At 70.5% G+C, this 55,516-nt stretch carries 54 protein-coding genes (2 of these 54 cut by a window edge); 20 read left to right on the top strand and 34 right to left on the bottom strand.

Annotation, left to right across the window (positions count from 1 at the left end):
• Nucleotides 1–548, top strand: the 3' portion of a protein-coding gene (locus ACIPWY_RS20785; RefSeq protein ID WP_401534297.1) for a TetR/AcrR family transcriptional regulator. Its footprint begins 97 nt before the window's first position; the window shows 548 of its 645 coding nt (coding positions 98–645); its start codon lies beyond the left edge, outside the window; it ends in the stop codon at nt 546–548.
• On the top strand, nt 545–1,966 hold the full coding sequence (locus ACIPWY_RS20780; RefSeq protein ID WP_401534295.1) for an MFS transporter: 1,422 nt from the start codon (nt 545–547) through the stop codon (nt 1,964–1,966). Before ACIPWY_RS20785 ends, ACIPWY_RS20780 begins: the two co-directional genes overlap by 4 nt.
• A gap of 62 nt (nt 1,967–2,028) precedes the next feature.
• Here ACIPWY_RS20780 and ACIPWY_RS20775 read toward each other — a convergent pair whose 3' ends face one another.
• Nucleotides 2,029–6,294 carry a S8 family serine peptidase gene (locus ACIPWY_RS20775; protein ID WP_401534293.1) on the bottom strand — a complete coding sequence of 1,422 codons (4,266 nt, stop codon included), beginning with the start codon at nt 6,292–6,294 and terminating at the stop codon, nt 2,029–2,031.
• A gap of 90 nt (nt 6,295–6,384) precedes the next feature.
• On the opposite strand from ACIPWY_RS20775, the gene ACIPWY_RS20770 reads away from it, so the two are divergent.
• Nucleotides 6,385–7,335 carry a helix-turn-helix domain-containing protein gene (locus ACIPWY_RS20770; protein ID WP_362903301.1) on the top strand — a complete coding sequence of 317 codons (951 nt, stop codon included), beginning with the start codon at nt 6,385–6,387 and terminating at the stop codon, nt 7,333–7,335.
• An 89-nt stretch (nt 7,336–7,424) separates the two neighbouring features.
• On the opposite strand, the gene ACIPWY_RS20765 is transcribed toward ACIPWY_RS20770, so the two are convergent.
• The 3 genes from ACIPWY_RS20765 to ACIPWY_RS20755 all read right to left on the bottom strand — a co-directional run bounded on the left by ACIPWY_RS20765 (nt 7,425) and on the right by ACIPWY_RS20755 (nt 9,880).
• Nucleotides 7,425–8,153, bottom strand: a complete 729-nt coding sequence (locus ACIPWY_RS20765) for a DUF899 family protein (RefSeq protein WP_401534290.1) — start codon at nt 8,151–8,153, stop codon at nt 7,425–7,427.
• Nucleotides 8,154–8,291: 138 nt separating this feature from the next.
• Entirely contained in the window at nt 8,292–9,539 is a 1,248-nt protein-coding gene (locus tag ACIPWY_RS20760) for an RNA polymerase sigma factor (RefSeq protein ID WP_401534288.1), read from the bottom strand.
• On the bottom strand, nt 9,536–9,880 hold the full coding sequence (locus tag ACIPWY_RS20755; protein WP_393701102.1) for a YciI family protein: 345 nt from the start codon (nt 9,878–9,880) through the stop codon (nt 9,536–9,538). Before ACIPWY_RS20755 ends, ACIPWY_RS20760 begins: the two co-directional genes overlap by 4 nt.
• Before the next feature lie 92 nt (nt 9,881–9,972).
• Between ACIPWY_RS20755 and ACIPWY_RS20750 the strand changes: the two genes are divergently transcribed.
• Together ACIPWY_RS20750 and ACIPWY_RS20745 are read left to right on the top strand one after the other, a co-directional pair.
• The gene (locus ACIPWY_RS20750; RefSeq protein WP_401534285.1) at nt 9,973–10,845 is read left to right on the top strand and encodes a LysR family transcriptional regulator; all 873 of its coding nucleotides are present in this window, start codon (nt 9,973–9,975) and stop codon (nt 10,843–10,845) included.
• 113 nt (nt 10,846–10,958) lie between these two features.
• Nucleotides 10,959–11,825, top strand: a complete 867-nt coding sequence (locus ACIPWY_RS20745; protein WP_401534283.1) for an NAD-dependent epimerase/dehydratase family protein — start codon at nt 10,959–10,961, stop codon at nt 11,823–11,825.
• Between the two features lie 49 nt (nt 11,826–11,874).
• Here the strand turns inward: ACIPWY_RS20745 and ACIPWY_RS20740 are convergent, their stop codons facing one another.
• The 4 genes from ACIPWY_RS20740 to ACIPWY_RS20725 form a co-directional block, all read right to left on the bottom strand.
• Complete coding sequence (locus ACIPWY_RS20740) at nt 11,875–13,773, bottom strand: WD40 repeat domain-containing serine/threonine protein kinase (protein ID WP_401534281.1); 1,899 nt, start codon at nt 13,771–13,773, stop codon at nt 11,875–11,877.
• A 186-nt stretch (nt 13,774–13,959) separates the two neighbouring features.
• Nucleotides 13,960–14,859: a calcium-binding protein gene (locus ACIPWY_RS20735; protein ID WP_401534279.1), complete on the bottom strand. Its 900-nt coding sequence runs from the start codon at nt 14,857–14,859 to the stop codon at nt 13,960–13,962.
• A 211-nt stretch (nt 14,860–15,070) separates the two neighbouring features.
• On the bottom strand, nt 15,071–16,372 hold the full coding sequence (locus ACIPWY_RS20730; RefSeq protein ID WP_401534277.1) for an MFS transporter: 1,302 nt from the start codon (nt 16,370–16,372) through the stop codon (nt 15,071–15,073).
• On the bottom strand, nt 16,369–16,857 hold the full coding sequence (locus ACIPWY_RS20725; RefSeq protein ID WP_401534275.1) for a MarR family winged helix-turn-helix transcriptional regulator: 489 nt from the start codon (nt 16,855–16,857) through the stop codon (nt 16,369–16,371). The genes ACIPWY_RS20730 and ACIPWY_RS20725 overlap by 4 nt, the downstream gene beginning before the upstream one ends.
• A gap of 78 nt (nt 16,858–16,935) precedes the next feature.
• Between ACIPWY_RS20725 and ACIPWY_RS20720 the strand changes: the two genes are divergently transcribed.
• Complete coding sequence (locus tag ACIPWY_RS20720) at nt 16,936–17,244, top strand: metalloregulator ArsR/SmtB family transcription factor (protein ID WP_362903280.1); 309 nt, start codon at nt 16,936–16,938, stop codon at nt 17,242–17,244.
• The gene (locus ACIPWY_RS20715; RefSeq protein ID WP_362903279.1) at nt 17,241–17,633 is read left to right on the top strand and encodes a VOC family protein; all 393 of its coding nucleotides are present in this window, start codon (nt 17,241–17,243) and stop codon (nt 17,631–17,633) included. Before ACIPWY_RS20720 ends, ACIPWY_RS20715 begins: the two co-directional genes overlap by 4 nt.
• A 116-nt stretch (nt 17,634–17,749) precedes the next feature.
• Here ACIPWY_RS20715 and ACIPWY_RS20710 read toward each other — a convergent pair whose 3' ends face one another.
• The 12 genes from ACIPWY_RS20710 to ACIPWY_RS20655 all read right to left on the bottom strand — a co-directional run bounded on the left by ACIPWY_RS20710 (nt 17,750) and on the right by ACIPWY_RS20655 (nt 30,736).
• Nucleotides 17,750–18,712 carry an RNA polymerase sigma factor gene (locus tag ACIPWY_RS20710; RefSeq protein WP_401534272.1) on the bottom strand — a complete coding sequence of 321 codons (963 nt, stop codon included), beginning with the start codon at nt 18,710–18,712 and terminating at the stop codon, nt 17,750–17,752.
• Between the two features lie 193 nt (nt 18,713–18,905).
• Complete coding sequence (locus tag ACIPWY_RS20705; protein ID WP_362903275.1) at nt 18,906–20,279, bottom strand: carotenoid oxygenase family protein; 1,374 nt, start codon at nt 20,277–20,279, stop codon at nt 18,906–18,908.
• An 82-nt stretch (nt 20,280–20,361) separates the two neighbouring features.
• Nucleotides 20,362–21,150, bottom strand: coding sequence for an alpha/beta hydrolase (locus ACIPWY_RS20700; protein WP_401534270.1), 789 nt, complete (start codon nt 21,148–21,150; stop codon nt 20,362–20,364).
• The gene (locus ACIPWY_RS20695; RefSeq protein WP_393701081.1) at nt 21,147–21,770 is read right to left on the bottom strand and encodes a hypothetical protein; all 624 of its coding nucleotides are present in this window, start codon (nt 21,768–21,770) and stop codon (nt 21,147–21,149) included. The genes ACIPWY_RS20700 and ACIPWY_RS20695 overlap by 4 nt, the downstream gene beginning before the upstream one ends.
• 443 nt (nt 21,771–22,213) lie before the next feature.
• Complete coding sequence (locus ACIPWY_RS20690) at nt 22,214–22,669, bottom strand: DUF4913 domain-containing protein (RefSeq protein WP_362903268.1); 456 nt, start codon at nt 22,667–22,669, stop codon at nt 22,214–22,216.
• Nucleotides 22,670–22,673: 4 nt separating this feature from the next.
• Entirely contained in the window at nt 22,674–26,633 is a 3,960-nt protein-coding gene (locus tag ACIPWY_RS20685; protein WP_401534267.1) for a trypsin-like peptidase domain-containing protein, read from the bottom strand.
• A gap of 15 nt (nt 26,634–26,648) precedes the next feature.
• The gene (locus tag ACIPWY_RS20680; RefSeq protein ID WP_383884505.1) at nt 26,649–26,957 is read right to left on the bottom strand and encodes a trypco2 family protein; all 309 of its coding nucleotides are present in this window, start codon (nt 26,955–26,957) and stop codon (nt 26,649–26,651) included.
• Nucleotides 26,958–27,099: 142 nt separating this feature from the next.
• Nucleotides 27,100–27,798 carry an HAD family hydrolase gene (locus tag ACIPWY_RS20675; RefSeq protein ID WP_401534263.1) on the bottom strand — a complete coding sequence of 233 codons (699 nt, stop codon included), beginning with the start codon at nt 27,796–27,798 and terminating at the stop codon, nt 27,100–27,102.
• Between the two features lie 82 nt (nt 27,799–27,880).
• Nucleotides 27,881–28,762: a hypothetical protein gene (locus ACIPWY_RS20670; RefSeq protein WP_401534261.1), complete on the bottom strand. Its 882-nt coding sequence runs from the start codon at nt 28,760–28,762 to the stop codon at nt 27,881–27,883.
• Between the two features lie 107 nt (nt 28,763–28,869).
• Nucleotides 28,870–29,418 (bottom strand): YciI family protein, encoded by a 549-nt coding sequence (locus ACIPWY_RS20665; RefSeq protein WP_362903258.1) that lies wholly within the window; start codon nt 29,416–29,418, stop codon nt 28,870–28,872.
• Between the two features lie 92 nt (nt 29,419–29,510).
• Nucleotides 29,511–29,984 carry a carboxymuconolactone decarboxylase family protein gene (locus tag ACIPWY_RS20660; RefSeq protein ID WP_389548701.1) on the bottom strand — a complete coding sequence of 158 codons (474 nt, stop codon included), beginning with the start codon at nt 29,982–29,984 and terminating at the stop codon, nt 29,511–29,513.
• Between the two features lie 128 nt (nt 29,985–30,112).
• Nucleotides 30,113–30,736 (bottom strand): TetR/AcrR family transcriptional regulator, encoded by a 624-nt coding sequence (locus ACIPWY_RS20655; RefSeq protein WP_401534258.1) that lies wholly within the window; start codon nt 30,734–30,736, stop codon nt 30,113–30,115.
• 111 nt (nt 30,737–30,847) lie between these two features.
• Here ACIPWY_RS20655 and ACIPWY_RS20650 point away from each other — a divergent pair, with 111 nt between their 5' ends.
• A complete protein-coding gene (locus ACIPWY_RS20650) occupies nt 30,848–31,660 on the top strand; it encodes a hypothetical protein (RefSeq protein ID WP_401534255.1) in 813 nt (270 codons plus the stop codon).
• Between the two features lie 108 nt (nt 31,661–31,768).
• A complete protein-coding gene (locus ACIPWY_RS20645) occupies nt 31,769–32,113 on the top strand; it encodes a VOC family protein (protein WP_362903250.1) in 345 nt (114 codons plus the stop codon).
• A gap of 68 nt (nt 32,114–32,181) precedes the next feature.
• On the opposite strand, the gene ACIPWY_RS20640 is transcribed toward ACIPWY_RS20645, so the two are convergent.
• From ACIPWY_RS20640 to ACIPWY_RS20625, 4 genes are all read right to left on the bottom strand, one after another.
• Entirely contained in the window at nt 32,182–32,751 is a 570-nt protein-coding gene (locus tag ACIPWY_RS20640; RefSeq protein ID WP_401534253.1) for a dihydrofolate reductase family protein, read from the bottom strand.
• Between the two features lie 129 nt (nt 32,752–32,880).
• Nucleotides 32,881–33,837, bottom strand: a complete 957-nt coding sequence (locus ACIPWY_RS20635; RefSeq protein WP_401534251.1) for a class I SAM-dependent methyltransferase — start codon at nt 33,835–33,837, stop codon at nt 32,881–32,883.
• Between the two features lie 186 nt (nt 33,838–34,023).
• Complete coding sequence (locus ACIPWY_RS20630) at nt 34,024–35,031, bottom strand: GDP-mannose 4,6-dehydratase (protein WP_362903244.1); 1,008 nt, start codon at nt 35,029–35,031, stop codon at nt 34,024–34,026.
• The gene (locus ACIPWY_RS20625; protein ID WP_401534249.1) at nt 35,028–36,179 is read right to left on the bottom strand and encodes a UDP-N-acetylglucosamine--N-acetylmuramyl-(pentapeptide) pyrophosphoryl-undecaprenol N-acetylglucosamine transferase; all 1,152 of its coding nucleotides are present in this window, start codon (nt 36,177–36,179) and stop codon (nt 35,028–35,030) included. The genes ACIPWY_RS20630 and ACIPWY_RS20625 overlap by 4 nt, the downstream gene beginning before the upstream one ends.
• 63 nt (nt 36,180–36,242) lie before the next feature.
• On the opposite strand from ACIPWY_RS20625, the gene ACIPWY_RS20620 reads away from it, so the two are divergent.
• The 8 genes from ACIPWY_RS20620 (at nt 36,243) to ACIPWY_RS20585 (ending at nt 43,510) form a co-directional block, all read left to right on the top strand.
• Nucleotides 36,243–36,920: a response regulator transcription factor gene (locus tag ACIPWY_RS20620; protein WP_401534247.1), complete on the top strand. Its 678-nt coding sequence runs from the start codon at nt 36,243–36,245 to the stop codon at nt 36,918–36,920.
• On the top strand, nt 36,917–38,335 hold the full coding sequence (locus tag ACIPWY_RS20615; RefSeq protein WP_393701060.1) for a sensor histidine kinase: 1,419 nt from the start codon (nt 36,917–36,919) through the stop codon (nt 38,333–38,335). Before ACIPWY_RS20620 ends, ACIPWY_RS20615 begins: the two co-directional genes overlap by 4 nt.
• 160 nt (nt 38,336–38,495) lie before the next feature.
• Nucleotides 38,496–39,002, top strand: coding sequence for a hypothetical protein (locus ACIPWY_RS20610; RefSeq protein ID WP_393701058.1), 507 nt, complete (start codon nt 38,496–38,498; stop codon nt 39,000–39,002).
• Between the two features lie 359 nt (nt 39,003–39,361).
• Nucleotides 39,362–40,015 carry a tetratricopeptide repeat protein gene (locus tag ACIPWY_RS20605; protein WP_393701056.1) on the top strand — a complete coding sequence of 218 codons (654 nt, stop codon included), beginning with the start codon at nt 39,362–39,364 and terminating at the stop codon, nt 40,013–40,015.
• Nucleotides 40,016–40,143: 128 nt separating this feature from the next.
• On the top strand, nt 40,144–40,554 hold the full coding sequence (locus ACIPWY_RS20600; RefSeq protein WP_362903234.1) for a cytidine deaminase: 411 nt from the start codon (nt 40,144–40,146) through the stop codon (nt 40,552–40,554).
• A 276-nt stretch (nt 40,555–40,830) separates the two neighbouring features.
• On the top strand, nt 40,831–41,628 hold the full coding sequence (locus ACIPWY_RS20595; protein WP_362903232.1) for a MerR family transcriptional regulator: 798 nt from the start codon (nt 40,831–40,833) through the stop codon (nt 41,626–41,628).
• Nucleotides 41,625–42,530 carry a hypothetical protein gene (locus ACIPWY_RS20590; protein ID WP_401534243.1) on the top strand — a complete coding sequence of 302 codons (906 nt, stop codon included), beginning with the start codon at nt 41,625–41,627 and terminating at the stop codon, nt 42,528–42,530. The genes ACIPWY_RS20595 and ACIPWY_RS20590 overlap by 4 nt, the downstream gene beginning before the upstream one ends.
• An 80-nt stretch (nt 42,531–42,610) precedes the next feature.
• Nucleotides 42,611–43,510 carry a phosphotransferase family protein gene (locus ACIPWY_RS20585; RefSeq protein ID WP_393701050.1) on the top strand — a complete coding sequence of 300 codons (900 nt, stop codon included), beginning with the start codon at nt 42,611–42,613 and terminating at the stop codon, nt 43,508–43,510.
• A gap of 56 nt (nt 43,511–43,566) precedes the next feature.
• Here ACIPWY_RS20585 and ACIPWY_RS20580 read toward each other — a convergent pair whose 3' ends face one another.
• From ACIPWY_RS20580 to ACIPWY_RS20555, 6 genes are all read right to left on the bottom strand, one after another.
• Complete coding sequence (locus ACIPWY_RS20580; protein ID WP_393701048.1) at nt 43,567–43,944, bottom strand: hypothetical protein; 378 nt, start codon at nt 43,942–43,944, stop codon at nt 43,567–43,569.
• Nucleotides 43,941–44,597, bottom strand: a complete 657-nt coding sequence (locus tag ACIPWY_RS20575; protein ID WP_393701046.1) for a ubiquinol-cytochrome c reductase iron-sulfur subunit — start codon at nt 44,595–44,597, stop codon at nt 43,941–43,943. The genes ACIPWY_RS20580 and ACIPWY_RS20575 overlap by 4 nt, the downstream gene beginning before the upstream one ends.
• Nucleotides 44,594–45,196, bottom strand: coding sequence for a 4Fe-4S dicluster domain-containing protein (locus tag ACIPWY_RS20570; RefSeq protein WP_362903222.1), 603 nt, complete (start codon nt 45,194–45,196; stop codon nt 44,594–44,596). The genes ACIPWY_RS20575 and ACIPWY_RS20570 overlap by 4 nt, the downstream gene beginning before the upstream one ends.
• Before the next feature lie 9 nt (nt 45,197–45,205).
• A complete protein-coding gene (locus ACIPWY_RS20565) occupies nt 45,206–47,506 on the bottom strand; it encodes a molybdopterin oxidoreductase family protein (RefSeq protein WP_401534239.1) in 2,301 nt (766 codons plus the stop codon).
• Nucleotides 47,503–48,570 (bottom strand): MFS transporter, encoded by a 1,068-nt coding sequence (locus tag ACIPWY_RS20560; RefSeq protein WP_401534353.1) that lies wholly within the window; start codon nt 48,568–48,570, stop codon nt 47,503–47,505. The genes ACIPWY_RS20565 and ACIPWY_RS20560 overlap by 4 nt, the downstream gene beginning before the upstream one ends.
• A gap of 178 nt (nt 48,571–48,748) precedes the next feature.
• Entirely contained in the window at nt 48,749–49,957 is a 1,209-nt protein-coding gene (locus tag ACIPWY_RS20555; protein WP_401534237.1) for a nitrate/nitrite transporter, read from the bottom strand.
• A gap of 123 nt (nt 49,958–50,080) precedes the next feature.
• Here ACIPWY_RS20555 and ACIPWY_RS20550 point away from each other — a divergent pair, with 123 nt between their 5' ends.
• Both ACIPWY_RS20550 and ACIPWY_RS20545 read left to right on the top strand, forming a co-directional pair.
• Entirely contained in the window at nt 50,081–50,302 is a 222-nt protein-coding gene (locus ACIPWY_RS20550; protein ID WP_116502088.1) for a helix-turn-helix domain-containing protein, read from the top strand.
• On the top strand, nt 50,299–51,003 hold the full coding sequence (locus tag ACIPWY_RS20545; RefSeq protein ID WP_401534233.1) for a Clp protease N-terminal domain-containing protein: 705 nt from the start codon (nt 50,299–50,301) through the stop codon (nt 51,001–51,003). The genes ACIPWY_RS20550 and ACIPWY_RS20545 overlap by 4 nt, the downstream gene beginning before the upstream one ends.
• A gap of 24 nt (nt 51,004–51,027) precedes the next feature.
• Here ACIPWY_RS20545 and ACIPWY_RS20540 read toward each other — a convergent pair whose 3' ends face one another.
• The 4 genes from ACIPWY_RS20540 to ACIPWY_RS20525 form a co-directional block, all read right to left on the bottom strand.
• Complete coding sequence (locus ACIPWY_RS20540) at nt 51,028–52,002, bottom strand: ribosome-inactivating family protein (RefSeq protein ID WP_401534231.1); 975 nt, start codon at nt 52,000–52,002, stop codon at nt 51,028–51,030.
• Between the two features lie 19 nt (nt 52,003–52,021).
• A complete protein-coding gene (locus ACIPWY_RS20535) occupies nt 52,022–52,534 on the bottom strand; it encodes a hypothetical protein (protein WP_401534228.1) in 513 nt (170 codons plus the stop codon).
• 249 nt (nt 52,535–52,783) lie between these two features.
• Nucleotides 52,784–52,957 (bottom strand): hypothetical protein, encoded by a 174-nt coding sequence (locus tag ACIPWY_RS20530; RefSeq protein WP_362903210.1) that lies wholly within the window; start codon nt 52,955–52,957, stop codon nt 52,784–52,786.
• Between the two features lie 90 nt (nt 52,958–53,047).
• On the bottom strand, nt 53,048–54,502 hold the full coding sequence (locus tag ACIPWY_RS20525; protein ID WP_401534226.1) for a ferric reductase-like transmembrane domain-containing protein: 1,455 nt from the start codon (nt 54,500–54,502) through the stop codon (nt 53,048–53,050).
• Between the two features lie 498 nt (nt 54,503–55,000).
• Here ACIPWY_RS20525 and ACIPWY_RS20520 point away from each other — a divergent pair, with 498 nt between their 5' ends.
• Nucleotides 55,001–55,516, top strand: the beginning of a protein-coding gene (locus ACIPWY_RS20520; RefSeq protein ID WP_401534223.1) for an NAD-binding protein. 927 nt of this gene lie beyond the right edge of the window; 516 of the gene's 1,443 nt are visible here — the first part of the coding sequence; it begins with the start codon at nt 55,001–55,003; its stop codon lies off the right edge, out of view.

Genomic DNA, 55,516 nt, shown 5'->3' with positions numbered 1-55,516 from the left:
CCCGGCGGGCCGGGGTCTCGCACGGGGCCCCGCGCAGGTACTTCGCCACGCACCACGCCCTGCTCGCGGCCATTGCCCAGCGCGGCTTCCAGGACCTTGCGGCCCGGTTCGAAGGCGCCGACGACCGCGAGGCACCACCACGCCTTCAACTGGAGCGAATTGCCGGGGCGTACGTCGGGTACGCGCTGGAGCGCCGCGGCATGTTCGAGCTGATGTTCCGCCACGACCTGCTCGACGGGGCACAACGGGAGGCAGGCCGGCCTCAGTTGCGCACCTCCACGCTTCCGCTGTTCATGCGGATGGTCGAGCTGGTCAGCCTGTGCAGGGAGGACCCGGACGCCGTACATCGGCCCGACTCGCCCGGCAGTTCGGCCGTATCACCCGCGGTGACCGCCGCCGCCCTGTGGTCCGGGCTGCACGGCATCGCCCAGCTGTGGATCTGGGGAAGCCTGCAACTGGCCCTCGGCACTCCCCCGCCGGGTGATCAGGAACGCGACCGGCTCGTCACGGCAGTTCTGGACGCTCACCTGGGGCCGGTGACGGCGTGAGCACGGCGGCGAGGCGGCCCTTCGCTCTCCTGGCCTCCGTGTCCGGAGCGATGATCGTCGCACTGGACGGGACCATCCTGCTCGTGGCGCAGCCCAGCCTGCGGCATGATCTCGACGCGAGCGTGGCTCAGGTCCAATGGACGAGCACCGGCTACCTGATCGCCGTCGCCACGCTTCTCGTCGTCGCCGGCCGCCTCGGCGACCGGTACGGACACACGCGGCTGCTCCTGGTGGGCGTCCTCGGGTTCGGGGCCGCATCGACCGGCATCGCGCTCGCACCCTCCATCGGCTGGGTGATCGCACTGCGTGTCGCTCAAGGCGTTTTCGGTGCGCTGCTCCAGCCTGCGACGCTCGCCTTGCTGCGGCTGGCCTATCCGCCGGACCGGCTCGGCACGCCCATCGCCATCCGTACCAGCGCGATCGCGGTGGCGGCCGGGATCGGCCCGGTCCTCGGCGGGATTCTGGTGCAGCATTTCGGATGGCGTGCGGTGTTCTGGGTCAACGCGCCCGTCGCGCTCGTGATCGCCGCGCTCACCCTCGCCGTCCGTACGCCGATGCCTGAACGCGCAGGTTCGCAACGGCTGGACCTCGCCGGCACGGCCCTGCTCACGGCGGCACTTGCGATCCTCGTCCACGCTCTGACCGGCGTGCCGGGGCGCGGGTGGACCGCTGGGTCGACTCTGCTTGAACTCACCGGCGGCCTGGCCTTGTCGGCGGTACTCGTTCTGCACGAGCGCCGTGCCGCACACCCGATCGTGCCGTATGCCGTGGCCCGGTCCGTCCCGGTGACCGCGGCCATGACGCTCCTCCTGGTCATGAGCGCAGGTCTGTTCGGTGCCCTGTTCAAGGCCACGTTCTACCTCCAGGACGCCTTGCGGCTCGCCCCGCTCGCCACAGGCCTGCGCGTCCTGCCGCTGACCGCGCTGATGGTCCTGGGCGCGCCCGTTTCCAGCGCCGCACTGCGACGGTACGGCCCACGCCTCACCGCCGTCGCAGGCACGGTTCTCGTCGTGGCCGGCATCGCGCAGTTGTCTTCGCTCGGTCCGACCAGCCCGTGGCCGTCCATGACAGCCGCCTTCGCCGCACTCGGAGCCGGGTTCGCGACGGTGATGGTCACCGCCACCGGGACAGTCGTCGGCGACGCGCCACCGGGCTACGCCGGAGTCGTCGGGGGGCTCAAACAGACGGCGATGAACATCGGTCCGTCGCTCGGCATCGCCGTCGCAGCCGGCGCGACCAGTGCCTCCACCGCACCGATGAGCCGCAGCCTGGTGCCCCTGGCCTTCCTCGCCCTCCTCGGCCTGATTCCCGCCTTCCTGCTGCCTCGGCACGCGGACGACGACGCCGATGCCGGTCCCCCACCACGACAACTGGCCCCGAACAAAGCCCCTGTTGCAGATGTCGGCGAACGCCCGTAGCACCACGAAGCGCCGCACGCGCCCCACCCCCAGGGTCACGTGCGGCGCCGATTCGGGAGCGGTCAGAGCTTCAGACGGTGCACACCTCCCTGGACCGTGCCCACGTACAGCCAGCCGCCGTTGGCCGCGAGGGCGGTCGCGTCGAGGTTCTGCAGGCCGGTGGAGATGTTCTGCCAGGTCCGGCCGCCGTCCGTGGAGCGCAGGACCCCGCGGCCGCCGCGCGGCAGGGCCGTCTCCCAGTAGCTGGTGGTCGCCGCGTACAGCGTGCCGCCCACCTGGAGCAGGTCGCTCACCCGCATCGGCAGCTTGCCGGTTTCGCCGGTGCGGAAGGTCTTCCCGCCGTCCGTCGAGACCTTGATGGCGTCACCGCCGGTCAGCATCCGGGAGCCGGTGAACTCGATGGTGTCGACGCGCCCTTCGGCGACCTTGGTGATGTCGTCGCCGCCGTTGTCCGAACGGTAGAGGCCGTCGGGGGCACCGAGCCACAGGCGGTCCGGGTTCTTCGGGTCGCCGGCGACCGCGGTGAAGTACGTCCGGTCGTTGAGCAGGTTCTTCCACGTGGCACCGCCGTCCTCCGTGGAGAACAGGCCCATGCCCTGGAGGTTGCCGTACGAGACGTAGACGCGGTCGGGGTCGGCGGGGTGGACGGCGAGAGCGAACACGTTGCCGTTGCTTTCGCCCTTCTCCTCCCAGGTGGCGCCGGAGTCGCCGCTGCGCTCCAGGTGGAAGCCGCCGAACGCGTCGCCGCGCACCCGCCAGACGATCCGTGAGTCCTTGGCGGATGTCTGGAGCAGGCGGGTCGAGAGGCCGATCATCCCCTCGCCGCCCGTGTCTCCCCACTCGGCCCCCGACACCGGGAGCTGTGCGCGGTGCGTGCCCTGGTCGCCGGCCGCGAGGAGCTGGTTTCCGCTGACCGCAAGGGAGTTGACGGTGCCGCCCTGGACACCGAGGCGGTGGTAGTCCTTGCCTTCGGCCGTGCCTCGGTAGACACCTGCGGAGTCCGCGGAGACGGTCAGTGAACCGTCGGCCCAGCGGTCGAAGTCCGAGGCCGTCGAGGCGTTGTTGACGCTCGGGATGGTGCTCCACCGCCGGCCGTGGTCGCGGCCGACCCGGATGTCCCCGCCGTAACTGACGTACATGTCACCGCCGGTGAGGGTCATCCCCGTGCCGCCGAGGCCGTGGTCGTCAAGCGTCGACCAGGTCTTGCCGCCGTCGAAGGAGCCGACGACGCCCGAGCCGATCTCGTAGATCGCGACGACCTGGCTGTCCGCGGCGACGGTGACGGCGACCTTGCCGCCCGTCGATTCATGGACCTTGGTGGCCGGGCCGAGGGTGCCTGTGGAGAGGCCGTCACGCTTCCATAGGGATTGGCCGGCCGTGAAGTAGAGGCTGTCGCCGCCGATCGCCACGTCGTAGACCTCGTCGACGGGCACGCCGATCGGTTCCTTCGCCCAGGTGTCGCCGCCGTCCTTGCTGATCAGGAGGTCGGTCGGGGTGACGGCGACGAGGTTCTTCGCCGCCTCGTCGGCGAGGAACGCGGTGAGGGGGACGTCCGGTGTGTCCAGGGTCTTCCAGGTCCGTCCCCCGTCCTCGGTGCGCAGGATCGAGCTCGTACGGGGGATCCCGGACGCGGTGTTGGCGGCGTACCACCAGCGCTTCGCGTTCTTCGGGTCGACGACGGTGAAGGCCTGACCCTCCACGTCGCCGATCGGCAGCCTGGAGTGCTGCTTCCAGGTCTCACCCTTGTCGTCCGTCGACCAGGGGCCGAGCTTGTTGTACTGGGTGAGGAGGGCGGCCTTGGGGTCGCTTCCCGCGGTGGTGATGTTGCCGCTCTCCGAGTTCGGTCCGACGGGCTGCCAGCGGGAGTCGCGACTGTCCTCGGGGGTGACCTCGAAGCCGTCGCGGTTGCTCGTCAGGGTCTTGCCGTCGGTGGTCCGGCCGGTCACCGACACCAGGTGGGCGCCGACGCCGCGGCCGGTGATCTCTGCCTGGTAGACGTTCCCGGAGCGGAGTTCGGTGGTGACCGTGTAGGGCCTGCCGTGCGGCGGCGTCACCATGAGGACCGGCGGCTTGGCCAGCGGGGCGGGCGTGAAGACGACCGCGGTGGATTTGCCGTCGCTCGGGTCGGGTCCCGCCTGGACGAACAATTGCCGTACGACCAGGAGATACGGGACACGCAGGACCGCTCCGCGCTCCGGGGTGACGGTGACCGTGCCGCTGATCTCGGCCTCGCCCGACGGACGGTCGGCGCTGAGGGTGACGGTCGCGGTGGCACTGCCGCCGGCCGGGATGCGCAGGGTGCTCGGGCTGACCCGGGCCTCACCGCTCACCTTCAGCCGGACCGTGCGGGTCCGGGTGCCGGAGTTGTCGACCGTGAGCTTCCTGCTGCCGCCCACGGTGTGGCGGGCGAGATCGGCGAGCCCGTACGAGAGCGTGGCCGGAGTGGTGGTGATGGCGGCGTCCGCCCGGTCCGCGGCCGCGGCGACGTCGAGCCGGCCGGAACCGGTGGTCGTGGCCCCGTAGTCCTTCAACTCCTTCGCGCTGCCCACGAGTTCGGAGGTGACCTTCACCGGGGTCTGACCGGGGTGGAGCTGGCGCAGCAGGGCGGCGGCGCCCGCGACGTGCGGTCCCGCCATCGACGTACCCGACATGCGGTAATAGCCAGGCGCGTAAAGGGACTTCGGGACCGTCGAGCGGATGTCGTAACCCGGTGCGACGAGGTCCGGCTTGAGGTTCCAGTTCAGGTCGGGGCCGCGCGAGGAGAAGGAGGCGATCTTGTCGGTGACGTCCGTGCCGCTGATCGTCACCTCGACCTTGCCGTCCGCCAGGCGGCGGCCCAGCTCGGCGAACTGGGTTCCGTCGACGCCCAGCATGACCATGGAGTCCATGCGCAGCGAGTCGCCCGACTCCTTGACGGACGTCGCCGGGTCGAGCGGCACGGTGCCGTCCGCGGCAGCCGGCGGCTGACCCGAACCGCCCGGCCGGCCCGAGCCGCTCGCCCGACCCGGGCCGCCCGGCTGCCCGGCCGTGTCCGGCTCCCCGGCGAACACCGGTCCGCCGCCCGAGTTCTGCCCGCCGATGACGGCGAGCGCGCCGCGGCGCTCCGCCTCGCGGGCCGTCTCGATCTCCGAGGCGTACAGGTCGTCTCTGACGGCCGCGACCATCATGTCGATGCGGACGACCTTGCCCTTGACGTCTCCGGCCCGCTCCCAGTCCTCCGGGGTGCCCTGGCCGAGGTCGACGAGTTCGGTGGTGACGGGCTTGGCGGGCGGGTTCGCGGAGATCATGCCGCGGTACGTCTGGATCTTCTTGCCGCCCTTGTAGGTGGCGCCGGGTATGCGCAGCCCGCTGATCGAGGCCCCGACCGCGATGACGCCGTCGGCGGCGGCCGGGGAGCCGACGGTGCCGCTGTCCGGACCCTCGTTCCCGGCCGAGGCGACGACGACAACTCCGGCCTTGGTGGCGGCGGTCGCGGCCGTGCCGAGCGGGTCGTGGCCGTCTCCGTAGCCGCCGATGCTCATGTTGACGACATCGGCGCGGTGCGGATTGGCCGGGTCGATCGCGGCCTCGATGCCGGCGACGATGTCGGAGGTGTAGCCCTCCCCCGCGGCGTCCATGACCTTGTACGCGAGGAGGTCCGCACCCGGTGCCACACCGGTGACGCCGCCCTTCTCGGCGGCCTTGCCCGCGATGATGCCGGCGACGTGGGTGCCGTGGCCGTTGTCGTCCATCGGGTCGGCGTCGCCGTTGACGAAGTCGTAGCCGCCGACGACCTTGTGGCCCTTGCCGAGGGCGCCGCCCAGGTCCGGGTGGCTGTAGTCGACGCCGCTGTCGAGGACGGCGACGGTGACGCCTTTGCCGTCGGCTCCGTTGCCCGCCGGGTCCTTGCGCTGCCAGACCTGCGGCGCGTTGATCAGCGGCACGCTGTCGTCGGTGAGGATGTGCACCTTGGTGTCGGGGACGACGGAGGCCACCCCGGGCAGTTGCTTCAGTTCGGCGACCTCGGAAGCCTTCACGGTCACGGCGACCGCGTTGAGCAGCAGGTTCAGGCGGCGTGGGGAGGCGATGCGCAGACCGGCGTCCTTCGCGTCACCGAGAAACGTCTTCTGCCGGGCGGCGAGGGAGGCGCGGTCGGCGCCGATCTCCTTCGCGTCGGCGGACCGCAACGTGCCCTTGCCCGTCGCGGCGGCGTCCCCGGACAGCGTGACGATGACGTGCTGCTCGGGGTCTTGATGTGGGTCCGCGGCGGCGGACTGGGGCACCGCGGACAGCAGGCCGCCGATGACAGCGGCCGTCAGCCCGGCAGTGAAGGTTCTTCGAGGGGTCATGCCAGACGAATTAATCGGACGCGAGTGGTCCAGACAACGATTTGGCCTGGCCCATTGCTGCCGCTGGCACACACGGGCCAGGATCCGCCCATGCCCCAACTGACCGCAGCCGGAATCGAAGCCTTCGACGAGAGCGTCTACCGCGCGATCCTCGTCCGGCACACCGCCGCGCCCGCCGACCTCGCGGCTGATCTGTCCTGCTCCACCGAGCGGGTCGCCCGCGCCCTCGACCGACTGCGTGAGAACGGCCTGGTCGGACGGCTGGCCGGAACGCGCCGCCGGTACGCGGCCATCGAGCCGGGCGCGGCCCTGGAGTCCCTGGTCCGTTCCCGGACCGCCGATCTCGACGGTGTCCGGGCGGCTGCGGGCGAGCTGTCGCGGCTGTTCGCCGCGGCCCGGCAGGGCGGTTCCGAACAGGTCGAAGTCATCACCGGCGGCGAGGCGTTGGGCCGCTGGTTCGTACAGCTTCAGCAGGAAGCACGCGACGAGGTCATCACCCTGGACCGCCCCCCGTACGCGCTGACCACCTCCAACCCGGTCGAGGCGACGGCCCTCACCCGGGGTGTCCGCTATCGCGCCGTCTACGCCCCGGAGGCGCTGGAGTGGCCCGGCGTCCTGGGCGACATCCGTGAGCTGGTGGCGCACGGCGAGCAGGCCCGCGTACTGCCGGGCCTGCGCATCAAACTGGCGATCTCCGACCGCCGCCTCGCCCTGATGCCGCTCTCCCTCGACTTCACCGCTGAGGTACGCGCCGCCGTCATCCGCCCGTCAGCCCTGCTCGACGGCCTGATCGACTACTGGGAACTGTGCTGGCGCACCGCGACTCCGCTGGGTGCGCCCGCCGGGGACGACCCCCTCGGCGAGGAGGACCGCCAGATGCTGACCCTCCTCGTCGGCGGCCTCAAGGACGAGGCGATTGCCCGCCAGTTGGGCTGGTCGGTACGGACGATGCGGCGCCGGATCAGCCGCCTCCACGAGGAGCTGGGCGCCGCGAACCGCTTCCAGGCGGGGGTGATCGCGGCGCGCCGGGGGTGGATCTGAATTCCCGTCAGGCGTAGGCCGGTTGGACGACAACTCCGCGAGGTGCGGCACCAGACCCCGCGAGCCCGGCGTGATCCAAACGAAAGACCCTAGCTCCCGGTGGCTTCCAGTTCGTCGGAGCGTCCGGCGTCCAGGCGGGGCCACTGGGCGGTGGGGCGTCCGTCGGTGCGCATGTAGCTACCGCTGGTCTGCGGCCAGCCTGCGGGCGAGTCCTCCCACGGCTCCTGCCGCCCGTAAACCGTCCGGTCCAGCAGGCTGTACGTCTGGTCCATGGCCTCGACACCGCGGCCTGTGGTCCAGTACGTCTCGAACACACGGTCTCCCTGGCGCAGATAACACGCCAGCATGAACAGGCCACGCCCCGCCATCAGCGTGTCGATCGACTCCTCGGCCGAGTACCAGGGCACGTCCCAGCCCATGAAGTCGCGGTAACGGGCGCTCACCTCGTACGGGCCCTGGCACAGCGTCGCGTAGGTGACGTCACGGGAATGCAGGTAGGACAGCTCGCGGACCTGACTGTTGAAGAACGTGCAGCCCTCGCACTGGTCGGCGGCGGGGTGGCCGGCGTGCCACATCTGGAAGTACGCGATGAGCTGCGTGCGGCCCTCGAACGCGTCCAGCAGCGTGAGCCGACCGGACGAGCCGGTCAGCGGGGCGCCGGCGTCCACTTCCACCATGGGCAGCCGGCGGCGGGCCGCCGCGATCGCGTCGCCTTCACGGGTGTACGCCTTCTCCCGGATCCGCAGCGCGTCCAGTTCCGCCTGGTAGGCGGCTCGGTCGACGGCCTTGGGGGCGGGTGCGCTCGTTTCGGTGCCCATGAGAACTCATCCCTTCATGTCCTTGTCCGGAGCGTCTTCTCCGGCTCGCTCCGGAGCGACTGTCACCCCACCGACGAAGGCGGACCGCCCGGATCGACACCGGCAGCGAAAAAGTTCGCCGGATGTGCACGACGTTAGTCACAGCTCGCCGTTTCCGCTGGTCAGCTCCCGGATGCGGCTGGTCAGATAGCGGCGCTCGGCTTCCGTCGGCGCCAGTTTCACCGCTTCCTCGTACGCGTGCCTGGCCTCGGCCTTCCGGCCGGAGCGGCGGAGCAGGTCGGCCTGGGTCGCGGGCAGCAGGTGGTAGCCGTCGAGCCGCCCGGACGCGGCCAACTCTTCGACCAGCGCCAGGCCGGCCGGGATGCCGTCCGCCATCGCGACCGCCACCGCCCGGTTCAGCTCGACCACCGGAGACGGGGCCAACCGGGCCAGCTCCGCGTACAGCACCGCGATCTGCGGCCAGTCCGTGCTCTCCGCGTCGGGCGCGGTGGCGTGACAGGCGGCGATCGCGGCCTGTACCTGGTACGGCCCACTGCGCCTCGTGGCCAGCGCCTCGTCAAGGGTCTCCACCCCCTCGGAGATCAGCCCCTGATCCCACCGGCTCCGGTCCTGCTTCTCCAGTGTGACGAGCACGCCGTCGGACGTACGGGTCATGCGCCGCGCCTCGTGCAGGAGCATCAGGGCGAGCAGCCCGCGTGGCTCGGATTCGCCGGGCATCAGCCGGATCAGGACCCGGGCCAGCCGGATCGCTTCGGCGGTCAGCGCCCGGCGGTCGTCCGCGCCCGCGTCGTCGTACCCCTCGTTGAAGATCAGGTAGAGCACAGCGAGGACGGCGGCGAGTCGTTGCGGGAGCAGGTGGGCGGGTGGCACGCGGTACGGGATGCCGGCCTCTGCGATCTTGCGTTTGGCGCGGACCAGGCGCTGCGCCATCGTCGGCTCGGCCGTCAGGAAGGCGCGGGCGATCTCGGCGGTGCTCAGCCCGGCCAGCGTACGGAGGGTGAGCGCGACCCGTGCGGGGAAGGGCAGCGCGGGGTGGCAGCAGGTGAACATCAGGCGCAACCGCTCGTCCGGGATGTCCTCCACCGGCGGTTCACCCGGGTCGCGGGTGATCACGGCGAGCCGGCGCAGCTTGGCCGCACCCACGGCGTCGCGCCGCAGCCGGTCGGTTGCGCGGTTGCGGGCGGTGGTGGTGAGCCATGCGCCGGGGCGGCGCGGCACGCCGTCGCGCGCCCAGGTCGTCAGCGCCGCGGCGAACGCGTCCTGCGCGCAGTCCTCGGCCAGGTCCCAGTCGCCCGTCGTCCCGATCAGGGTCGCGACCACCTGGCCCCACTCGTCCCGGAACGCCGCGTCGACGGCCGTCCGGACCCGGTCGTCCGGCGCGGTCATTCCCAGACCGGGCGGATCTCGACGCCACCCCAGCGCGCGTACGGATGGCCCTCGGCGATCGCAATCGCCTCGTCCAGGTCCGCACACTCGACGATGACGAAGCCACCGACGAAGTCCTTGGTCTCCGCGAACGGGCCGTCCGACACCAGGGTTTCGCCGTCCCGGACCCGGACCGTGGTCGCGTCCACCACCGGACGCAGCCGCGCGCCGACAAGCTTGCCGCCCCGCCGGTCGAGATCCGCGAGCCAGGCCTGGTGTGTCGGATCCGCCTCCAGCTCCTCGTTGCTCGGAGAAACCTTCTCGTCGTCGCAGATAAGCAGCACGTACTTCACCCTGTTCATTCTGCCCCCGATGCTCCCGGCGTGAGAGCGTCGCATCACGACGCAGGTACGGAGGATTAGCCTGGGCGCATGGCGTCTGCACAGCGCGAACGGTGGGAAATGTAGTGGATGTCGATCTGCGCAAGCTGCGCTATTTCGTGGTCGTGGCCGAGGAGTTGCACTTCGGCCGGGCCGCGGAGCGACTGCACATCACGCAACCGGTGCTCTCCCGGCAGGTCCGCGCCCTGGAGCATGAATTGCACGCGCAGTTGTTCGCCAGGAACAAACAGTCCACGGAGCTGACAGAGGCAGGCCGCCAGCTGCTGGAGGACGCCCGTCCCCTGCTGGCCGGCGCGCAGGCGCTCCAGCTTCGTGTCCAGCGGGCCGCGCACGGGAGGTCGACCTTCACGGTCGGCTTCATGCCCGGGATCACCGTGACCGGCGCGGTGCGGGCCTTCGCCGCCAGACATCCCGAGCTCGGCGTGGAGGTGGTGCGCACCTCCTGGGAGAACCAGGTTCAGGCGGTGCACGAGGGCCTTGTCGATGTGAGCTTCGTACGGTTGCCGGTCGACCACAGCGGTCTCGTTCTGCGCCCGGTCTTCCGGGAACCGCGCGTCGCCGTCGTGCCGGCGCATCACCGCCTCGCGGGCAAGGAGTCCATCGGTATCGCGGACCTGGCCGCCGAGCGCCTGCTGCAGGACCCCGACGCCGTCCCCGAGTGGCGCGACCTCCCCGACCGGACCGGCGGCGAGGCATCCGGCCCGCCGCCCGCGTTCCGCAGCGTCGAGGAGAAGCTGGAACACGTCGCGACCTCCGGCGGCGTCGTCGTCCTTCCGCTCTCGACCGCGGCGTACTACACCCACACGGATGTCGCCCACGTACCCATCGACGACATCGGCCCCAACGAGGTGTGCCTCGCCTGGAGCGCTCACCGGCAGTCCCCGCTGCTGCAGGAATTCGCCGACATCGCCGTTGCGCAGCACTGATGCCTTGGGGGCATCACCGACGACGGACTAGGTCTTGGACGCGGGGTGCGGCACGGGGCCAGGGTGGAGGAGCGGCGGACTTCCCGCCGCCATCCGAAAGGACCGTGAGGGCGATGCAGGTCTTCATCACGGGCGGCTCCGGGTACATCGGCCGCTCCACCATCAAGGCGCTCATCAGGCGTGGCATCGAGGTGACGGCGCTGGCCCGCAGCGAACGCTCCGCGCGCACCGTGTCGGACCTCGGCGCGACGCCTGTCGCGGGGGCGCTCACCGACACCGACGTCCTGCGTGAGGCGGCCCGCCAGGCCGACGGAGTGATCCACCTGGGGGTGGACTACGCCGAGGGCACCGCAGACGTCGACCGCGTCGCGGCGGAGGCCCTGCAGGACGGCGCGGCAAGCCACCCGTATGTACACACAGGCGGGGTCTGGGTGTACGGCAACACCGACGGAGTCGTCGATGAGACCGCCCCGCTCAGCCCGCCACGCATCACCTCGTGGCGGCTGGAGAACGAGAAGCGCGTGCTCGCGCGGGCCGCCACCGGGGAGCGCCCGGTGGTGGTGATGCCGGGACTCGTCTACGGCCACTCCGGCGGCCTTGTGCAGTCGTTCTTCGCCGAGCCGGGGCGCGCCGCCGGCGCCGTGCCCTGCATCGGGGACGGCTCCAACCACTGGGCCCTGGTCCACGTGGACGACCTCGCCGAGCTGTACGTACTGGCTCTGAATGCCCCGGCCGGCTCTGCCTACGCCGGGGTCAGCGACCAGAACGTCCCGCTGGCGGACATCACGCGAGCCCTCAGCCAGGCCGTCGGGTGCCCGGGAAGTATCGAGTCGCTGACGCTCGAGGAGGCCGTGCGGCGGATGGGCCCGGTCGCCGAGGCATTCGCCCTCGACCAGCAGTTCACCGGCGCCCGTGCCCGCCGCGAACTCGGCTGGACACCCACCCGTCTCGACGCGCTGACCGAGCTCGCGCGGGGCTGAACCGCGAGTCCGCTTCAGCCGGCCGTTCCCGACCGGCAACAAGCCCCGTCTAACGAATCCGCACGTCCCAGAGCCGGATCACCCGGTCCTGGCCACCGCTGGCAAGGGTGTGCCCGTCGGGGCCGAACGCCACGCAGATCACCGGCCCGACGTGCCCGGTCAGGGCGAGTCGCCGGTCTCCGGTGGCCGTGTCCCAGAGGTGGATGACACCGTCGTGGCCGCCGCCGGCCACGGTGCGGCCGTCCGGGGCGAAGGCCAGGGACGTGACTCTTTGCGGCTGTCCGTCCAGTACGCGCACATCCTCACCGGTACGAGCGTCCTTGAGGTGCACGGCGGTTGCGCCATGGGCCGTGGCCAGGATCTCGCCGTCGGGGCTGAACGCGAGGCTCGTGTAGGGAGTTCGGGCGGACAGCTTCCAGCGGAGCTGTCCCGTGGGGACGTGCCACAGTCGCGTCGTCTTGTCGTCTCCCCCGCCGGCGACGTTGCGGCCGTCCGGACTGAACGCCACCGATGTCACCCACCCACCGGACCAGTCCATGACCTGGCCCAGGGCGCCGGTCCGTACGTCCCAGAGGCGGATCGCCCCATCGCTCCCACCGGTGGCGATGGCGCCGTCGTCGGGGCTGAAGGCGAGACAGGACACCGATGTCGCCAATCCCGGCTGCCTCAGGGCGAGTTGCCGCTCACCGCTGTGCGCGTCCCAGAGGGTGGCGTACTTGCCGCCGCCGGTCGCGAGGGTGGTGCCGTCCCGGGCGAAGGCGACGGACGCGCGGAGCCCGCTGCCCAGGGAAAGTGGGCTGCGCGGTTCACCACCGCTGTGCAGATCCCAGAGGCGCACGACCTTGTCCCAGCCACCCGTGGCGAGAGTGCGGCCGTCGGGACTGAACTGCACGGACTGCACCGGGCTGCGATGGCCGGGCAGGGTGAGGTACGGCTCCGCGTACAGGGTCTGTGTCCGAGGGCGCCGGAGTGCTGGGAGCGTGGCCGGGCCGGGTGGAGCGAGTTGTGTGGCGGGCGGCAGGTCGGCCGGCTCCTGGTCAGAACCAGGCCTCCGGTCGGCCAACCCCTGGTCAGCATCACGCTCTCGGTCGGCCGGCCGAGGCAGTTCGCCCACAGCGGCCCGCTCACCGAGCGCGGCGCGTTCGCCCACCGCGGCCAGCTCTCCCGCAAGGGCCAGTGCGTCCGGGCGTTCGGCGGGGTCTTTGGCCAGCAGCCCGAGAACCAGACTCGTGAGGTGCTCGGGCAGGTCCGGGCGCAGTTCACGCAGTGGTACCGGAAGCTCTTCCAAGTGCTGGTGCATCAGGGCGAACACGGACGCCGAAGTGGTGAACGGCGGGCGCCCTGCGAGCAGTTCGTACAGCACACAGCCAAGCGAGTACAGATCGGTGCGGGCGTCGATGTCCGCACCGCGCCATTGCTCGGGCGACATGTACAGCGGTGTGCCCACCACACGCCCGGCCGTGGTCAGCACGATCGAGTCTTCGGCGGTGCGGGCGATGCCGAAGTCACAGATCTTCACCTGGTCGCCGGGCTGCACGAACAGGTTCCCCGGCTTCAGGTCCCGGTGGACGACCCCGCAACTGTGCGCGGCGGCAAGGGCGACCGCGGTCTGCCGGGCCACGTTCAGAGCCCGCTCCACCGGCAGAGGTCCGCGGTGGTCGGCCAGCAGTCGGGCAAGATCGTGCCCGCGCAGCAACTCCATGACGATGAACAAGCACCCGTCATGCTCACCGGCGTCGTGCACGACGGTGATCCCAGGGTGCTGCAGCATGGCGAGGGTGGACGCCTCCCGCTGGAAGCGCCGGACAGCGCTCGAGTCCATCAGGGGCGGCAGCACCTTCACGGCCACATCGCGCCGCAGCAACGAGGAGTCGCGCCCCAGCCACACCTCTCCCATGCCGCCGCGGCCGAGCAGTTCCCTCAGCTCATAGCGCCCGGCGAACGTCACACCGGAAAGCTCCATCCGCACCCCCGTCCGGACCGGTCGCGCGGCCGTCGTGGCATCCGTTCGAGGTATTGAACCTACGCCACGAGCGCATCGTACGAAGGACGGCGGGAATTCATCGGAGTCACGTCGGCCGAGCGCCCACCGCCGGTCCGGGCGCGGGCGGCTCCCGGGCCGGCGGTGGGGACGTCAGTCCTGGTGGACGACGTTCGTGCCGGGTCCGCCGGAGAGGGTGTCCGTGCCCGCTCCCCCGTACAGCTTGTCGTTGCCGCTGTTCCCGTAGATCGTGTCGTCGCCGGCGTCGCCGTACAGGACGTCGTCGCCCTTGCCTCCGTAGAGGTAGTCGTTCCCGCTGCCGCCGTGGATCTCGTCGTTCCCGTCGCCGCCGGACAGGCTCTGCCGGTCCGCGCCGCCGTAGATCACATCGTGGCCCGCGCTGCCGTCGACGGCGCTGTCCTCGCCGGTGGAGTGGATGGTGTCGTCACCGATGCCGCCCTGCGCGATCGTGCCGTCGGCTGCGTCGATCGTGTCGTTGCCGTCGCCGCCGAGCACCACCGTGACCGGACCCACCGAGAGCTTGTCGTCGCCCGTACCGCCGTCGACACTGTTGCCCTGAACGCCGCCGGTCTCGGTCAGGGTGTCCTTGTCGGCGCCCAGGTCGATCGATGCGTAGTTGTACGTCTGGTCGGTCTGGTTGTCGTAGGTGACGGAGTCGTTGCCGTCGCCGAGGGTCAACTCGAGGCCGGCGTACGGGTCCTGGCTCTCCACCGTGGTGACCGTGCAGGAGACCTTGGTCCGGTCCGTGCTGCTGGGGTACGTGCAGCCGTCGCCCGCGCTGATCGTGACGGCGTCGTCGATGACGTACGTGATGTCCGCGCCGTTCTTCGACGCCGTGACGGTCACCTGGTTGGTCTGGCCGGGGGCTGCCGTGTAGGCGACCGCCCGGCCGTCGATCGCGGCGGTGGCCGACGACGTCGCGGCGCCGGCCGTACCGGCCGGCAGAACCGGACCGGTCAGTCCGGCGCCGATGGCCAACGTCACCGCCGAGGCGGCGCGCAGCGTCCGGCGGCTTATGAGACGAGAGTGCATTTCTTTGCCCCCATGAGGAGTATGCGGCTCTAACAACTACATGTGACTCCCGTGGTATTCGCCTGGTTGCCTTGCCAGTTGACGCCGAATTCGTCTCACCGGTCCGGTGAAGACGCCGGAAAGAGCGATGAACTGCGGTTACCGGTAAAGCGATCGGCTTTTCTGGATTCCTGTCTTCAGTGACGGTCCAACTTGGGTTCACTCATTGGCCTCATTGCGTTCCTGCGTGCTCGGGCCGGGTGCGACTTGCGTCCACGGTCTCGGGCCCGGCCGACTGGTCGGCCGGCGGTGTGCGGTAGGCGCGCAGGGAGGCGTTGGACGCCGCTACCGCGGCGACGGCCAGTGTGGCGGACAGGCCGCCTGCGACCAGAGCGAAGGAGGCGGAGGTGGCCGACGCCATCAAACCGCCGCGGAAATTGCCGAGTTCAGGTCCCGCTACGCCGATGACGTGCTCCACGGAAGAGACCCTCCCCCGGTACGCGTCCGGGGTCTCCAGCTGGACCAGGGCACTGCGGGTGATGACGGAGACGGTGTCGGCGGCCCCAGCCACGGCCAGGCAGCCGAGGGCCGCCCACAGCGGCCCGGCCAGGCCGAAGCCGGTCAGCGCGAGACCCCACATGCCGGCGGCGCACAACTGGACCAGGCCGCCGCGACGTCGGCGCGTCACCGCGCCGGAGAGAAGACCGGCCGTGATCCCGCCGACCGCGACGGCCGAGAGGAACAGGCCGAGGGTCTGCGGGTTGCCGCCGAAGCGGATCTCGTCGACCAGTGGGAAGAGCGCGACCGGCATGGCGAGGAGTGTCGCGGACAGGTCGGTGGCCATCGACCCCCACAGCGTCGGGCGACGCAGGACGATGCGCCAGCCACCGCGCTCCGGACGGCGTCTGGCGACCTTCGTGTCAGTGCCGTCAGGCCTCATGGCAGGGAGGCGGATCACCGCGAGCATCGAGACCACCATGGCCACGGCCTGGGCGGCGTAGGCGGCGGGGAGGGTCCAGCGGGCAATGATCAGCCCGGCCAGCGCGGGCCCGGCCAGCATCGCCACCTGGAACGAGAGGTTGGTCAGGGCGAGACCGGCGGCGACCTGGTCGGCCGGCAGCAGCCGGACCGGGAACGTCCGGCGGGCAGGGGCACCGAGCGCGCCGCAGGCGGCCCCGGCGGCAACCAGGGCGAGCAGCAGCAACACGTTCCGGTTGCCTGCCAGGGCCTGGGCGGACAGCCCTGCGGCGACGAGGAGTTGGCCCGCGGTGGTGGCGCGCACCAGCGCACGGCGGTCGACACTGTCGGCCAACGTGCCGCCGAGGAGCCCGAACAGCACCATCGGGAGGCCGGTGGCGAGCCCGATGGCGCCGGTGCCGACCGTGCTGCCGGTCAGGTCCCAGACCTGGGCGAGCACCGCAACGGTTGTTACCTGGCTACCGAGTTGGGATGCCGAGGTGCCGATCCACAGGTGTCGGAACGGTCGGCTGCTGCGCAGCGGACGGGTGTCGAGGAACCGGACCCGCCCCTTCACTGCGGTGGCCCGGCGAGGTGGTGGTGGATTCGCTCGCGCATCGACCGTTGTTCCAGCGCCCGCAGCACCTCCTCGACGACGGCGGTCATCGCGTGCGGGGTCTCACTGTCCAGCTCGGCGACCGTCGCATGGGTGGCGCGCCACTCGGCCTCAAGGAACGGCACCAGCGACCGGCCGCGCTCGGTCAGGTTGATCCGGCGAGTGCGGGCGTCGGGCCCCGGTTCGGAGGTGACCAGGTCCTCCTTGCGCATGGCGGCGATGGTCTGGCTGATCGCGGAGTGCGAGCGGCTCAGTGACTGCGCGAGCTCGCGGATGGTCAGCGGTCCGGTGTGGGCGAGCCGGATGAGCGGATACGCGAACCGCGGCCGCACCCCCTTGATGCCTCGCTCGACGTAGACCTGCTCGATCTCGGCATCCATGGCGGCGAGGAGAGCGTGCAGCGACTGCCAGGGGTCGGGCTGCATAGTGGGGTCCGAAGATGTCATAGCGCTAATATAACAGCGCTCACATAACGCGCGCGGGTCGACTTGATAGGCAAGTGAGGAGTTGCCTATCATGCGGTCATGGCCGACGATCTCTTCAAAGCCTTGGCCGACCCCACCCGCCGCATCATCCTCGACGAGCTCACGGAGAAACCCGGACAGACACTGTTCGAGATCTGCGGTCGGCTGAGCATGAAGCATCAGCTCGCCATCTCGCGCCAGGGGGTCTCCCAGCACCTTGCCGTGCTGGAGGCCGCCGGGCTCGTCGAGACCAGGCGGGAGGGCCGCTACAAGTTCCACGACCTGAACACGGAGCCACTGCGGCACATCGCCGAGCGCTGGCCCGTGCCCGGGTCCCACCCATCCGGACCGGAGGAGAGCACCTCATGAAGATCCACCTGACCAGTGTCTTCGTCGACGACCAGGCCAAGGCCGAGCGCTTCTACACCGAGATCCTCGGCTTCGTGAAGAAGCACGACGTCCCGGTGGGCGAGGACGTCCGGTGGCTGACCGTCGTCTCGCCGGACGAGCCCGAGGGCACCGAACTCCTCCTGGAGCCCGCCGGCCACCCGGCCGTCAAGCCCTACCGCGACACGCTCGTCGCGGACGGCATCCCGCTCGCCCAGTTCGCCGTCGACGACGTGCGGGCGGAATACGAGCGGCTGAGCAGGCTCGGCGTCACCTTCACCCAGGAGCCCCTGGAGATGGGCCCCGTCACTACCGCCGTCTTCGACGACACCTGCGGCAACCTGATCCAGATCGCGACGAAGCCTGCATAGGCGCCGACGACCGCGTGCGGGGCCTGGACGGACCTACGCCTCGGCAGGCTCCGCGGCCGGTGCATGAAACCCTGTGGACCCTGTGGACCCCCTTGGGGCGTCGCGCCCGACACCCGTCATCCACCCTCCTGAAGCGACGCTCGCCACTGCGGCCCCGGGAACACCACCCGGAGCCTTTGGACTCGCCCCTCGCGGCGGAACATGAGCCAGGCAAGGTTCGACGGGCAGGGATCGACCGCGCCGACGGGGTTGGTGACGTCCATCTCCCAGATGCTGATGTCGCGGCTGGCGACCACGTGGCGCAGACGCTGGCGCACCCCGGCCTCCAAGGTCTGGCGCATGACCGGGACGGGATGGATGCGCTCACCCGGCCGGTTCAGGATGCCGACCAGCTTGGTCTCCTGCGGCCACAACTCCGAGATCTCCCGGGGCAGGGAGCCGCGCTCGGACGCCTGCAGAGTCGCCACGGCCTCGTGCCTGCTCTCCTCGGTGAGCGCCGACGCGTCGTCGTGCGCCTGCGAGGCGGTCGACAGGAGCACCTGGGCCATTTTCGCCCTGGCCTGGCTGAGCCGGCTGCGCACCGTGCCGACCGGTACCTCGCACGCGTCGGCGATCTCCTGGTAGGACGTGATGCCGCTGAAGTGGCGCAGCATCAGCACCAGTCTCAGCTGCTGCGGAAGTTCCTCCACCGCGTCCCAGATCCAGTCACGCATCGCGTGCTGCTCGATGAGCTGATCCGGGGGCGGCGCGTCGTGGGCGCGAAGGTGCAGGAAGTCGAGCCCGTCGAGGCCGGGCGTCTCCCGCGTGGCACGCAGGCGCATGCGGGAGGTGTTGCGCACGACCGCCCGCAGCCACGCTCCCACGGCCGCGGGGTCTCTCACGTCCCCGATGCGCCGCAGCGCGGTCAACGCGGCGTCCTGCACCGCGTCTTCCGCGTCGGGGCCGTGGCCGAGCAGGCTCATCGCCACCGCGCGCATCGGCGCCTGGTGGCGGGCCAACAGCAGCCCGAGGGATCCGGTCTCGCCGGCCTGGGCCCGGCGGGTGAGTTCCTCATCCGTGGGCGGGTCGAGGGGCACCATGTCTGAACGTCTCCGTGACGGTGTAAGCGATGGATCGGGGTTGGGATCGATTGTGGTCCTGGTCTCAACGGGTCAAGAACCTTGTACTGGAACGGAGTTGGAATCCCCCTTCTCCCCATCGGCAATGCGCGAAGAGTAGACCTTGAGTATCCGGTCGAGGGTCGCTTGCCGTGGAAAATGCGCCGGCCGTACGTCAGGACCGGTCGGCCGGCTCCGGCAGCCAGCTTCCGTGGAAGCCGGAGGGAACCGGGCAGGGCAGTTCCACCACCGCTTGTACGGTCAACTGCGCGGCGTCGAGTACGAGCAGCTCCCCCGCCTCGCCCTCGTCGTTCGAGATGAGCGACAGGAGCCAGCCCTCATCCTCGGCCGTGCCATCCGCCGCCGGAACGAAGACCGCCTCCCCTGCGAAACGGCTGCCGGGCGTCTCATAGGTGCGCCCCGTGTTCCGCGTGAGGTCGTGTTTGGCGATGCCGTCGCCGTTGACGGTGTACAGGTAGCGGTTCGGGCGCCCCGTGAGGGTCTCGTTGTGCGTGGGGAACTCGCTTGAGCGGTCGTCGAGTTGGGACTCGTACGCGCGACCGGTCGACGGGTCCAGCGTCCAGCGGTGCAGGACGGAATCGGCCCGGGAGGCGGGGCCCGGTTCCCGTACCCCGACCGGACCGACCGGGCCCGCGGGTCCGCCGATGTCCGTCCAGGCGTGCTGGAAACCTGCACGGTCGTAGCGCACCGCGTCGAGCACGATCCGGCCCTGCGCGTCCTCGTAGGCGTTGCCGACGTGGAAGACGTAGCAGGGATCGACGTCGTACCACCGCACGGCGGTGCTCCCGGGTGTGCGGGACATGACGCCGAGCCGTGCGCCGTGCCCGTCGTCCCACCGGTAGGGCATGCCACCCTGCCCGGCCAGGTCGGGGTCGAGGACGACGGGCAGGTCCATCCAGACGATGTGGTGCTCGGTGATGGCGAAGTCGTGCATCATCGTCGGGCCCGGTACGTCGATGGCCCGGCTGTCGAGCAGTACGCCCTCCGCCGTGACCCGGTGATACGTGAGGTGCGGTGGGGCGAACCCGGTTCCGAACAGGTGCAGTTCGCCCGTGACCGGGTCCTCCTTGGGATGTGCGGTCATCGAGGTGTTCAGCCGCCCCCCGAAGTCGTACGGTCCGACCGTCTCCAGCGACGGAGTGACCCAGTAGGGGAGCCCCACCTCGCACAGGGCGAGGACGGTGCCGGCGTGCCGGATCACGTGGGTGTTGGCCGGCGACGCGGCCAGGTCGACGGTGGAGTCCTCGCGGATGAACGGATGCCCCTCCAACTCCCTTGTGCGGACCCACCTGTTGCGGTACCACTCGGCCCGGCCGCCCCGAAGCCGGATGCCGTGGAGCATGCCGGGGCCGGTGAACCAGTGGCCCTTGTCCTCGCCGGGCAGCGGGTTGGGGCCGTTCCGCAGATAGCGGCCGTCCAGATCGGGCGGCAGGGAGCCTCTCACGGTGAGATCGGCCGCGTCGCGCTCCTCGGGGACCGGGGCGAAGCGGCCCCGGAGATACAGGGGAAGGGTGGTCTCATCGGTCATGCTGCTTTCTTCCTTGCTTCGTTGGCGCGTGGAGCCCCCGCGGATCCGAGAGGGGGCACGGGATCCGCGGGGAACCGGCTGTCTACTTCGCCGTGGTGTGGGCCGCGGCCTCGGTGGCCCCTGACGCGGCCTTCTTGATGAGCGCGGCCACCTCGGCGGGCCTGGAGACGTACACGGCGTGACTGCCGCCGGTCTCGACCACCGTCGCGCCGGCCCGCTCGGCCATGGCGCGCTGCGCAGGGGGCGGGATCATGTGGTCGTCGGTGGCGACCAGGTAGAAGCTCGGCCTGGACCGCCAGGCGGGCTGTCCGACCGTCCCGCCCAACGCGTACACGCCCCACGGCACTTGGGAGTCCGCGAGGAACCGGGCCTCGTCGGCGGGCAGGTCCCCGGCGAAGGACGCGGCGAACTTCTCCCGGTCCAGGAAGAGAAACCCTGCACGGGGCGGGAGGATCGGCGGGACGGGAGCTCCGGGCGGAGGGTCGGCGATGAGGGTGTTCACGGACTCGCCCTTGTCGGGCGCGAACGCGGTGACGTACACGAGCGCCGTCACGTTCTCGTGATTGCCCGCTTCGGAGATCACCGCGCCGCCGTAGGAGTGTCCGACGAGTACGGTCGGGCCGTCCTGAGCGTCGAGTGTCAGCTTGGTCGTGGCGACGTCGCCTTCGAGCGAGAGCGTGGGGTTCTGTACGACGCTCACGTTGTAGCCGTCCGCGCGCAGCAGCTCGTGGACCCCCCGCCAGCCCGATCCGTCGACGAAGCCGCCGTGAACGAGAACGACGTTCGTTGCTTGCGTCGCCTTCCTGGCGAGACCGGCGTGGCCTTCCTGCTCCGTCTGCTCCGTCTGCCCTGCTTCAGGTGTGGTGCTCACGATGCGCCGGCTCCTTCATTCGCTGTGGTCTCGGTGTTGGTGCGGGGAGAGGCCGTCACCGGCGCGGCCTGGGCGGCCAGCAGCCGTGCCTGGGCGCGGGCCGGATAGACCTTCGTGAAGACGGCGGGGCCGAGGAGACCGGCGACATGGGCCGCGATGCCCACCCAGGCGGGGGCGTCCACCGTGCCGCAGACAGCCAGGCTCACGCCGATGAAGGTGAAGCCCGAGCCCCAGGCGCTGGTGATGTGGTTGTTGACCCGGATGAACTCCGGCATGTCCCAGTACTCGCGGGGTGTCTGGCGTTTCGCGATGCCCAGCGTGAAGGGGCGGCGGATGGCCAGGCTCCCCCAGGCGGTGGCGGCCAGCCAGGCGAAGGAGATGACGTCCGTGTGGTCCGCCAGGCCGGAGTCGGGCCTTGCGACGGCGACGGCGCCGACCACGACGAAGTACAGGACGGTGCTGCTCTCCAGGATCAGAGCGTCGAGGCCGACCCCGCGACGGCGGTCCTGCAGCAGGAGCAGCAGCCCCGTGACGAGACCCCCGACCGCGCCCCAGCGCCAGTCGAAGGACGACACGACGCCGGCGACGATCCAGGGGATGAATCCGCGCAGATAACCCATTGAAAGTTCCTCGGTGAAAGGGAATCGACGGCTACGGGAGGAGTACGTTCCCGAAGCCGTCGAGTGACCGACACCGACAAGATGCGCGGCGAGCAAGGAAGTTCGGACCGGCTGGTGTGACGCTCGTCACATGCGGCTTCGGGATGCTCGGAGGCCGACAAGCGCTGCCTGACGGTCACATGACGCTCGTCCGCGGACTCACGACCGAGTCCGGGTCTCCCGAGGTCCATACCGTGTCGCAGGAAGTGCAGGCGAATCTGTTGGACAGGCCGTCGGTGTGGCAGCCGCAGCTGGGGCACTGTTCCGTCGTGAAGTAGGCGTTCACGACATACGAGCGTAGTCGTGAACGCCCTTGGCATTGTCGGCAGTTCGTGCGATTCATGATGTCCGAGGCTTCGCTGCCGAGCGGAGGGAAGTCCGGAGCTGACACATGACAGGCCAGGTCAGTCCAGGGCGAACGGGTCCTTCGACGGTGGCAGCGTGTACTGATCGAACGCCCCGTCCGGCACCGGTTCGACCGGCAGCGGCTCATCCCCCTGGTGGCCTTCGGCGCAGCGGGCGAACGGCCCCGTGACCGGGTCCATGAGGGCGCTCAGATGCGGGTCGACGTGGTGGACCCACCAGTTCGACATGCCCAAGGCGCCGTCCCAGCGCAGCGTCTCCCAGGCGCGCCACAGGGAGTCCAGCCGGGAAAGCGCCTGAGCGTGTCGGAACCAGCTCGGGCACCACACCCGCCCGGAGCCGGGGGTGGGGCGGGGGACCAGATAGATGAACCTGTCGGCGACGAATTCGGTGACGTTCGCGTAGAACAGCTCTGCCGGGCGGGTAGCCCTCTCCTCGTCACTCCGGATGTCCTCGAGCGACTCGGCACGCTCTTCGTCGGGCAGGGGTGATGTCACGGCGTCATGCTCCTCTTCGCAGCTGTACGTCGATGGCCTCGGCATGGCGGCCAAGGCGGTCCAGCACCCTGACAAGCGTTTTGAGGGCCCCGGTCAGCTCGGCCTGGTATGTGTTCGGGTCCTGGTCCACCAGGCCGCGGTAGATGCGGACGGCCCGCCGCGCCGGTTGTTCCGCACGGGCGGCCCGGCCCCAGTCCCGCCGGCCGCACAGGCTCAGCACTCTGGCCAGTCGGCGCAGGAGTTCCGCACGCTGGGCCGGCGGTTCGCCGGGACGATCGAGGAGCGCCCGGCAGGCCTCCTCCGCCTGTAGTGCGGTGCGCCAGGCCGTGGCCTCGTCCCCCGTCGAGGCCTGCCCCTCGGCCAGTCGCAGGAGAGCGAAGCAAAGGGGCCTCTCCTGGCCGGCCCGGCCACCGGCGATCAACTGGCGCCTCAGGCGCACCTCGTGCTCCGCGATACGAACGGAGTCGCGGAAGGAACTCGTCATCAGCAGTGCGCGGGCCAGCTGCGCGCACGTGGCGGCCAAATCCGGCTCGTGCCTGGCGTCCCCGGCCGACAGGTGTACGCGCAGCTCGTACGCCTCCCGCAGCGAGGAAACCGCCCGGTCGGCCGTCGCCCAGGACGTGGCGTAACTCGTGCCGAGGTCGTGCAGACACCATGCCAGCCCTTCGCGCCCCTCCTCGGTGACGCGGGACAGCCGGCGGTAGAGGGGCTGCGCCTGGCGCAGCAGGATGCGCTCCGCGACCGGCCGGTTGTACTTGCGGTACAGGTCGGAGAGGTCGTGGAGGGCGGTCGCATACCCCTCGGTGTAGAGGCTGGGGGCGTACTCCCTCAGGCGGCGGCGGACGGCGAGGGCCTCGTTCAGGGCGGCGAGCGCGTCCGCCGAGCGGCCCAGGACGTCGTAGGAGTGGGCGAGATTGAGACCTGTCCCGGACCTACTCTTCAAGTCGCTTGCGCTGAGCGGAAGTTCGGACCGCTCATAGGTCGCCAGTGCCTCCTTGAAACCCTCCACCGCCGCCCGGTGGTCGCCCGCGCTCGCATGGATGGTGGCGAGCGCGCTCAGCGACTGCGCCAGAGCGGGCTCCGGAGTCCCGTACGGCTGACGCGCCAGGGCCCGGCGATGCTCGACGGCCTCTGCGATGGAATCCCGCGCCGCCGCGAAGTCCCCCGCGTCGAGCTGCTCCCAGGCGAGGTTGTGCAGCATCTGCGCCAGTGTGGAGCGGTGAACGCCTGGAAGATCCCCGGACAGCGGGCGCATCAGTCCGATCGCTTCCCGTACCAGCTTCATGGCCTCGCCGGGCGGGCGCGTGGCGTTGCTGTAGTCGACCGCCAGGCCCATCAGCGCGTTCGCCAGGTCGGCGGAGTACGCGTCGGGGTTCTCCTTCGCCAACCGGCGCGCGGTCTCCACGGCCTCCTCGCTCAGCGACAACGCCTCCGAATGCCGCTCGAAGCGCCACAGGTTCGCGCCTCGCGCCGTCAGCGCCTTGGTGAGCAGGAGCGGATCCAGATCAGGGTGCCGGGCCACCAGGTCGCGCGCGCGCCGGACGGCCTCGTCCGTGTGGTCGTCGGACCTGGCGATCTGGTCGAAGGGAATCGCGCTCGGGTCGAGCCGCCACACCACCTGCGACTGGTTGATGAGTGCCCTCACCAGTCCGCGCTCGCGCTTCTCCCAGTCCTCGCCGCCCTGTGCCGCCAGTGTGCGGAAGAGGCCCAGCGCCTGGTCACCGGCGTCGTGCGCCTCCATCAGGTGCCTGGTCATGCGCCGGGCCAGCGAGAGCACCAGCAGCGAGTCGGCCCACTCCGTGCGGTGCGTCGTCGCCCCGTCGTCCGCCAGCGTTCCGCGGATCGCGACAGCGTCACCGGCCGCCACCCGGGCTTCCTCCCAGTCGCCGACCGCGAGGTGCCGCTCGGCCAGGTTGTGCAGCGCCCACGCGCGGCCGCGCAGCGCCTGCGGGCTGTCGCCCGACGCGCGGCTCAAGCGATCCAGTTCGCGGGCCACATCGAGGGCGTACTCGCACAGGACATGGGTCTGCTCCGGCAGTGCGTCGGAGTGCGCGCGCAGCACTGCGACAGTCAACGGCTCGCCGGTGAGGGCCGGGCTCACCACCTCGCGGAGCCGGTCGATGACGATGCCGGCCTCGCGCGTGCGGCCCTCGTTGGCATGGGCCACGGCGGACCGGGCCAGTACGGTGAGGGTCTGCACCCGCTGATGGTCCGGGGCTCCGGCGAACAGCCTGCCGAGCAGCCCCGCCTCGTCGATGACCTGCTCGGACGCCTGGTACTCCGCCAGCCGGTCCGGCTCGAGCCCGCCCCAGTGGCGGCCCTCGGGCGGCGGATACAGGTCGCGCAGCCAGGCGGCGATGTCCGCGGTCAGCGACTGCGGTTCGTCGGGCAGCAGCCGGGCGATGGTCGCGCGGGCTTCCCGCTCGTCCTGCGCGGGGCAGAGCACGGCCGCCGCCACGGCCTGCTCGAGCAGGTACTGCGCCCCCCGCCCCATGCCCCGTCCGGCCGCGGAATCCTGCCAGTACGTCTGCTCGTGCCACAGGATCTCGGACTCCAACGTGCCCCCGACCCGCTGAGGAGTCCGAACGCGGCGCAACAGCGCGGCCAGGGCCTCCATCTGAACCGTCAGCGCCGTCTCGACCCGTGGACCCGCCTCGCGGGTCGCGGCCGGGAGGGCGTCGGACAGCCGCTGCCGGTCGGTGTCCGTCCCCCCTGTCACCTCCGCCAGGCGGCCGGAGAGGTCACGGGCCGCCGCCAGGAACGCTTGCTCCCGGTCCGCGGCACGGGTGCTGAGCGAGTGCAGCCGAGTCTCGGGGAGGGCGCCCGTCGCCCTGGTCTGCCAGGAACCGAGCGATTGGGCGAGCAGCAGCAGGCGCACCGGATGCCTGGCCTCCTCGATCTGCTCCCGCAGCTCCCTGACCAACTCGGGCCGGGTCTCCGCGTAGTCGACGACGAGGAGCAGCGGATGCTGCACGATGCGCAGTGCCTCCAGGCCGCGCGGACTGTGGCGGACCAGTCCGGCCACCCAGCCGCGGCCGCGCAGCCGTTCCATCACCTGCCGCGCCAGCCGGGTCTTGCCCTGCCCACCCGGGCCGGTGAGGACACGGACGGCGGGGGCGCCCTCCGAATCCGCCAGGCACCACTGCTCCAGGTCCGCGAGAGTGTCCTCCCGGCCGTGGAACGACACCGCCTCGGCGTCGGCCCGCAACAGCATGGTGGGGGACGCCACCTCACGTTTGGACAGTGCGGACTGCAACATGTCTGCCAGCTCGGCCGGTTCGAGCCGCGGATCGACGGAGGTCGCCTCGCGGACCACCGCGCGGAAGTCGTCGCAGGCCAGCAGGTCCTCGCTGCGGGTGTACGTCAGCCGCGTGCCCTGGCGCGGCCGACGGTCGTCACGTACGACGCCGAGCAGCAGCTTCCCGCGTTCCCGGAAGAGGGCCGCGCCCGACATCCCGGACCATGGGGTGAGTTTCGCGGCGGTCTCGTGGTCGAGCCGTGCGGTGGAGTATCCCAACAGGCCTGCGTCGTCGATGATTTCGGAGATCCTGCCACGGTGCGGCCTGACCCGGCCGACGAGTGTCTCGCGGTTGCGGCTGCCGTCCTCGCTTCGCTGCTGGCGGGGGAATCCCGTGGCAGTGACCCGCATTTCGGAACCGCCCGTCACGCACCAGCCCCAGCGTTGCGGGAGTCGGCTGAAGGTGCCGCGCAGCGTGGCAGGCGTCTGCCATTCCTGGTCTTCGGCCGGGATCTCCAACAGGGCGGCGTCCACTGCCTCGTCATGCCGTCGCCACCGCACTACCACCGGGAACGGCGCCGCAGACTCGCCCAGCGCCACAGTGATCCTTGCCTGCCTGTCCGGCGGCGGGAGCAGGTGCGCGGCGGTCAGGACGAGCCGCGGCGCGATGAGATAGCCGCTGCCGATGCCCGCGCTGCGGACAAGAACGACCTGCTCCTCCTCCATCAGCCCATCACCGTGTCAATCGATGTCGCCCACGGCGACGTCTTCGCCATCGCGGCGCTCCGGGTTCAGCCGCAGGGTCACGCGCTGGGCGGACCGCGTCGAACGCTCCTGCCGGCCGTTGGCCTCCACTACGCCGAACCGCAGCGCCCCGCCGCCGTCTCGCCTGCGCACCAGCTCGATCTCGAACTCCGCGGTGATCTCGCCCAGCACGAACCGCAACTCTGATCCCTGGCCCCGGCGTTGCGCCTCCGACAGCTGGGTTCGCAACACCTCGATGGCGTCAGCCAGGTCCAACCAGTCCTCGTCGTGCCCTCTGCTCGCCACGCCCCGCCCCTCGTCACGACTTCAGCATGGGACCCATTCTAGTGATCCTGAGTCACTCTCACCGCTGCGATCCGTCATCCCGCACGAAACGAAGACCACGATCCGCGGAACGCCTCTTCGTAGAGGGCGCGGGCACCACAACTCACCTTTCCCGTACGACCTCAAGAACAGCACGCAGCGCGTTGGGGCGGCACTCGACGGGCTTGTGGTCGACCAGATGGACCTGGCAGCCGAGCGCGGCGGCCCCGACGTCCGCGACGCGGTCGTCGCCGACCATGAGGACCTCGCCGGGCGGCAGACCGAGCTTGTCGCAGGCCACTTGGAAGAGCTCCGGATCCGGCTTCTGCACCCCGTGTTCGAAGGACAGGGCGTAGGTGTCGACGAGGCCGTGGACACCGTGGTCGCGGAAGACGGGGCGCAGGTCCCAGCCGATGTTGCTCACCACAGCGACCGGAACGCCTCGCTCATGCAGGGCGCGGAGCGTGGCCTCTGTGTCGGGGTAGGGGCGCCATGCCGCGGGAGTGCGGTGTCGGTCGTACAGCGCGTCGGCCAGCTCCACCGACGGGAGCGACGCCTCCCGGGCGAGAGCGGTGTACGCGGCACGGTGTCGCTCGGCGCTCAGGTCGCGCTCCCGCCACAGCGTGTCGAGGTGTGCCGGCAGCGCGCGCGGCAGAGGCCCTCCGGGCAAGGCCCCCGCCTCCGTCAACCGACCTGCACAGGCTGCGAGTTCGTCCTCTGACATGTCGAGTCCGGCCTCCGAGACGACGGCTTCCAGCCACTGTGGAACCGACTCGATGTGGAAGAGGGTCCCGGAGAAGTCGAACATCACGCCTTTGATCATGCCGGCGATCCTCGCCTCCCCCAGCGGCGGTGCGCAAGCCCGGGAGCCGGCCAGGGAGTGGACGACGCCGTCGGCAGCCGCGTCACGGCTTCCGGTACGTCACCAGCGGCGTGGTGTCACCGAGGTTCCTGAGCTCCATCGGGCCGTCGGGAGTCTGCACCACGTACTCGGAATTGAACTCCTCGGGCGGGCAGTACGTGGTTTTCTCGCCCTCCAGAACCGTGGCTCCCCTGGGCTGCACCCTGTCTTCCCAGATGTTGATCACGTCCATGCGGACCCGGCAGGTGGGGCCCTCGAGCGTCTCGACCGTGGCCGAGGCGGGCACGTTGAGCCCGCTCTGCCGGAAGGTCACCTCGTGGCTGCCGTCCTCGGCCCGCCAGGTGCCGAGGAACCGCTCACCGAGCTTCTTGTACGTGGTCACGACCTCGCCGAAGCCCTTGCCCGCGCGCCAGCCGAGCATCGTCGTGGAGGCCGACGACTTGGACGAGAACGTCGCCGACTTCCCGTCGCGGGCGATGTCGACCCGGTCCCAGCCGTCCCAGTCCTTGGCGAGGTGGGTGTCCCACTTCCCGAGTCCACCGGTGCCGACGGCGGCGACGCTCTCCGTCGGCGGCTCGCCGTCCCGGCAGTACGGTCCGAAGCCGGCGCGCACGGTGACGGTGGCGCGAAGTACCTTCAGGTCGATGCCCCGGCAGGGGTCGGTCTTGGTGGCGTAGACCGTCTTCGACCTGGACCAGGCCTTGCCGTCGGCGCTCCGGTGCCGTTCGAGCAGGCCCGTACCGGCCTGGTAGCGCAGGGAGACCCGGCGTCCGTCGGACAGTTCGACGACCGCCTCGTCGTCGGTGTCCTTGACGACCCGGGCCGCACCGCCCGGCGCGGCCGCGGCGTCGCCCTGACAGGCGGTGATGCCGGCTGTGGCCAACAGCACGGCCCCGACGATCCCGAAGACAGACTCGCGTTGCATGTGACGTCCTTCAAGCATGGAAATGAACTCTCGGACAACTGACGCACGCCGAGCCAGGATCGTTGCACGGAAGGCGATATTCCGTAGCCACCCTCAGTGCATCATCATCACCGCCTGCCGCCGAACTGCCAGTTGTGGACCTCCACTTCTGCGTAGAGGCCCACGGTCAGAACGGCGCATGCCGCGTCCGGGTCCGGCGCCCGGACCAGCGCCGCCGTGCCCAGCCAGGCGGCGCCGTCGTCGGACAGCAGAGGGCCGTACGCGATCAAGTCCTCCTGGTCGGCGGGCACATCGAGGTCGGCAGGCCGCCCCGCGCCGAGGCCGAGCACGAGGTACCGGTCGCCTTCGGTCGGGCCACCGGGGTAGTCCCACATGGTGCGCCCCAGCAGATTGCGCCAGCGCCGCAGCATCACGTCCCGGTACACACCAGCCTGGTAGCCGGGTTCGTCGAAGGCGAACGCGCGCGCTGCCGCGGTATCCGGCAGGTCCACTATGTGCACACTGCCCGTCGGCTCTTCACCGTCGCTGCTGAAGGTCGGGCCGCGAGCGATCATCTCTTTGCCGTACTGGTCCATGTAGGACCAGTGGTCCTCCAACAGCTCCTGGCGCAGCGCCAGGGAGCCGAGGCGATCGCGGTGATAGCAGAAGAATTCCATGCGCACACTCTCCACCACCGGCTGGGCGCCGGCCGGCGGTGGTCCGAAGGCACCACCGGGCCAGGCACACCCTGCCGTCCGTCCTGTCCGGGCTATCCGAACTGCCCGGGCTGGTAGTCGCCGGCCGGCATCTGGATGATGACGTTCCCACGGTTGAACGTGTTGATGAGGGCGATCTGACCCACCAGAGCGGCGAGTTGGTCCTCGTCGTAGTGCTTGGCGGCATTCGCCCAGACCTCGTCCGAGACACCACCGGCCGCGTCCGCGATGCGGGTGCCCTGCTCGGTCAGCTCCAGCGCCGCGCGCTCGGCCTCGGTGTAGACCGTGGCCTCCCTCCACGCCGCGACCAGGTTCAGGCGCGTCGAGGTCTCACCGGCCGCTGCGGCGTCCTTGGTGTGCATGTCGAGGCAGCCACCGCACCCGTTGATCTGGCTGGCGCGGATCTTCACCAGCTCCAGCGTCGCGTGCGGCACCGACGACTCGGCGAGCACCTGGTTCGCCGCGATGATGTGCTTCCAGAACTTCATGGCGGTCGCGTTGCCGAACATGTCCAAACGGGCGTTCATCGTGAACTCCTCCGTCGTTGTCGATGCCTACGCCCCTATGACGGAATGGCTCCGCGCCCTGTGACATGGCCGCATGTGACCTGCGTCTCCCTGCCCTGCGCCGCGGGAGCGGCCACCGACGTGGAGGGCTACGGGATGAGCGTCGCGATGCCGGCGCAGAGCAGGTCGAGGCTGCGGGTGAACTTCTCGTCAGGGTGCTGGGCGGACGCGGCGGCAACCGTCCGGGGGTAGCGCCGCTGCAGATCGGCGACGTCCTCGGCGGTGACGGGCACCGCGGGTGGCTCGCTCTGCTCCTGGAGTGCATAGCCGGTGACATGGCTGAGCACGGTGTCCGCAGCGGTGCCGCAGTGCTCAGGCGGGACGCCGGCCTCGGCGAGGGTGTCGAGCAGCCGCTCCATCAGCGAGAGCGCGCCGGGGCTGAGCGTCTTGGGGCTGTCCGCGAGCAGGATCGCCCCGCCGGGATGCCGCTGGATGCTCTGCCGTACGGCGACGGCCTGCGCCGTGACCCGCGCCTGCCAGCGTTCATGCCCCGCGAGTTGGGCCAGGGCCGCGGTGCCGGCGTCGTACGCCTGCCGGGCCACTCGGTCGGCCATCAGCTGGAGCAGCGCGGCCTTGTTCGGCACGTGGTAGTAGAGGCTGCCGGCGTGTACGTGGAGCCGGTCCGCGACCTGCCGCAGGGAAAAGCCGTGGTAGCCGGTCTCGGCGAACACCGCCATCCCCGCGTCGACGATCCGGTCTGAAGTCAGCTTCACGACCGCAGTGTAACGGGCCTGATCAGTTTTCAAACAGTGTTTGAAAATGGCCACCGTCGAGCTACTGTCACGATCAGCGAATCGACAGGGGAGCGAAGGGGGGTGGTGACGATGGGCAGCCTGCTGTTCAGCGTGACCACGGCGGCACTGATGGCGCTGATCTTCAACGGTGGTCTGGCACTGGTCGGTCGGACCACGTTGGGTGGGCGGCGGATCCCTTGGGCGGCCGTGGGCCTGACCGGGATCGCGCTCGCCGGAGTCGTCCTCCAGCTCTGCTGGTCGGGTGCTATGGGGGCGCTCGACGCGGACCCGGCGAAGTCCGGCTGGTGGCGCGTGGTCACCTCGGTCTTCATGCAGAACGGGGGCTTCGGCGGGGCGGCCTGGAACATCGCGACCCTCGCTGCCGTCGCGGCCTTCGCCGAATGGTTCTGGGGGGCGCCGCTGACGCTCGCCCTGTTCGCCGCGGGCATTCTGTTGCCTGAGCGGATCGACGCGCTGTGGGCCCAGACCTCTCACAGCACCGATCCGCGCAACTTCGCGGGCAGTTCGGGCGCGACGTATTTCCTGGGCGCGACGCTGGCCGCGGCGCTGCTGCTGCACGGCGCTGCGGGCGAGGCACCAGGCAAGGGTTCCCCCGGCGCGAACTCCGAGACCCCGGACTCGGCCGAGGCGAGCGCGCGCCGCAGTGCCGTCCGCAAGCACCGGCTCCTCGCCCTCGCCGTGCCGGTGCTCGGGACGGCCATGTGGTCCACCCAGGAGAACGGCCACGGGCTCGTCGCCTGCTACGGGTTCACCCTCGGGGCACTCGCCTGGACCGTGTTCCGCACCGTACTGCGCCCGGACCGCGACCTGCGGCAGCCACCGCGCACGACGATGGCCTCACTGGCGGGGCCCATCGGTCGCCGGACCCGGAGCGCCGCGTAATCAGTCGCCAGAGCCGGGCGCCTGGCCACGGTAGGTCCCACTCCCGGCCGCGCCGCAGACACGACGTCATATCCAGACGCTGCCACCCGGAGTAAGTACCCTGCACGCATGATCAACGGCGCTCACGTCATCATCTACAGCCAGGACGCGGAGGCGGATCGCGCCTTCTTCAGGGATGTTCTCGGGCATCCGCACGTCGATGCCGGCGACGGCTGGCTCATCTTCAAGCTGCCTCCTGCCGAGGTGGCGGTCCACCCCGCCGACGCACCGTCACACGAGTTGTACCTGATGTGCGATGACGTCAATGCGACAGTCGCTGAACTGTCGGCCAAGGGGGTCGAATGCACCCCGGTCACGAACGCCGGGTGGGGCCTCAAGACCGGGATCCGGCTGCCGGGCGGCGGCGAGCTGGGCCTCTACCAGCCGCGCCACGAAACGGCCCACAACCTCTGACGACCCCCGACAACTTCTGACGACTTCTGACGACTCTGACGACCTCTCCCGGTCCGGCGGGCTGGCCGTCAGGCCCGTGGAATGGCGCGTCCCGTGGGTCGGTACTCCATCATCAGCACCCTGCTGTCCAGGTCATGGTGGCTCACCAGCTCCAGGTCGGCCGACCCCACACCGTCGAACAACGGCTCGCGGCCCGACTCCCCCAGGAGCAGCGGAAAGGTCATCAGCCTCAGCCGGTCCACGAGGCCCGCGCCGAGGAGTTGCCGGACCACGGACAGACTGCCCATGGTCCGCAGAGGCACATGGCCTTCGCTCTTGAGCCGGGTGACCTCGGCGATCAGGTCGTCCTGGCACACGCGCGTGTCCTGCCAGGCGACCGTCTTCAGCGTCGACGAGAAGACGACCTTGTCCACACCGGGCATCGGGTCCGCGCCGGCGCCACCTGCCTCCCCGGGGAGATCCGCGAGGGCCTCGTAGGTGCGCCGCCCCATGAGCACCAGCTGCCGCCCGGCCATCTCCTCGTGGATCCACTCCTCGAGCATGGGTCCGTAGTAGCCGAAGTAGGCGGGCGATGTCGCGCTGCCGGCATACCCGTCAACCGAGACGAACACATCGACGGTGAGTGTCTGCATGGCCATACCTCCGAACGTCTCGCACCTTCCGTGCCACGTCCGCTCCCCTCGGCCATGGCCTCCAGTGGAGACGTCGGAGCGGCATCGCCTGTCTTGACCTGTTCAGCCAACCATGTCGCTCGCTCCTGCGGGTCGCTACGAGCCGCTGTCCGTGGGGCGGCGTGCGATCCAGAGCTGGCGCGTCGAGCGCACCACCAGGTCGTCGCGATGGCGTACGTCCGCCGGGCCGGCGTCCAAGAGGGTGTCGAGCGCTTCGAGGTCGGCCGGTTCGATGCGGCCGTCCAGGGCGCCGCGGATGCGGCTGAGCGTCCCGTGCGCGTAGAACCCGGCGCTGCCGCCCGGCGCCGGGCGCAGTTCGAGATTCTCTGTGCGCTCGTCCTCAAGGGTGAAGCCGGTCGACGCCAGCAGTGCGCCCCAGTCGGCACCCAAGTGGGGCACCCCTTCGGCGTGCAGCGTCGTGAGTGCGTCGCGGCAGCGGCCTTCCAGCCCTGGGCGCTCCGGTACCGCGTCGTCGGCGAGGAATCGCGGCATCCCGTCCAGTTCGGCGATGGCCAGGACCCCGCCCGGACGCAGCGCCTTGAAGATGATGCCGAGGGTCGCGGTGGGGTCGTCCATGTGGTGCATGGAGGCCGAGGCCCACACGAGGTCCACGTCGGTGACGCCCGGCAGGCTCGTACCGGCGTCCGCTTCCAGCGGCCGGACCCGCGAGGCCAGGTTCTTGGCGGCAGCGCTCCGGGTCAGCTGTTCCAGCATGTGAGCGGAGCTGTCCACGGCCGTCACCTGAGCGGAGGGAAACTGCTTCAGCAAGGCGAACGTCCCCGTGCCGCTCCCGGCACCTAGGTCCACGATCCGCTCGACGTCCCCGGCCGCTTCCACGATGGAACGCATCGCGGAAGCGAGATACGGCGCGAACAGTTCGGCATCGAGGTCGAGCAGCTCCGCGAGGCCGTCCTGCTCATGGGAAGCGGTGCCGTGGCTGTGGGTGCCGTTGCCGTGGGCGCCGCCGGCGCTGTGGCCTGTGCCATGGGGCCCATGCCCGTGCGGCTGGGAGTGTGCGGGAGAACCGTGCGGTGCGGGTGTGCGGTGCGTCATGACATCGACCGTACGCACCATTTCGTTCGACGCATAAGACCTTGCCTATGACGCAAGGAGATCCCTCACCCGACGGCCTCCTGCGCAAGGACGGCCTCCTGCGCAAGGAATCACGGCCTTGCGCGCCGCACCTGGCCGGTCAACCGACGACCCGGCCTCCCCCAGCCGCCTGACGACACCCCAGGCTCAGACCTGGTACCGGTCCGTCGCGAACAGCGCGATGTTCTCGGCCACCCACTGCGACGTCCGCTTCAGGCCGTCCTCCAGGGACACCTCGGGCTGCCACCCCGCCCACTCCCTCGCCCGCGCGTTGTCGGAGAGCAGCCGCTCCACCTCGCTACCGGACGGCCGCAGCCGCGCCGGGTCCACGACGACCTTCGCATCCCGGCCCGACGCGGCGATCAGCGCGGTCGCCAGGTCCCCGATGGAGATCTCCCGTCCGGTGCCGAGATTGACGGACTCGCCGAGCGCCCGGTCGCAGTCCGCGAGGGCCAGGAAGCCGGCCGCGGTGTCCGTGACGTACGTGAAGTCGCGGGTCGGGGTGAGCGACCCGAGCCTGATCTCCGTTGCCCCCGCGTGCAGTTGGGACAGGATCGTCGGTATCACGGCGCGCGCGGACTGCCGCGGACCGTAGGTGTTGAACGGCCGCACCACCGTCACCGGCAGTTCGAAGGCGTGCCAGTGCGACAGCGCCATCATGTCCGCGCCGATCTTGGAGGCGGAGTACGGGGACTGCGGCTGGAGCGGGTGGGTCTCGCTGATGGGGGCGGTGAGCGCGGTCCCGTAGACCTCGCTGGTGGAGGTGTGGAGCAGGCGGCGCACGGAGTGGCGGCGGCAAGCCTCGGCGATGTTCTCGGTGCCGACGACGTTCGTCTGGACATAGGCGCCGGGCGAGTCGTAGCTGTACGGGATGCCGATGAGCGCGGCCAGGTGGAAGACGGTGTCGCAGCCGGCCACGGCGTCCATCACGCGGCCCGCGTCACGCACGTCGCCGGCGATCATCTCGACGGGGCTGTGCGGGTCGCTCAGGTAGCGCGCCAGGTAACCCTTCTCCGCGTACGGCTTGTAGTGCACCATCGCACGGACCTTCGCGCCTCGCTCCACGAGCATGTCGACGAGTGTCGAGCCGATGAACCCCTCGGCGCCGGTGACGAGGACGGTGCGGTCGGCCCAGGGGTTGTGGGTGGTGGTCATGAGGTGAACTCCATTTCGTGGACAGGCGAGTTGGGCGCTGCGGCAAGGCTGATGACCTTCGCGGCGAGCAGGTCGGCCGCGTGCGCGTGGTTTCCGGGGTCGGCGGCACGGCTCATCGCCGTGAGCCGGGACGGGTCGGCGAGCAGCGGCTCGACGAGGACCGCGAGCCGCTCCGCGGTCGTCTCGCCGTCCGGTACGAGGTGGGCGGCGCCCGCGTCGAACAGCACGCGGGCGTTGTGCGTCTGGTGGTCGCCGGGGGCGTGCGGGTACGGCACGAGGACGGCGGGCACGCCGGTGGTGGCGAGTTCGGCGACGGTCGCCGATCCGGCCCGGCAGACGACCAGGTCGGCGACGGCGTACGCCAGGTCCATCCGGTCGAGGTACGGGACGGCTCGCGCGACCGGCGAGTCCCCGAGCCGCCGGCGGGTCTCGTCGAGCGCGGCGGGCCCTGTCTTGATCAGCAGATGGACGTCGGGGCGGTGCCGCCAGCGCGCGGCGAGTCCTAGGGCCGCCTCGGTGAGCCGCGCCGCGCCCAGGCTGCCGCCGTTGAACAGCACGACCCGTGCGCCGTCGGGTATCCCGAAGGCGCGCCGCGCCTCGGCGCGCAGGGCGGTCCTGTCGAGGGTGGCGAGCTGCGCGGCGATCGGCATGCCGACGGTGTCGGCGTTCCTGCCGCCGGACAGGTGCGCGCGGCTGCGGTCGAAGGCGACCGCGATGTGCGGGGTGAGGCGCGCGGCGAACTGGTTGGCGCGGCCCGGGACCGCGTTGGACTCGTGGATCACGCTCGGCAGCCCGGCCATGCGCGCGCCGACGATGACGGGGGCGCTCGGATAGCCGCCCATGCCGACCGCGACCTGGGCACCTTGGGCGCGCAGAATGGCGCGGCATTGGGCGCCGGACCTGAGCAACGCCGCGGGCAGCAGGTAGCGTTTGGCGCCGAGGGCGGGGTCGAAGGGGATCATGTCGACGGTGTGCAGCCGGAATCCGGCGCCCGGGATCAGCTTGGTCTCCAGGCCCCGCTCGGTGCCGACGAAGGAGATCACCGCGTCCGGGGCGGCCCGGCGCAGTGCTTCGGCGAGCGCGAGCCCTGGGTAGATATGGCCGCCGGTGCCGCCCGCACCGATCACGACGGAGAGTGGTGTGCGCATGGCGGCCACACTCGTGGAGCGGTCTAAGAGGGTTCTAAGAGTCCCGTTTGGCACTCTTACGGCATGACCAAGATCCTCGTAGTCGATGACGAGCCGGAAGTGCGGGCGGCCGTCGAGGACGGACTGGCCGTCGAGGGTTACGAGGTGCGCGGTGCGCGCGACGGCCTCGAAGCGCTCTCGGCGGTCTCGTCCTGGCAGCCCGACGCGCTCGTCCTCGACGTGATGATGCCGGTCCTGGACGGGCTCGGCGTGTGCCGTCAGCTGCGGGCGATGGGGGACCGTACTCCCGTACTCGTCCTCACGGCACTCGACTCGGTGAGCGAGCGCGTCGACGGCCTGGACGCAGGTGCCGACGACTACCTCGTGAAGCCGTTCGCCCTGGACGAGCTGGTGGCGCGCGTACGGGCGCTGCTGCGGCGGGCGGCACCGCCCCCTACGGAGGACGGGCTGGCTTACGCCGACGTGGTCCTCGACCCTGACACCCGTACGGGACGGCGAGCCGGCCGTCCGCTGGAGTTCAGCCGCACCGAAGCGGCCCTGCTCGAACTGCTGATGCGCCACCCGGGACAGGTCCTGCCACGCGAGCTGATCCTGGAACTCGTGTGGGGCCGCGACTTCGGCCCGGACTCCAACTCCCTTGCCGTTTACGTCGGTTACCTGCGGCGGAAGCTGGAGGCGGGCGGCGAACCGCGCCTCGTGCACACCGTTCACGGCATCGGCTACCGGCTGGACGTGGCATGAGCGGCGTGCGCAGACTCGGGCGCCGCTGGCGGCGGCAGCGGCCACTGCGCACCCGGCTCGCCGTGGCGGCCTCGGCGGCGGTGGCGCTGGTCGCCGTCGGCGTGTGCACGGCGGCGTTCTTCGTGATCCGGTACGAGATGTTCCACCAGCTCGACCTGAATCTGACCCAGTCGGCGACCCGGGTGATCCAGGAGAACCGGGACGGCGGACCGCAGGTCGTGGCCGGAGAGTGCCGGTACCTGTCGGCGCCGGCCTGTGCCCAGATCGTGCCGGCCCTTGTGGCGGAGGACCCCGCACAGCCCTATCTCCTGCCCGTATCGGCGCCGGTCCGCGAGGTCGCAACGGGCGAGCGTGCCCCCTACTTCAGCAACATCACGCTTTCCGGCAAGCCCATACGGATGCTGACGACCCCCCTCGGCCACGACAAGGCCCTTCAGGTCGCGCTCCGTTCGGACAGCGTCGAGAAGGGGGTGCGCCAGGCCGCCGGGCTGCTGGCCGTGATCGGCGCTGCGGGCGTTCTGCTGGCGGCCGGGCTCGGCTACTGGGTGTCCAGGACCGGTCTCGCGCCGGTGGCCCGGCTGACGGCGACCGCCGAACGCATCGCGTCGACCCGCGACCCGCGCCACCGCATCGAGCTGCCGCCCGGCCCGCCGGGGCGTGAGGACGAGGTGACCCGTCTCGCCGCGAGCTTCAACACGATGCTGGGCGAGCTGGAGCAGTCGGTGACGGCACAGCGCCGCCTGGTCGCGGACGCCTCGCACGAGCTGCGCACACCACTCACCGCGCTGCGTACGAACGCGGAACTCCTCGCCCGCGCCGACCGGTTGACCGATGCGCAGCGCGACCGGGCGGCGGGGGCGCTGGCACGGCAGCTGCGCGAAGTGACGGGCCTGGTGAACGACTTGATCGAGCTCGCCAGGGACGAGGAGCCCGCGCCCCTCCTCGAAGAGGTACGGATCGCCGCTCTCGCCGAACACGCGGTGACGGCGGCCCGCGCCCACTGGCCCGCCACCCCCGTCACCCTGGACATCGCCCCGGCTGCCGCCCAGGCCGTACGACCAGGGGTTCCTGCCCGGCTGACCAGGCTGCTGACGAACTTGCTGGACAACGCGGCGAAGTTCAGCCCGGAAGGGCTGCCGGTGGAGGTGGAACTCACCACGTCCCGGCATGCGGGTTCAGGGTCGGGTTCGGGTGAGCGTCTTGAACTGACGGTCCGCGACCACGGGCCCGGGATCACCGCACAGGACCTGCCGTACGTCTTCGACCGCTTCTACCGGGCGGAGACGGCCCGCGCCCTGCCGGGGTCGGGGCTCGGTCTGGCCATGGCCCGCCAGATCGCCCGGGCCCACGGCGCCGAGTTGACGGCGGAACAGGCGCAGGGCGGCGGGGCGGTGTTCCGGCTGACATTCGAGTGAGCGCTGGTGGCCGGACCGCGACGGCGTGGCGACGGTGGCAAGGGGGAAGACTGGCTGCCGAGATTCCATGCGCGCTGGAACACGGGGGAACATCATGATCGCGACGAATTCGGCACGGAGGCCGCGAGCAGGGTATGCGTATCGGCGGACAGCGGGCCTCGTGCTCGCCGCGCTGGTCGCCTTGGCCGTGGGTGGCTGCGACAGTTCGGACCACTCCGGCGAGGCGGCGCCCTCCGCCCCTCAACAGACGTCGAAGACCTCGCCGTCCCCGAAGACTCCGTCCACGCGGCCTTCGTCCGGGCAGCCGTCCGCGTCGGCGGCGGACGGGCGTGACGTCGGCGCCTGCGCGGACGGCAACTGCGAGATCGCGGTATCCAGTCCGGTGACGTTCCGCTTCAAGGGCCCGGACGGTACGGCGACACTGACCGTCACCGAAGTCGGCCCGGACAAGATCGAGTACACGGTGAAGTCGGGCAACGGCCAGTCCAAGGCCGGCGCGACCGGCCCCGGACAAGGGTGCATCACGGTCCTGCGCAGCAACGGTGGAGGCAACTCCTGCGGTGGCCTGGGGGACGCCACCCGGCCGAGCCCCGAGCCCGATGCTGTGGTGATCCAGGCGGCGACCGGCAAGGGCGGCACGGCAATCCTGCACATCGTGTCCGACTGACAGCGATCACGTCGTCGGCAGCCCGGCTCCCCGCCACCCCCGTGCGCGGAGAGCCGGACACGACTCCGGCGGTTCCCCCGCCCCTGGTCAGACCGCCAAGCCCTCTGGCGAAAGGCGCGGCGCGCTGCCCACGCCTGCCCTCCCCCTGCCGAAAGCCCTTGCGCCCCCGAGTCCCCCATGCGTCGTGCAGCGACCTTGATACTTTCTTGCAAACGCAAGGAGAGCAGCACCGCATCCCGAGTCGACTGACCGATACCGGTCGGTGAGGGCGCAGGGAACAAGCCCACGCTGCACAGGAGATCGCCGCGACGGCGCACCACCGGCGCCTCGACTCCGCTGTGTGCCGCCTGACTCGGGCCATGCACACGTCCCGCCGGCGGCGCGGTCTCTTCGCGGAGAGCATTCAGGCCTGGCACTCGGCCCTCGAAGCGGCCACCGCGCTCGACGACCCGTCTCTCGCCGCCCACACCCGCCGGCGCCTGGCTGTGGCACTGGCGCAAGCGGGGCGCTACGAAGAAGCGCTGCCCCATTCGGCGGACGCCCGGTCCCACTTCGGCGAGCACGGTGACACTTCGGGGCTCACGCGAACGCAGCACGCCATCGCCGAGGTTCATGTCCGGCTCAACGCCTACGAGAGCGCCCTGCCGCATTTCGCCGAGGCTCTCGACGGATACCGGCAACTCGGCGACCAGGTCGGCGAGTTCAACATCCTCAACGGAACAGGGTGGGCCCTCGCCCGGCTCGGCCGCTACGCCGAAGTCGCGGACTACTGCCGCCAGGCCCTGCCGCTGCTGCAACACCACGGCGACGGTGAGGGCCAGGCCGCCGCCTGGGACACCCTGGGTCACATCGCCCGGCACACCGGAAGAGCCGAACGCGCCCTGCACGCCTACGGTCAGGCACTTCTGCACTTCCAGTCCATCGGGAACGCCAACCGAGAAGCTGACACGTGGTCCAAACTCGGCGACATCCACGGCGAGCGCGGCGAAGATGCTCCTGCGCGCGCAGCCTGACCACCGCCCTGTCTCTCTGTCGGAGGCAAGGCCGGTCCGCCGCCGCAGACCGCATGACGACGAACCTGTCACCCGACCCCCGGGCCGACTGACACCAAGACGGGGCAACACCCCACGAAGGCAGTGAGATGACCATGCACACCGATCACGTCGACCACGAACTCATCAAGGCCGCGGCCCACGTCGCGCGCACGCGCTGCCGGGGCGACAACCACACGATGGCGTCCGCCGCCCGCGCCCGGGACGGCCGGATCATCACCGCGGTGAACGCGTACCACTTCACCGGAGGCCCTTGTGCCGAGCTGGTCGTCGTCGGGGCGGCAGCCGGCCAAGGCGCCTACGAGCTGGACACGATCGTCGCCGTGGGCGACCGCGACCGGGGAGTCGTTCCCCCGTGCGGGCGGTGCCGCCAGGTCCTTTTCGACTACTTCCCGGCCCTCAAGGTGATCGTCGGTGCGGGCGACCGGCTCCGGACCGTCTCCATCGCCGACCTGCTTCCCGAGACCTACGTGTGGGCCGACCACCAGCTCGTTGAGTAACGAAAGTAGTGCTGGGCCGGCCAGAACTCGTGCGCAGCGGCATCTCACTCTTGTGTGCCTTCTGGCCTTCCGTCTCGTCGGACGTCTTTGACGAGGCCGTCCGCGCCGGCGACGACGGAGCGTGGGAGCCGCCGCAACCAGCATCGGACACCCCACCACTGTCCGCCACCGGCCCCGGCCGCAGGGGCCGGACATCCGCCCCGCGTACGGCGGAGGCATCCAGCCGTGCGCCATGGCGCTTGACCTTGTCGCAACGTCAACGTTTCTACTGGTGCCATGCGAATCGGAGAGCTCGCCGGCATCGCCGGCATCACCACCCGTGCCGTGCGGCACTACCACCGCATCGGGCTCCTGCCCGAGCCTCCCCGGCAGCCCAACGGGTACCGCGAGTACTCCCTGCGCGACGCCGTCGAACTGGCGCGCATCCGTCGGCTGACCGAGCTCGGCCTGAGCCTCGACGAGGTCAAGGACGTGCTGGCCGACGATGCGGTCAAGGATCTCGTCGAGATCCTCACGGAGCTGGACGCCGACCTGGCCCGCCAGGAGAACGCCATCCGCGAACGCCGTACCCGTCTGCGGCTGCTGCTCGAACAGGCCGAGGTCACCGGACAGCTGCCCGCCGAGGCCCCCGTCTCCCCCGAACTGTCCGCGCTCTTCGAAGACATGGCCCGCGCCTCGGCGCGGCTGCCCGGGCCGGAGCCCGCGATGGCCGCCAAGGAGCGGGAACTGCTCGCGCTGCTGGAGACCGGTTCGCCCGGTGGCGACCGCGGCTGGCTCGACGCGTTGATGCACACCCTCAACTCCGACCCGGACGCCATGCGGCGCGCCTACGACGTCTACGCCCGGCTGGACGAACTGGCCGAGGCCGACGAGGACGACGTGCGAGTGGAGGAGGCGGCGCGGGCCCTCGTCGACAGCATCCCCGAGGCGGCGGTGCGAGCGATGAACATCCCTGCCGACGGCGACGTGGGTGAGGGCGGCGGTTTCGCGGACGCCCTCTTCTCGGACTTCGCCCCCGCCCAGGCCGCGGCTGTGCGCCGCGCCATCGCGCTGCTTCAGGAGCGTGCCAGGTGAAGGCGCTGCGGAAGACGGTGCGCTGGTCCTTCGCCGCCCTCGTACCGGGCGAGCTCGCGCTCGTCCTGTGCGTGGCCGGTGGGGTGCGACCGCCCCTGGCCGCCCGAACGGCGGTGGAGCTTGCGGCGCTCGCGCTCATGACAGCGACAGCTTTTCTCCTCCGCCTCGACTGGCGCCGCCACCGCCGCTCCGGTCTCGACCGTCGCGGCGCCTTCCTCGCCGCGGTCGCCGACTCCGTACCGGCGCCCGTGCGCAAACTGACCGCCCACGAGATCTCCCTCTCCACCAGCTTCGCGCGCTGGGTCGCCCGCCGCGGCCCGCACGGAGTGGGCGTAGGCGACGTGCCCGTCCCCTACGCCCCGGGGCAGACGTCGTTCATGTACGGCTTCCTCTTCGTCAGCATCGTCGAGACCGTCGCCCTCGCGTTCCTCATCCCCTGGCCCCTCCTGCATGCCGTCACGCTGGTGCTCGACGTCTGGGGCTGCTACTTCGTCATCGCCCTGCACGCCTCGTGCGTGGTGCGCCCGCATGTGATCGGATCCGACGGTTCCCTGCGCCTGCGCTACGGCGCACTGCTGGACATCCGCATCCCGGCAGACCGCATAGCCTCCGTACGCCAGGACCGTAAGTTCCCGACGAGCAGGCTGGCTGCCGTGGACGAGAACGGCGTCGCCGACCTGGCCGTCGGCGGCCAGACGACGATCACCGTCGAACTGACCGGACCGGTGCGTTACGTACGCGCCCTCGGCAAGCCCGCCGAGGCCCGCGCCTTCCGCTTCTACGCCGAGGACGCCAGCGCCGCGCTCACCGCGCTGAAGGCGTCCGCCGACCCGTCCACGCCCACCAAGCAGGCCGGAAACAGCCCCAGTTCCGACCCGGCCGGCGGCATCCACAGCCGGTAATTGACGAGCGGCTCGGGGCCGTAACTCGTAGTGTCCCTTGCGCACGTTCGACATCATTCGGCCTGCCCTGGAGATCCCCCATGCCCCGGAAGACCCTGTCCGAGGACGTTGACACGCGCACCGCCCAGGCAGTGCTGAACGAGGCCAATCACGCGCATGACCAGCGGTTCCGACTGCTTCACCGATTCGACGACGGAGTCCAGTCAGGAGCATGGCTCATCACCGACGAAACCGGCCGGCAAGCCGTACTCAAGTGGAGCCCGGACCTCGCCTGGGCTCCACAGATCGAGCGCGCCGCCGCGGCCGTCGCCAAGATCCGCGCTGCCGGATATCCGACCCCCGCATGGCTCGCCGTCGGCACCAGCACAGACGGCTTCGGATACCAGATCCAGGAACTCGCCCTCGGCCGCAGCGCGCAGCAACTGACCGCGCGCGAGGCCCGGTTGCTGACCGATGTCCTGGAGATGCACGCCGGTCTCGACCCCGACCCGCAGCGATGCTGGTCCGAATTCGTGACCACCCGCATGACCGGTGACGACCTGTGGCGCCAGACAGCCGGGACGGGCCCGACCGGCCGGGACCTGGTCAATGCCTGCGAGCGGCTTCTCGCTGCTCACGGCCCCGTCACCCTGCCCACCGGGGACCTGGTCCACGGCGACTTCCGTCCGGGCAACCTCCTCTTCCACGCGGACCGCGTCGGCGGCGTCATCGACATCGAGGCGCTGGGCAGCGGCACCAGGGTCTTCGACTACGCGACGCTGCTGAGCGCCCACGACATCACTCCCGAGGCGCTGGACCTGCTCTGTGCCGCCGGCGAGCAAGTAGCCGGACCAGGTGTGCTCGCCTACTGCTTCGCCCAGGTCGCCCTCGACCTCACCGTGTTCGTCCACGAGCGCAACCTTCAGCCAGGCATTCAGAACGTGGGCAAGCTCCTTGAACGCACACTGATCCTTCTGGATCGCGCGGAGGGACGTGGCTGAGACCCTCCACCGCATCGGGTCGTACAGCACGTAGATACATACGTACGCACGGGAGTTCAGCGGTCCTTCGGGTCGAGCAGCCACAGCCCGAGGACCACCAGGAACGACAGGCACAGGAAGCCCGCGCCCCACCAGGCCGTGCCGGTCTCGCCCGTCATCCACTCGTCGACCACCACGCTGAGGCCCCAGAGCTGGCCGATGACCACCGTCATCGCCAGGACGAGTCGGGCGGTGAGTTTCGAGGAGCGTTCCGGCTCCTGCTCGGTGCCGGCGCCGGGTCCCGGACCCGTGTGCTGGATGCGGGGGTCGCCGTAGCCGCTGGTCGGGCGGATCTGCGGGTAGCGCTCCTGGACCGGGCGGTTGAGGCGCGGCTGAGCACTGCCGGGGGTGTATGCGGGCCCTGGCGGGAAGCCTTCGGGTTCTTCGGTGCTCATGTCCGCTCGCTCCTCTCCCCGTTGGCCGCCCGCGCGACGGGGCAGCCGAGCTGGGCCCTCACTTCAGGCCGCGCGTCGGCGAACTCGCGGCACACCGCGTCCTGGGGGTTCTCGCCGGAGCGGGCCGTGGCGACCGCCCAGACGCTGCCGTCGGTCTGCTCGACGAGCAGCACCATGGGCAGGCCACGCGGTGGCGGGCCCGCGGTGACCTCGCCGGTGCGGGCGTCGAAGACGCCTTCGTGGCAGGGGCAGTACAACTCGCCCTCGCTGCCACGGTCCTTGCGCCACAGGACGCCGCAGGCCAGGTGCGTACAGACGGCGGAATAGCCGACGAGGCTGCCGTCCGTGAGGCGGACGGCGATCGCGCGGTCGTCCTCGCCGGGGAAGCGGAAGGCGATGGACTCGCCGGGTGCGAGCTGCCCGGTGACGCGCTTGGGTTCCGGCACGCTGTCGGTGTCGCCGTGCCGGTGCAGCACTCCGCCGGCGACGGCGATGCCTCCGACCGCCAGGCCGCCGGAGACGGTGGCGACGATGCGGAGGTAGTCGCGGCGCGTGGTGAGGGAGTCGGCGCAGATGCGGTCCTTGAGCGCCGCCTGAGCCGAGTGGCCGTCGGTGCCGGGCTCGGGGACGGGGGGCTGCTCGGTGACGCTCATCGGGCCACGTCCTTCCCGTTGATCTCGACGATCGGCAGTCCGCCGGGCACCGGCCACTGGACCTTGTCGGCGGGGACGACCATCGCGACGCCGGTGTTGACGACGACGTCGCCGAACGTGAAGGAGTCCGCGACCTGGACACCTGGGCGTTCGGCCTGGAGGTCCTCGAGCGTTCCGTAGAAGAGCGCGCCGGTCGGGCAGACCGTGGCGCACATGGGGGCGAGACCGTAGGCGGTGCGGTCGTAGCAGAGGTTGCACTTCATCTGCAGCTTGGCCTGGAGGTCGATCTTCGGTACGCCGAAGGGGCAGGCGTTGACGCAGTTGGCGCAGCCGATGCAGCGCGTGGTGTCGGCCTGCTGCACCACACCGTCGGCGGTCACCAGGATCGCGTCGGCGGGACACACCTCGGCGCACGGGGCGACCGGGTCCTCGCAGTGCATGCAGACCGTGGGCAGGGACGCGACGGAGTGGCCCTCGTCGGGGTAGTCGAGGTGAATCATGGACTTGCCCCGGTGCGAGTCGCATTCCCGGCAGGCGGACACACACGCCTGGCAGCCGATGCACCGCCCCGGGTCGATGAAGATCGTTCTGCCCATCATGGCGGGACCTCAGCTCCTCTCGGCGGTGCCACGGCCCTGCGGGGCCGTGGGCGGCAGGGGGTCGGTGCGGGACACCTGGGCTTCCGGGTACGCGACCTGGCCGGGCGCGGTCGGGGGCGCCGGCACCTCGTCGATCTGCTCGGCGTGCTCGATGCGGCAGGCGCAGACCTTGTACTCGGGGATCTTGGAACGGGGGTCGAGGGCGTCGATGGTCAGCGCGTTGGCGGCCGTGGGGACCGGCCAGTGGTACGGCACGAAGACGGTGTCGGGGCGGATCGCCTCGGTGACCAGAGCGGGGAAGACCTCGCTGCCCCGGCGCGTCACGACGCGTACCGGATCGCCGTTCTTGAAGCCGTGCGAGGGGTGGACCTCCGCCCATGGGCGCGGGGTCTGTTCGACCAGGGCGCCGAGCCTGCGGGTCTGGTTGCCGGACAGGAAGTGGGCGACGGTGCGGCCGGTGGTGAGCGACATGGGGTGGTCGTCGTCGTACGGGTCCATCGGCGGGTGCCACTCCACGGCCTGGAGGTGGATCTTGCCGTCGGGATGGTACGACTTGCCGTCCTCGAACAGGCGGGGGGTGCCGGGATGGTCGGTGGAGGGGCAGGGCCAGGCAATGCCGCCGGTCTCCTCGAGGCGGTCGTAGGTGATTCCGTAGTAGTCGATGACCGTGCCGGCCGACGCGATGCGCAGCTCCTCGAAGACCTCGCGGGAGCCCGGATAGTCGAACTTGTCCCCCACACCGAGGCGTCGGGCCAGCTCGCACATCACCCAGGTGTCGGTACGTACGCCCTCCGGCGGCTCCTGGGCCTTGTTGTGCTTCACCACCCGGGCCTCGGCGTTGGCCATCACCCCTTCGTCCTCGGCCCAGGTGGTGACGGGGAAGACGACGTGCGCGTTGTCCGCCGTCTCGGAGAGGAAGAAGTCCAACTGGGCGTGGAACTCGAGGGTGTCGTAACCGTCCTTGACCGTCTTGTAGTTGGGGAGGGAGACGAACGGGTTGTTGCAGATGCCGATCAGGCCGCGGATCTCCTGGCGCTGCATCTGCCAGACCATTTCCATCATCGACGTGCCGGCGGCGGGGAGTTCGGACTCCTCGATGCCCCAGATCTCGCAGATCTGCCGTCGGTGGTCGGGGTTCAGGATGGAGCGACCGCCGGGCAGCAGGTCGGCCTTCTGGCCGTGCTCGCGGCCGCCCTGGCCGTTGCCCTGACCGGTGAGGGTGCCGTAGCCGGCGCCGGGCTTGCCGATGTTGCCGGTGGCCACGCAGAGGTTGATGACGGTGAGGCAGTTCTCGACGCCCTGGGAGTGGTGCTCGACGCCCCGGGCGTGCCAGGCCATGGCGTTGTTGGCGCCCGCGAAGGCTCTGGCGACCTGGACGACCTGTGCGGCGGGGATTCCGCAGATCTCGGCGGCCCGTTCCGGGGTGTACGTCGCGACGGTGGCCTTGACCTCGTCCCAGCCGGTGGTGTGCGCGGCCACGTACTCCTCGTCGACGAGGTTCTCGCGGATGACGACGTTCAGTACGGCATTGAAGAAGGCGGAGTCGGTGCCCGGCTTGAGGGCGACGTGGATGTCGGCCGTGCGGGCGATGGACGTCTCGCGCGGGTCCACGACGATGAGAACGGCGCCCCGGTCGCGGGCGCCCCACACGTACTGGGTCATCACGGGGAAGCACTCCCCCACGTTCGACCCGGCGATCAGCAGGCAGTCGGAGAGGAGGATGTCGGAGAAGGGGTTGCCGGCCCGGTCGATGCCGAAGGACAGCTTGTTGGCTCCGGCGGCGGAGACCATGCACAGGCGGCCGTTGTAGTCGACGTGCTTCGTCTTGAGGGCGACGCGCGCGAACTTGCCGACCAGGTACGTCTTTTCGGAGAACAGGCTCGCCCCGCCGAGCAGCCCGAACGCGTCGTTGCCGTGGGCGGACTGGATGCGGCGGATCTCGGAGACCGTGAAGTCGAGGGCCTCCTCCCAGCTCGCCTCGCGGAAGGGTTCGTCGCGGGAGCGGCGCAGGAGGGGGGCGGTCAGCCGGTCCGGGTGGTTGATCTGCTGATAGGCGTTGATGCCCTTGGGGCAGAGCCGCATCCGGTTGATGTCGTGGTTGCGAGGCTCGACGCCGAACACCTTGCCGCCCTTGTCGACGCGCAGATACATCCCGCACTGCACACCGCAGAAGCAGCAGTGGGTGGGGACGAGGGTCTCGCCGTTCTGGTCGGCGTGCCACTGGTCGGCCGGAATGCCGCCCGCGTCACGGAAGTTGCGGGTGCCGGGCGGTGCGATGGAGGGGTCAAGCGGGATGTACTGCTGGGTCACTTGAAGCCCTTCTTCACGTCACTGAGGTATGCGGAACCGCGCAGCACCCGTTTGCAGCGCGGGCAGTACTCGGTCCAGGTCTCGAAGCCGAGGTTGAGATCGCGCATGGTGCCCTGGAGGTTCTCGACGTACGGGGCGGTGTCGATCGGCTGACCGCAGCGCTTGCAGTGGAAGACCTGTTCGTCCTGGCGGGCCGTGTACTTGAACAGCTGCATCCCGACGGCGGCCGGCCGCTGAACGATGTGGAAGAACTTCCCGAACGGGATGTAGATGAGGGTGAAGACCACCGACACCATGTGCAGGATCGCCAGGAACTCGTAGCCGCCGCCGTGCAGGAAGATCGACGAGAAGGTGAGGAGCAGGCCCGTCACCGAGATGACGATCAGGGCGATCAGCGGGACGAGGTCGTAGGCGAAGCGCTGGCCCGTCATGGCACCGCGGTCCTTCATGCGCCGCCACAGGAAGTACGAGGCGCCGGGGATCACCAGGACGGCGGCGATGTCGAGGCCGTGGAACATCAGCCAGCCGACGATGTTCAGCGAGTCGAAGCCGAGGACCTTCAGGCCCCAGATCCGCATCTCGTAGCCGGGCCCCGCGCTGGACGAGCCGGTGAACGTGAACCAGCCCCACGTCAGCGGGAAGGTGATCAGGGCGGCCAGGATGCAGCCCCAGAAGATCAGCTGGTGGGCGGCCCAGCGGGCCCGCGAGCGGGCGCCGAGGAACTTCTGGAAGCCGAGGTAGGTGGCGATCATCTTCGGCAGCGCGGTGGGCGCTCTGCGGAAGTTGTCGGCCGACAACAGGCTGCGCCAGCCCTGCTTGAACAGACGGCGTGCGCCGGGGGCGGAGATCCACACGGTGTAGCGGTAGGCGACGCCGAAGGCCAGGAACACGGTGGCGACGGCGTACGGGAGGAGCGCCGAGTCGAAGTCCTTGAGCATCCGGCTGCCGAACACGATGGCCAGGATCAGCAGTGCGGACACGAGGGCGCCGGCGAGCGTGGCCCGCCCCGCGACGGAACGCGGTCCAGGCCCGCCGGCCGCGCCGGTGGGTGGTGGCGCGGCCATGGCGGGGGCCGCGTCCGTGTCGGCGGCGGGCGGTGCGGGTGGCTCAGTCACCCGGCCCACGATAGGAAGATTTCTATGCGTTCCACCCGTTATGGGGGGCGCATGGGTGACGTGTCGGCCACCGGCGCACTCAACGGTGCGCGCCCACCCGGCCCACGGCGAGGGCCGCATGCGAGCTCTACGGCCGCTGCGCCCCGATGTTCCGCATGCGGCCGTACGCATAGACACAGCCGGCGAGCGCGAGGTCGGACAGGAGCATGAAGCCGATGGAGTACGAGTCCTTCGCGCTGTAGATCGCGCCCATGACGAGCGGCGGGACGAAGCCACCGAGGCCGCCGATCGCGCCGACGATGCCGGTGACGGAGCCGACCTGTGGCTGTGGGGTGACCTGGGAGACGAGCGCGAAGACGCTGCCGCTGGCGGTGCCGAGGCCGGCTGCCATCAGCAGGAAATTGACCGTGCCCATGGGGTTCAGCTTCGGGTCGAAGGCCTGGAGGATCGCGAAGAGCGCGACGACGGCGAGGGCGCAGGCGGTGACGGTGGCCGGGTGGATCCGGTCGGACAGCCAGCCGCCGATGGGCCGGAAGACGACGGTGACCACGGCGAAGCCGGCCGCCTTGGTGCCCGCGTCGGTGGGGTCGAGTTCGTACCAGGTCTTCAGATACGTGGGCAGATACACGCCGAACGCGACGATGCCGCCGAACCCGATCGCGTAGAGACCCGACAGCTCCCACGTCACCCGCAGTCGGCCCGCCTCGCCGAGCCTGGTGGCGAGGGGGCTGGTGGGGATCGGCCGGTCGGGGCGGTCGGTGATGAGGAGCAGGGCGAGCAGTGCGTACGCGGCCAGCGCGATGGCCACGACGATGAACGGGAGGTTCTCGCCGTGCTTGGCCATGCGCGGCGTGAGGTAGCCGGACAGGGCCACACCGCCCATGCCCATTCCGAAGATGCCGAGCGCGAACCCTCGGTGGGCGGGCGGGAACCAGGAGTTCACGAGCGGGATGCCGATCGCGAACGTAGTGCCGCCGAGGCCGAGCAGGAAGCCCACGCCGAGCATCGCGACGAAGGAGTTCCTGGCGGGGATGGCCAGGAGCACCGGGATGATCGTCAGGGCGGAGATCAGCGGGAACATCACCTTGGCGCCGTAGCGGTCGGTGAGCGCTCCGACGGGTACGCGGCCGAGGGACCCCACGATGACGGGCACCGCGACGAGGAACGACTGATTGAACGAGCTCAGGTTCAGGCGGTCCCCGAAGTCACTGCCGAGCGGGGCGATGAGCGCCCAGGCCCAGAAGGTCAGGGCGAAGCCGACGGTGGCCACGGCCAGATTTCGATAGGCCGCGGCGGGCGGCCGGGCGGTCGACTGCTCTGGTGCGAGGTGTTCCACGTGCCGATGCTAGGAAGGCCTGGGCTGTCCCTGCCTGATCTGGTGCTCCGATCGATTTCGCGGGCGCCTCTGCCGCGTCAGCATATGTTGACGCCGAGCGGCCGTCAGCATATGCTGACGCCCATGGAGAGCACACTCGAAATCGCCGAGGGCGCCGCCAGCAGCGACCCGGACACCGGGCTCCGCGCGGTGGCCGCCCTCCGAGAACTCACCGAACGCCTGGAGATCCTCCAGGTGGAGAACGCCCGGAAGCTGGGGTGGTCCTGGCAGGACATCGCCGAGCGACTCGGCGTCACCAAGCAGACCGTGCACCGCAAATACGGCCGCCTGATGGGGAGTCGATGATGTTCGAACGCTTCACACCGGACACCCGCGCCGTGGTGGTCCACACCCAGGAACACGCCCGCCGGCTCGGACACGACCACATCGGTCCCGAGCATCTTCTGCTCGCCCTCGTCTCCACCGACCAGCCCGCCGGCGCCGTGCTGCGTGAGCACGGCGTCACACCGGAGGGCGTGGAGGAGGAGATCGTCCGCCTGGTCGGACTCGGCGGATCCCGACTGTTCGGCGCCCTCGACCGGGACGCGCTGGCCTCCGTAGGGATCGACATCGACGCCGTACGCGCCAGGATCGAGGAGTCCTTCGGACCGGAAGCCCTCACGCGCGCCGACAGCACCGTCCACCGCGGGCCCCGCACGTCGCGGCGTGGCCCTCGTCGCGTGGTGTCCGCGGCCCTCACCCGGCACTGGCGAGGGCGGCGCGCCACCCGACGCCCCGCCCTCACCGCACCGACGCCCGCCCCCACCGGCCTGTACCAAGCCACCGGCGCACGCTCCGGCGGACACATCCGGTTCTCCCCCCGCGCCAAGGAGAGCCTCGCGAACACCGTCCGCGAGGCACAGGCCCGGCGTGACAGTTACATCGGCGTCGAACACCTCACCCTCGGCCTCATCGCCATGCCCAGCGGCATCGTGCCGTCAGTGCTGTCGGCGCTCGGCACCTCGGCCCCGGCCTTGCGCACCGCGATCACCGACCGGTACCGGTGAGCACCTCGTGTGGTGCCGCGAAGGTCAGCCCTTCCTCGTCGGCGGCTTGATGAGGTAGAGCCGACGGGCCAGATCCAGCGCGGTCAGCAGCACGCGGGCCCCGTTCCAGACGTGTTCACGGCGCTGCTGCCACACCTCGCCATTGCCACTCGGGTCGGCGGCACGTGCCTGAATGACGACCTGGGACTCCTGGTCCCAGCTCGTGATCTCGTCCGCGTGGCGGCCTACCTCCCAGTCCCTCCCGCCACGGATCGCCTGGGCGATGTACCCGGGAATCGCCTGGAACCGCGCCCCTTCGGCCAGGGCCACGGCCAGTGCCTCGACTCCGGTCTCCAGCGTGTGGGTGCTCGTGTTCGGGTCATGGTGGTAGATGTCGCGCACCGCGTTGCGGAGGCGGCTCCGGCTGATCGTGGTTCCGGCGAGATTCCCGTAGTTGACGCCCCAGCCGAAGTGCTCCCTGCGGACACCCGGGTACACGTTGCCCGGGACCATGTCCCTCGGGCGGCCGCCCACCTGCTCGGTGAACGTGTAGAAGACCCGGCGGCTCGCGTCCCGGTTCTCCACGTAGAACCCCAGCAGATAGTTGTCGGACCGGCGGAAGACTCCGCGGACCATGCCGCCCAGGACGAACTCGTCCTCGGTGAACCGGCCGATGTTGATCGACTGAAAGGCGTTGGCATCGGGGTTCTGGATAAGGTGGCCGGCGCCGGGCCGTCGGGCGCTCTGCTCCCCCAGCATCGCGTTGCGGATGTTCGCGACCGTACGGGTGTAGAGGTCGGCGAAATCCTCGTCGTCCGTCACCGCCTGCGCCTGCCCCTGGGGCTGGGCTTGGGCTTGGGCGCTCCGGTCCTGTCCCTGCCGAGCAGCTGTGCCGTAGCCGACCGCCTCCCCCACGCCGAGCGTGCCCGCCAGCACCGAGACCACCACGGCCACGCTGACCAACCGCCGCCGCACCGGCCCGCGTTCGGACCGTCCGGCCCGCTCTCCCCTTCGCGTCATCTTCGCTGCGTCTCCCATGTCAGGCCCAGAACTCGAACTCGGCCTGCAGGGTGCCCTTGGTGACCCGGCCCCCGTCGCTGTAGTAGAGGGCCTTGTACTCCGCCCCCTTCGTCAGGTTCGCATCGATCAGCGTCGAGCCGTACGCGCCGCAGTTGGCGTTGCCGCAGGCCCAGTCCCATGTGACGCGCCTGCCGTTGCTGTCCTGGATCTCGATCCAGTCCCAGCCGTTGTACGGATCCCGCCCCGAGGGCGCCACCCACGTGACACTGACCCCCTTGACGTGGGACTGGTACCAGTAGCCCCTGAACTGCGCCGGCGACACCTCACTGATCAGGTAGTCGGTGTTGATCTGGCCCGGGTGCGGGTCCGTGGGGTCGTCGCTCCGGACCGTCGGCGGCTGCCAGTGCTCACGCGGCGAGTCGGCCGCCGGAGCCGAACGGGCCGCGGCCTTCGCCGGCTCCTGCGAACCCTGTTGCGCCACGGCAGCCGTCCCCAGGCCCACCACCGACACACTCACGAGCACCCCGGCCATGACCGCGGACCGCCGCCGGGGCGTGTTCGCCCAGGCGTATAAGGAAGAGATCCTGCCCTTGCCTCGCGTGCGGAACAGCATGTGTACGTCACCTCGTCGCTGATCGAAGATCGATGCGAAGGAAACGCTAGGGAGCCGCGATCAACGTTCCATTGACGGCTGGTCAACGCGCGCCTTCACGAATGCAAGGCATGAGGCCGAGAAGACATTGGCGCGGCTCCGCGACTCCGCGCCTGTCCGGACACCCCCCTAGGGCGCTGTCGCCGTCGCCCGGTCGGGGGCGGGCGGGGCAGCCGGGTCGACGGTGAGGACGAGAAACGTGGCGACGAGCGCGCTGGCCCCCGCGAGCCCGGCGGCGAGGCGGCGGCGGGACGTGAGGGTGGGGAGGGGTGTGGGGCCTGCGGGCTTGCGGTGGCGTCCCATGGGTCTCTCTGTCAGTGGTGGTCGGCATTGGCGTGGTGGCCGGGTATCCGTGATGGCCGGGGTTTCCGTGATGGCGGCATCGGAGCCAGGTCAGAACGTGAAGCACTCTGCGTGGATGTGCCCCTCGGGCACCCCGGCCCGCACCAGCGCCGCCGTGGCCGCGGCCGTCATGCCGGGCGGCCCGCACACGTACACGTCGTGCTCGGCGAGTTCCGGTACGAGGTTGCGCAGTGCCTGCGGTGCGAGCGGGTCGAAGGAGGCGTCCGACGGGCCGAGCAAGTAGTGCAGAGCCGCCTGCCGGCTACGGGCGATGGCTTCCAACTCACCACTCAGCACCAGCTGTTCGGCCGTGCTCGCGCGGTAGAGGAGGGTGAGGTCGCCCGGCGCTCCCGGCAGCGTCTCGAACAGGGCCCGCAGGGGCGTGATGCCGACGCCGCCTGCGAGGAGCAGCACCTTGCGCCGGGTGCGGCGGTGCGCGGTGAGCGCGCCGAAGGGGCCCGTGGCCAGGACGCGCGTACCGGGGGTGAGCCTGCGGACGCGGCGCGTGTGCCGGCCAAGTGCCTTGACGGTGATGCGTAGTTCGTCGCCGCGCACCGGCGCCGACAGGGAGAACGGCAGCGACGTGTGCCAGAGCCCCGCCCTGAGGAACCGCCAGCGGAAGAACTGGCCTGGCTCGGCCCTCAGCCCGTCGAGCCCGATGCCCTGCATGACCACGGAGAAGACGCCGGGCCCTTCGCCGTGGACGGCGACGACGCGCAGACTGTGCCGCAACGCCTGGTGGACGGGCACGACCAGCCGGTACCAGACGAGCAGCACGGCGACGGTCGCGTGCAGAAGCGCCCAGAGCCAGCGCGTCACGACGTCGCCCGCCACGTCCGGGCCGGCGAGTTGATGTACGAAACCCAGCGCAGCGCCCAGATAGGTGAGGAGATGGAGGGCTCGCCACGTCTCGTGGGTGACACGGCGGCGCACCGTACGAGCGCTGCTCACACCGACCGCGACGAGCAGACCCGTACCGGCGAACGCGGCGGCAACGGCCGGGTAGCCGAGGAGGTCCACGACGGTGGAGACGAGGTCGGTGCCCGCGTGGGCGGCGTATCCGCACACCGCGAGGACCAGATGGGCCGCGCACAGCGTCAGGACGTGACGTCCACCGGCCGCGTGACGGCGGGCGAGGCGGTCGGCTCCGACTCCGTGCTCGACGGCGGGGATGCGCGCCATGAGGAAGAGCATGACGAGGATGCCGTATCCGGCGAGCAGTCCGGTGAGGTGTGCGCCGGTCGCGAAAAGCACGTCGAGCCGCGCCGACGGTTCGGCCTGCAGGGCCCACAAGGCGCTGACGCCTACGCCTCCCGCGACGACGCCTGCGCGCAGCGCGCCGGGCGAGATTCGCAGGGGAGCGGCGGGGCGGCCGACGCGGGGCCGGCGGACGGGCCGCGGAGGTATGGGCGGGCGCTCCGTGCCGGGGCCCTCGACGTGGCGCAGGTACGCGCTCAGGGCGGGGTACCTGGAGAGTTCGGATTCGCTGGCGGCCTCGGTGGTCACGCAGCCACAGTAGGCGCGGGAAGGGACCGAAAGGGCCAGGTCAGAGCCCTCACACTGATCCTTAAGGCGGGCTTGAGGATCGCCTCAAGAGTGCTTAAGTCACGGGCGTCCCCGCCTCGGTCGGGGCGAGGCACGTCCGTACGCCGGACACCGCCGCTCCCACGATTCCGGCCTCTTCGCCGGGAGGTAACCGGCCCGGGCAACAGTGACTCCCGTACCGCACAAGGGGACTTCACTGCGTTGTACACAATGTCGGACAGGCCGTAGAAGCGACGCCCCCGTGGAGCCTGATACAAACCCGCGACAGCCTGGTACAAAGAACACGTCTTCGGCTCCTCCCGACCGTGCCTCACTCATCGGACACGTCGTACGAGGCACGCATCCCGGCCAGACCGGCCCCTGCCGAAGCCCCCGCACCGAGCCTCGACCAGGCATGCCGGGCGCACTGATCGACAGGCGGCTCAGAGCAGCCACCACCCGTGCAGAAAGGCCGACGGTTTGAACCCGCAGACATTTCAGGACGAGGCACCTCCCCACATACCCGCGCCGGGCCAGCGCATTGTGATCATCGAGGACGACGAGGCCCTGGGGCGCTCCGCCGCCGCTCACATCGGCCGTTGGTACGGCACGGTGCACCGCCTGCCGCGCCCCGACGACGACACACTGCGCGCGCACCTGGAGCGGTCCGTCGACGCCGTCGCTGTCGTCTCCCGCGACGACATCGTGGCCCTGCGCTACGCCTTGCTGGCCGAACACCTCAAGCCCGGCATCCGGCTGGTCGTGACCCTCTTCGACCGGACCGTCGCCGACGAGGTCTCCCGCACCGTCCCCAACTGCACCGTCCTGAGCATGACCGATGCCATCGTGCCCAGTCTCCTGGCCGAATGCCTCGCTCCGAGCTACGCCATGCTCCAGCCCGACGGCGGCGGCGTCATCGCGGTCCGGCGGGAGGACGGGGCCACCTTCGTCGAGCACCTGCACGGACGGGCCCTCGCGGCCCACGCAGCCGTTCAT

Source organism: Streptomyces sp. NPDC090032 (assembly GCF_044748025.1).
Taxonomy (GTDB): domain Bacteria; phylum Actinomycetota; class Actinomycetes; order Streptomycetales; family Streptomycetaceae; genus Streptomyces.
This window is presented reverse-complemented; position numbering and strand designations above follow the sequence as displayed.

Coding starts and splice junctions, on each gene's coding strand:
- ACIPWY_RS20775 (WP_401534293.1), bottom strand. CDS start 6,294: ATGACCCCTCGAAGAACCTTCACTGCCGGGCTGACGGCCGCTGTCATC.
- ACIPWY_RS20770 (WP_362903301.1), top strand. CDS start 6,385: ATGCCCCAACTGACCGCAGCCGGAATCGAAGCCTTCGACGAGAGCGTC.
- ACIPWY_RS20765 (WP_401534290.1), bottom strand. CDS start 8,153: ATGGGCACCGAAACGAGCGCACCCGCCCCCAAGGCCGTCGACCGAGCC.
- ACIPWY_RS20760 (WP_401534288.1), bottom strand. CDS start 9,539: ATGACCGCGCCGGACGACCGGGTCCGGACGGCCGTCGACGCGGCGTTC.
- ACIPWY_RS20755 (WP_393701102.1), bottom strand. CDS start 9,880: ATGAACAGGGTGAAGTACGTGCTGCTTATCTGCGACGACGAGAAGGTT.
- ACIPWY_RS20745 (WP_401534283.1), top strand. CDS start 10,959: ATGCAGGTCTTCATCACGGGCGGCTCCGGGTACATCGGCCGCTCCACC.
- ACIPWY_RS20735 (WP_401534279.1), bottom strand. CDS start 14,859: ATGCACTCTCGTCTCATAAGCCGCCGGACGCTGCGCGCCGCCTCGGCG.
- ACIPWY_RS20725 (WP_401534275.1), bottom strand. CDS start 16,857: ATGACATCTTCGGACCCCACTATGCAGCCCGACCCCTGGCAGTCGCTG.
- ACIPWY_RS20720 (WP_362903280.1), top strand. CDS start 16,936: ATGGCCGACGATCTCTTCAAAGCCTTGGCCGACCCCACCCGCCGCATC.
- ACIPWY_RS20715 (WP_362903279.1), top strand. CDS start 17,241: ATGAAGATCCACCTGACCAGTGTCTTCGTCGACGACCAGGCCAAGGCC.
- ACIPWY_RS20710 (WP_401534272.1), bottom strand. CDS start 18,712: ATGGTGCCCCTCGACCCGCCCACGGATGAGGAACTCACCCGCCGGGCC.
- ACIPWY_RS20705 (WP_362903275.1), bottom strand. CDS start 20,279: ATGACCGATGAGACCACCCTTCCCCTGTATCTCCGGGGCCGCTTCGCC.
- ACIPWY_RS20695 (WP_393701081.1), bottom strand. CDS start 21,770: ATGGGTTATCTGCGCGGATTCATCCCCTGGATCGTCGCCGGCGTCGTG.
- ACIPWY_RS20685 (WP_401534267.1), bottom strand. CDS start 26,633: ATGGAGGAGGAGCAGGTCGTTCTTGTCCGCAGCGCGGGCATCGGCAGC.
- ACIPWY_RS20675 (WP_401534263.1), bottom strand. CDS start 27,798: ATGATCAAAGGCGTGATGTTCGACTTCTCCGGGACCCTCTTCCACATC.
- ACIPWY_RS20670 (WP_401534261.1), bottom strand. CDS start 28,762: ATGCAACGCGAGTCTGTCTTCGGGATCGTCGGGGCCGTGCTGTTGGCC.
- ACIPWY_RS20665 (WP_362903258.1), bottom strand. CDS start 29,418: ATGGAATTCTTCTGCTATCACCGCGATCGCCTCGGCTCCCTGGCGCTG.
- ACIPWY_RS20660 (WP_389548701.1), bottom strand. CDS start 29,984: ATGAACGCCCGTTTGGACATGTTCGGCAACGCGACCGCCATGAAGTTC.
- ACIPWY_RS20650 (WP_401534255.1), top strand. CDS start 30,848: ATGGGCAGCCTGCTGTTCAGCGTGACCACGGCGGCACTGATGGCGCTG.
- ACIPWY_RS20645 (WP_362903250.1), top strand. CDS start 31,769: ATGATCAACGGCGCTCACGTCATCATCTACAGCCAGGACGCGGAGGCG.
- ACIPWY_RS20640 (WP_401534253.1), bottom strand. CDS start 32,751: ATGGCCATGCAGACACTCACCGTCGATGTGTTCGTCTCGGTTGACGGG.
- ACIPWY_RS20635 (WP_401534251.1), bottom strand. CDS start 33,837: ATGACGCACCGCACACCCGCACCGCACGGTTCTCCCGCACACTCCCAG.
- ACIPWY_RS20630 (WP_362903244.1), bottom strand. CDS start 35,031: ATGACCACCACCCACAACCCCTGGGCCGACCGCACCGTCCTCGTCACC.
- ACIPWY_RS20625 (WP_401534249.1), bottom strand. CDS start 36,179: ATGCGCACACCACTCTCCGTCGTGATCGGTGCGGGCGGCACCGGCGGC.
- ACIPWY_RS20620 (WP_401534247.1), top strand. CDS start 36,243: ATGACCAAGATCCTCGTAGTCGATGACGAGCCGGAAGTGCGGGCGGCC.
- ACIPWY_RS20615 (WP_393701060.1), top strand. CDS start 36,917: ATGAGCGGCGTGCGCAGACTCGGGCGCCGCTGGCGGCGGCAGCGGCCA.
- ACIPWY_RS20605 (WP_393701056.1), top strand. CDS start 39,362: ATGCACACGTCCCGCCGGCGGCGCGGTCTCTTCGCGGAGAGCATTCAG.
- ACIPWY_RS20600 (WP_362903234.1), top strand. CDS start 40,144: ATGACCATGCACACCGATCACGTCGACCACGAACTCATCAAGGCCGCG.
- ACIPWY_RS20595 (WP_362903232.1), top strand. CDS start 40,831: ATGCGAATCGGAGAGCTCGCCGGCATCGCCGGCATCACCACCCGTGCC.
- ACIPWY_RS20585 (WP_393701050.1), top strand. CDS start 42,611: ATGCCCCGGAAGACCCTGTCCGAGGACGTTGACACGCGCACCGCCCAG.
- ACIPWY_RS20580 (WP_393701048.1), bottom strand. CDS start 43,944: ATGAGCACCGAAGAACCCGAAGGCTTCCCGCCAGGGCCCGCATACACC.
- ACIPWY_RS20575 (WP_393701046.1), bottom strand. CDS start 44,597: ATGAGCGTCACCGAGCAGCCCCCCGTCCCCGAGCCCGGCACCGACGGC.
- ACIPWY_RS20570 (WP_362903222.1), bottom strand. CDS start 45,196: ATGATGGGCAGAACGATCTTCATCGACCCGGGGCGGTGCATCGGCTGC.
- ACIPWY_RS20560 (WP_401534353.1), bottom strand. CDS start 48,570: ATGGCCGCGCCACCACCCACCGGCGCGGCCGGCGGGCCTGGACCGCGT.
- ACIPWY_RS20550 (WP_116502088.1), top strand. CDS start 50,081: ATGGAGAGCACACTCGAAATCGCCGAGGGCGCCGCCAGCAGCGACCCG.
- ACIPWY_RS20545 (WP_401534233.1), top strand. CDS start 50,299: ATGATGTTCGAACGCTTCACACCGGACACCCGCGCCGTGGTGGTCCAC.
- ACIPWY_RS20540 (WP_401534231.1), bottom strand. CDS start 52,002: ATGACGCGAAGGGGAGAGCGGGCCGGACGGTCCGAACGCGGGCCGGTG.
- ACIPWY_RS20535 (WP_401534228.1), bottom strand. CDS start 52,534: ATGGCCGGGGTGCTCGTGAGTGTGTCGGTGGTGGGCCTGGGGACGGCT.
- ACIPWY_RS20530 (WP_362903210.1), bottom strand. CDS start 52,957: ATGGGACGCCACCGCAAGCCCGCAGGCCCCACACCCCTCCCCACCCTC.